This window comes from Bradyrhizobium sp. 1200_D9_N1_1 (assembly GCF_052075915.1).
Taxonomy (GTDB): Bacteria; Pseudomonadota; Alphaproteobacteria; order Rhizobiales; family Xanthobacteraceae; genus Bradyrhizobium; species Bradyrhizobium diazoefficiens.
Genome location: NZ_CP197226.1, coordinates 3957378 through 4014589, shown reverse-complemented (window position 1 = coordinate 4014589; position 57212 = coordinate 3957378). Strand labels below are relative to the sequence as shown.

General features: G+C 62.0%; 52 protein-coding genes and 1 tRNA gene (2 of these 53 cut by a window edge). 24 read left to right on the top strand and 29 right to left on the bottom strand.

The annotated features are described in order from the left end of the window. The 3 genes from AB5K84_RS19235 to AB5K84_RS19225 all read left to right on the top strand — a co-directional run. A protein-coding gene (locus AB5K84_RS19235; RefSeq protein ID WP_110116404.1) for a type I secretion system permease/ATPase crosses the window boundary here: on the top strand, window positions 1-1774 show its 3' portion. 482 nt of this gene lie to the left of the window's left edge; the window shows 1774 of its 2256 coding nt (coding positions 483-2256); its start codon lies beyond the left edge, outside the window; its stop codon occupies window positions 1772-1774. After that, window positions 1764-3014, top strand: coding sequence for an HlyD family type I secretion periplasmic adaptor subunit (locus tag AB5K84_RS19230; RefSeq protein WP_110116405.1), 1251 nt, complete (start codon window positions 1764-1766; stop codon window positions 3012-3014). Before AB5K84_RS19235 ends, AB5K84_RS19230 begins: the two co-directional genes overlap by 11 nt. 217 nt (window positions 3015-3231) lie before the next feature. Continuing rightward, complete coding sequence (locus AB5K84_RS19225) at window positions 3232-4287, top strand: transglutaminase-like cysteine peptidase (protein WP_110116406.1); 1056 nt, start codon at window positions 3232-3234, stop codon at window positions 4285-4287. A gap of 53 nt (window positions 4288-4340) precedes the next feature. On the opposite strand, the gene AB5K84_RS19220 is transcribed toward AB5K84_RS19225, so the two are convergent. Next, window positions 4341-16868 (bottom strand): immunoglobulin-like domain-containing protein, encoded by a 12528-nt coding sequence (locus AB5K84_RS19220; RefSeq protein WP_441232594.1) that lies wholly within the window; start codon window positions 16866-16868, stop codon window positions 4341-4343. 345 nt (window positions 16869-17213) lie between these two features. Here AB5K84_RS19220 and AB5K84_RS19215 point away from each other — a divergent pair, with 345 nt between their 5' ends. Further along, the gene (locus AB5K84_RS19215; protein ID WP_162603598.1) at window positions 17214-17633 is read left to right on the top strand and encodes a hypothetical protein; all 420 of its coding nucleotides are present in this window, start codon (window positions 17214-17216) and stop codon (window positions 17631-17633) included. A gap of 122 nt (window positions 17634-17755) precedes the next feature. Next, on the top strand, window positions 17756-18136 hold the full coding sequence (locus AB5K84_RS19210; protein WP_244651782.1) for a hypothetical protein: 381 nt from the start codon (window positions 17756-17758) through the stop codon (window positions 18134-18136). A 52-nt stretch (window positions 18137-18188) separates the two neighbouring features. On the opposite strand, the gene AB5K84_RS19205 is transcribed toward AB5K84_RS19210, so the two are convergent. Further along, window positions 18189-18443: a hypothetical protein gene (locus AB5K84_RS19205; protein WP_110117325.1), complete on the bottom strand. Its 255-nt coding sequence runs from the start codon at window positions 18441-18443 to the stop codon at window positions 18189-18191. 238 nt (window positions 18444-18681) lie between these two features. Here AB5K84_RS19205 and AB5K84_RS19200 point away from each other — a divergent pair, with 238 nt between their 5' ends. Together AB5K84_RS19200 and AB5K84_RS19195 are read left to right on the top strand one after the other, a co-directional pair. Further along, on the top strand, window positions 18682-18996 hold the full coding sequence (locus tag AB5K84_RS19200; protein ID WP_028176016.1) for a hypothetical protein: 315 nt from the start codon (window positions 18682-18684) through the stop codon (window positions 18994-18996). Window positions 18997-19110: 114 nt separating this feature from the next. Further along, the gene (locus AB5K84_RS19195; RefSeq protein WP_256380430.1) at window positions 19111-19233 is read left to right on the top strand and encodes a hypothetical protein; all 123 of its coding nucleotides are present in this window, start codon (window positions 19111-19113) and stop codon (window positions 19231-19233) included. A gap of 17 nt (window positions 19234-19250) precedes the next feature. On the opposite strand, the gene AB5K84_RS19190 is transcribed toward AB5K84_RS19195, so the two are convergent. From AB5K84_RS19190 to AB5K84_RS19145, 10 genes are all read right to left on the bottom strand, one after another. Next, window positions 19251-20264: a formate dehydrogenase subunit gamma gene (locus AB5K84_RS19190; RefSeq protein ID WP_028176015.1), complete on the bottom strand. Its 1014-nt coding sequence runs from the start codon at window positions 20262-20264 to the stop codon at window positions 19251-19253. Between the two features lie 43 nt (window positions 20265-20307). Beyond that, complete coding sequence (gene fdh3B / locus AB5K84_RS19185; RefSeq protein ID WP_011088224.1) at window positions 20308-20904, bottom strand: formate dehydrogenase FDH3 subunit beta; 597 nt, start codon at window positions 20902-20904, stop codon at window positions 20308-20310. A gap of 12 nt (window positions 20905-20916) precedes the next feature. Further along, a complete protein-coding gene (locus tag AB5K84_RS19180; protein ID WP_110459790.1) occupies window positions 20917-23859 on the bottom strand; it encodes a formate dehydrogenase subunit alpha in 2943 nt (980 codons plus the stop codon). A gap of 2 nt (window positions 23860-23861) precedes the next feature. Next, window positions 23862-24080: a twin-arginine translocation signal domain-containing protein gene (locus AB5K84_RS19175; protein WP_011088227.1), complete on the bottom strand. Its 219-nt coding sequence runs from the start codon at window positions 24078-24080 to the stop codon at window positions 23862-23864. A gap of 29 nt (window positions 24081-24109) precedes the next feature. Then, a complete protein-coding gene (locus AB5K84_RS19170; RefSeq protein WP_011088228.1) occupies window positions 24110-24889 on the bottom strand; it encodes a molecular chaperone TorD family protein in 780 nt (259 codons plus the stop codon). A 132-nt stretch (window positions 24890-25021) separates the two neighbouring features. Further along, window positions 25022-25648, bottom strand: a complete 627-nt coding sequence (locus AB5K84_RS19165) for a DUF3306 domain-containing protein (RefSeq protein ID WP_110116410.1) — start codon at window positions 25646-25648, stop codon at window positions 25022-25024. Beyond that, window positions 25645-26163 (bottom strand): DUF3305 domain-containing protein, encoded by a 519-nt coding sequence (locus AB5K84_RS19160; protein WP_110116411.1) that lies wholly within the window; start codon window positions 26161-26163, stop codon window positions 25645-25647. Before AB5K84_RS19160 ends, AB5K84_RS19165 begins: the two co-directional genes overlap by 4 nt. Continuing rightward, the gene (locus AB5K84_RS19155) at window positions 26160-27170 is read right to left on the bottom strand and encodes a DUF6352 family protein (protein ID WP_110116412.1); all 1011 of its coding nucleotides are present in this window, start codon (window positions 27168-27170) and stop codon (window positions 26160-26162) included. The genes AB5K84_RS19160 and AB5K84_RS19155 overlap by 4 nt, the downstream gene beginning before the upstream one ends. After that, a complete protein-coding gene (locus tag AB5K84_RS19150; protein WP_028176011.1) occupies window positions 27167-27706 on the bottom strand; it encodes a DUF6505 family protein in 540 nt (179 codons plus the stop codon). The genes AB5K84_RS19155 and AB5K84_RS19150 overlap by 4 nt, the downstream gene beginning before the upstream one ends. A 2-nt stretch (window positions 27707-27708) precedes the next feature. Beyond that, the gene (locus AB5K84_RS19145) at window positions 27709-28464 is read right to left on the bottom strand and encodes a biotin/lipoate--protein ligase family protein (RefSeq protein WP_246740591.1); all 756 of its coding nucleotides are present in this window, start codon (window positions 28462-28464) and stop codon (window positions 27709-27711) included. 151 nt (window positions 28465-28615) lie between these two features. Here AB5K84_RS19145 and AB5K84_RS19140 point away from each other — a divergent pair, with 151 nt between their 5' ends. Together AB5K84_RS19140 and AB5K84_RS19135 are read left to right on the top strand one after the other, a co-directional pair. Then, on the top strand, window positions 28616-30586 hold the full coding sequence (locus tag AB5K84_RS19140; protein WP_110116414.1) for a 4Fe-4S binding protein: 1971 nt from the start codon (window positions 28616-28618) through the stop codon (window positions 30584-30586). Window positions 30587-30590: 4 nt separating this feature from the next. After that, window positions 30591-30884: a hypothetical protein gene (locus tag AB5K84_RS19135; RefSeq protein WP_244647574.1), complete on the top strand. Its 294-nt coding sequence runs from the start codon at window positions 30591-30593 to the stop codon at window positions 30882-30884. Window positions 30885-30943: 59 nt separating this feature from the next. Here AB5K84_RS19135 and AB5K84_RS19130 read toward each other — a convergent pair whose 3' ends face one another. Continuing rightward, window positions 30944-32236 carry a c-type cytochrome gene (locus AB5K84_RS19130; protein WP_038967505.1) on the bottom strand — a complete coding sequence of 431 codons (1293 nt, stop codon included), beginning with the start codon at window positions 32234-32236 and terminating at the stop codon, window positions 30944-30946. Between the two features lie 295 nt (window positions 32237-32531). Here AB5K84_RS19130 and AB5K84_RS19125 point away from each other — a divergent pair, with 295 nt between their 5' ends. Continuing rightward, a complete protein-coding gene (locus AB5K84_RS19125; protein ID WP_038967506.1) occupies window positions 32532-32771 on the top strand; it encodes a hypothetical protein in 240 nt (79 codons plus the stop codon). 117 nt (window positions 32772-32888) lie between these two features. Here AB5K84_RS19125 and AB5K84_RS19120 read toward each other — a convergent pair whose 3' ends face one another. Next, window positions 32889-33098, bottom strand: a complete 210-nt coding sequence (locus AB5K84_RS19120) for a hypothetical protein (RefSeq protein ID WP_110116415.1) — start codon at window positions 33096-33098, stop codon at window positions 32889-32891. 835 nt (window positions 33099-33933) lie between these two features. On the opposite strand from AB5K84_RS19120, the gene AB5K84_RS19115 reads away from it, so the two are divergent. From AB5K84_RS19115 to AB5K84_RS19105, 3 genes are all read left to right on the top strand, one after another. Then, on the top strand, window positions 33934-34515 hold the full coding sequence (locus AB5K84_RS19115) for a DUF6680 family protein (RefSeq protein WP_441232593.1): 582 nt from the start codon (window positions 33934-33936) through the stop codon (window positions 34513-34515). Between the two features lie 11 nt (window positions 34516-34526). Continuing rightward, window positions 34527-34883, top strand: coding sequence for a hypothetical protein (locus AB5K84_RS19110; protein WP_441232592.1), 357 nt, complete (start codon window positions 34527-34529; stop codon window positions 34881-34883). 92 nt (window positions 34884-34975) lie between these two features. Next, the gene (locus AB5K84_RS19105) at window positions 34976-35914 is read left to right on the top strand and encodes a hypothetical protein (RefSeq protein WP_441232591.1); all 939 of its coding nucleotides are present in this window, start codon (window positions 34976-34978) and stop codon (window positions 35912-35914) included. Window positions 35915-36338: 424 nt separating this feature from the next. Here AB5K84_RS19105 and AB5K84_RS19100 read toward each other — a convergent pair whose 3' ends face one another. Continuing rightward, the gene (locus AB5K84_RS19100; RefSeq protein ID WP_441232590.1) at window positions 36339-36605 is read right to left on the bottom strand and encodes a hypothetical protein; all 267 of its coding nucleotides are present in this window, start codon (window positions 36603-36605) and stop codon (window positions 36339-36341) included. 315 nt (window positions 36606-36920) lie between these two features. On the opposite strand from AB5K84_RS19100, the gene AB5K84_RS19095 reads away from it, so the two are divergent. Next, window positions 36921-37106, top strand: coding sequence for a PRC-barrel domain containing protein (locus tag AB5K84_RS19095; protein WP_441232795.1), 186 nt, complete (start codon window positions 36921-36923; stop codon window positions 37104-37106). Window positions 37107-37398: 292 nt separating this feature from the next. On the opposite strand, the gene AB5K84_RS19090 is transcribed toward AB5K84_RS19095, so the two are convergent. Then, window positions 37399-37590 (bottom strand): hypothetical protein, encoded by a 192-nt coding sequence (locus AB5K84_RS19090; protein ID WP_441232589.1) that lies wholly within the window; start codon window positions 37588-37590, stop codon window positions 37399-37401. Window positions 37591-38883: 1293 nt separating this feature from the next. Here AB5K84_RS19090 and AB5K84_RS19085 point away from each other — a divergent pair. The 4 genes from AB5K84_RS19085 to AB5K84_RS19070 all read left to right on the top strand — a co-directional run bounded on the left by AB5K84_RS19085 (window position 38884) and on the right by AB5K84_RS19070 (window position 42916). Next, entirely contained in the window at window positions 38884-39129 is a 246-nt protein-coding gene (locus AB5K84_RS19085) for a hypothetical protein (RefSeq protein WP_441232588.1), read from the top strand. Window positions 39130-40121: 992 nt separating this feature from the next. Next, a complete protein-coding gene (locus AB5K84_RS19080) occupies window positions 40122-41567 on the top strand; it encodes an IS1182 family transposase (protein WP_441232587.1) in 1446 nt (481 codons plus the stop codon). Window positions 41568-42040: 473 nt separating this feature from the next. Further along, on the top strand, window positions 42041-42247 hold the full coding sequence (locus AB5K84_RS19075) for a hypothetical protein (protein ID WP_441232586.1): 207 nt from the start codon (window positions 42041-42043) through the stop codon (window positions 42245-42247). 81 nt (window positions 42248-42328) lie between these two features. After that, entirely contained in the window at window positions 42329-42916 is a 588-nt protein-coding gene (locus AB5K84_RS19070; RefSeq protein WP_441232585.1) for an ATP-dependent DNA ligase, read from the top strand. 99 nt (window positions 42917-43015) lie between these two features. On the opposite strand, the gene AB5K84_RS19065 is transcribed toward AB5K84_RS19070, so the two are convergent. Together AB5K84_RS19065 and AB5K84_RS19060 are read right to left on the bottom strand one after the other, a co-directional pair. Next, window positions 43016-43876 carry an ABC transporter substrate-binding protein gene (locus AB5K84_RS19065; RefSeq protein WP_441232584.1) on the bottom strand — a complete coding sequence of 287 codons (861 nt, stop codon included), beginning with the start codon at window positions 43874-43876 and terminating at the stop codon, window positions 43016-43018. Between the two features lie 294 nt (window positions 43877-44170). After that, window positions 44171-44305 carry a hypothetical protein gene (locus tag AB5K84_RS19060; protein WP_271598883.1) on the bottom strand — a complete coding sequence of 45 codons (135 nt, stop codon included), beginning with the start codon at window positions 44303-44305 and terminating at the stop codon, window positions 44171-44173. Between the two features lie 280 nt (window positions 44306-44585). Between AB5K84_RS19060 and AB5K84_RS19055 the strand changes: the two genes are divergently transcribed. Both AB5K84_RS19055 and AB5K84_RS19050 read left to right on the top strand, forming a co-directional pair. Then, on the top strand, window positions 44586-44885 hold the full coding sequence (locus AB5K84_RS19055) for a DUF1488 family protein (RefSeq protein WP_441232794.1): 300 nt from the start codon (window positions 44586-44588) through the stop codon (window positions 44883-44885). Window positions 44886-45025: 140 nt separating this feature from the next. Beyond that, window positions 45026-45538 carry a DUF992 domain-containing protein gene (locus AB5K84_RS19050; protein ID WP_441232583.1) on the top strand — a complete coding sequence of 171 codons (513 nt, stop codon included), beginning with the start codon at window positions 45026-45028 and terminating at the stop codon, window positions 45536-45538. A gap of 144 nt (window positions 45539-45682) precedes the next feature. Here the strand turns inward: AB5K84_RS19050 and AB5K84_RS19045 are convergent, their stop codons facing one another. The 7 genes from AB5K84_RS19045 to AB5K84_RS19015 all read right to left on the bottom strand — a co-directional run bounded on the left by AB5K84_RS19045 (window position 45683) and on the right by AB5K84_RS19015 (window position 50780). Next, on the bottom strand, window positions 45683-45913 hold the full coding sequence (locus AB5K84_RS19045) for a hypothetical protein (RefSeq protein WP_441232582.1): 231 nt from the start codon (window positions 45911-45913) through the stop codon (window positions 45683-45685). Next, on the bottom strand, window positions 45910-46245 hold the full coding sequence (locus tag AB5K84_RS19040; RefSeq protein ID WP_441232581.1) for a hypothetical protein: 336 nt from the start codon (window positions 46243-46245) through the stop codon (window positions 45910-45912). Before AB5K84_RS19040 ends, AB5K84_RS19045 begins: the two co-directional genes overlap by 4 nt. Continuing rightward, complete coding sequence (locus tag AB5K84_RS19035; RefSeq protein WP_441232580.1) at window positions 46242-46511, bottom strand: hypothetical protein; 270 nt, start codon at window positions 46509-46511, stop codon at window positions 46242-46244. Before AB5K84_RS19035 ends, AB5K84_RS19040 begins: the two co-directional genes overlap by 4 nt. Window positions 46512-46749: 238 nt before the next feature. Beyond that, window positions 46750-47100 (bottom strand): hypothetical protein, encoded by a 351-nt coding sequence (locus tag AB5K84_RS19030; RefSeq protein WP_441232579.1) that lies wholly within the window; start codon window positions 47098-47100, stop codon window positions 46750-46752. A 228-nt stretch (window positions 47101-47328) separates the two neighbouring features. After that, on the bottom strand, window positions 47329-49632 hold the full coding sequence (locus AB5K84_RS19025; RefSeq protein ID WP_441232578.1) for an AAA family ATPase: 2304 nt from the start codon (window positions 49630-49632) through the stop codon (window positions 47329-47331). Window positions 49633-49708: 76 nt separating this feature from the next. After that, complete coding sequence (locus tag AB5K84_RS19020) at window positions 49709-50023, bottom strand: hypothetical protein (protein ID WP_441232577.1); 315 nt, start codon at window positions 50021-50023, stop codon at window positions 49709-49711. 493 nt (window positions 50024-50516) lie between these two features. After that, the gene (locus AB5K84_RS19015; RefSeq protein ID WP_441232576.1) at window positions 50517-50780 is read right to left on the bottom strand and encodes a hypothetical protein; all 264 of its coding nucleotides are present in this window, start codon (window positions 50778-50780) and stop codon (window positions 50517-50519) included. Between the two features lie 83 nt (window positions 50781-50863). Here AB5K84_RS19015 and AB5K84_RS19010 point away from each other — a divergent pair, with 83 nt between their 5' ends. From AB5K84_RS19010 to AB5K84_RS19000, 3 genes are all read left to right on the top strand, one after another. Continuing rightward, the gene (locus AB5K84_RS19010; RefSeq protein ID WP_441232575.1) at window positions 50864-51124 is read left to right on the top strand and encodes a hypothetical protein; all 261 of its coding nucleotides are present in this window, start codon (window positions 50864-50866) and stop codon (window positions 51122-51124) included. A 221-nt stretch (window positions 51125-51345) separates the two neighbouring features. Beyond that, window positions 51346-51636, top strand: a complete 291-nt coding sequence (locus AB5K84_RS19005; protein WP_441232574.1) for a hypothetical protein — start codon at window positions 51346-51348, stop codon at window positions 51634-51636. Continuing rightward, complete coding sequence (locus AB5K84_RS19000) at window positions 51633-52886, top strand: hypothetical protein (RefSeq protein ID WP_441232573.1); 1254 nt, start codon at window positions 51633-51635, stop codon at window positions 52884-52886. The genes AB5K84_RS19005 and AB5K84_RS19000 overlap by 4 nt, the downstream gene beginning before the upstream one ends. 57 nt (window positions 52887-52943) lie before the next feature. Here AB5K84_RS19000 and AB5K84_RS18995 read toward each other — a convergent pair. Beyond that, a tRNA-Gly gene (locus AB5K84_RS18995) sits at window positions 52944-53017 on the bottom strand. Between the two features lie 318 nt (window positions 53018-53335). Then, window positions 53336-55741, bottom strand: coding sequence for an ATP-binding protein (locus AB5K84_RS18990; RefSeq protein WP_162603599.1), 2406 nt, complete (start codon window positions 55739-55741; stop codon window positions 53336-53338). Window positions 55742-56076: 335 nt separating this feature from the next. On the opposite strand from AB5K84_RS18990, the gene AB5K84_RS18985 reads away from it, so the two are divergent. After that, complete coding sequence (locus tag AB5K84_RS18985) at window positions 56077-56790, top strand: substrate-binding periplasmic protein (protein WP_162603600.1); 714 nt, start codon at window positions 56077-56079, stop codon at window positions 56788-56790. A 9-nt stretch (window positions 56791-56799) separates the two neighbouring features. Here the strand turns inward: AB5K84_RS18985 and AB5K84_RS18980 are convergent, their stop codons facing one another. Further along, entirely contained in the window at window positions 56800-57003 is a 204-nt protein-coding gene (locus AB5K84_RS18980; RefSeq protein ID WP_011088238.1) for a hypothetical protein, read from the bottom strand. A 39-nt stretch (window positions 57004-57042) separates the two neighbouring features. Continuing rightward, window positions 57043-57212 carry the 3' portion of a hypothetical protein gene (locus AB5K84_RS18975; protein WP_027549099.1) on the bottom strand. Its footprint extends 16 nt past the window's final position, so only the last 170 of its 186 coding nucleotides appear in the window; its start codon lies beyond the right edge, outside the window; the stop codon is at window positions 57043-57045.

Below are 57212 nucleotides of genomic sequence, written 5' to 3'. Positions count from 1 at the left end.
GCCGCGAAGCCATTGGTTTTGGTCGGTGGTCAAGCTGCATTGGCGCGGCTACGGTCACATCGCGCTTGCAGCCTTCCTGATAAATATGCTCGCGCTGGCGACGCCCCTCTTCACCATGAGCGTCTACGACCGCGTTGTCCCCAATGGCGCGCTTCCTTCGCTGATCGCCCTGTCGATCGGAATGGGGTTGGCGATTGCGTTCGACTTCATCTTCCGGACGGTTCGCAGCCGCATGATCGATGTCACCGGCAAGACGATCGACGTCATCCTCGCTGCCAACATTTTCGAGCACGTGATGGGCGTGAAGATGGCGCAGCGTCCCGCGTCGGTGGGCATCCTCGCCAATCAGTTGCGCGACTTCGATTCGGTTCGCGAGTTCTTCACGTCCGGCAGCGTCGTATCCGCGACGGATCTGCTGTTCGCGATGCTGTTTGTCGGGATTCTCTTTGTCATCGCCGGGCCGCTGGCCTGGATACCTCTGGTGATGTTGCCGGTCATGCTCCTGATCGGCCTGGCATTGCAGCGCCCGCTGGACCGGGCCATGAAACGCCAGCAGGCTGAAGCTGCGGCACGTCATGGCGTGCTGGTCGAATCGCTGTCCGGCCTCGAGACGATACGCGCGACCGGCGCCGAAGCGCGCATGCAAACGGCCTGGGAACGATCGGTCGCGGCAACGGCCCGCTCGGGCGAAGACGTCCATTTCTGGGCCTCGCTCGCGCTGACGAGCGCCAATACGGCCCAACAGCTCACCAGCCTCGCCCTGATCGTCGTCGGCGTATTCCTGATACTCGACGGCAAGCTCACGGTCGGAGCGCTGGTCGCGGCAAACATGCTGGCGGGGCGCGTTCTGGCACCGATCGCCGGGATCGCTTCGGTGATCACGCGCGGAACGCAAACGCTGAGTTCGCTAAAGGCCATCGATCGCATTATGTCGCTGGAGCGCGAGCGATCCCCTGCGCGTGCCTATGTCTCTCGACAGATCCGTGAAGGCGCGATCGCTTTCGACGGCGTTAGCTTCACTTACCCCAACGCGCCCGGCAAGGCCCTCGACAAGGTATCCTTCAAGATCGAAGGCGGCGAGAAGGTCGGCATCATCGGACGCATTGGATCCGGCAAGACGACTGTGGGGCGGCTTCTGCTCGGCTTCTATGAGGCGCAGGAGGGCCGCATCCTCGTCGATGGTGTCGACTCGCGGCAATACGATCCGTCCGACCTGCGGTCCGGGGTTGGCTTTGCGATGCAGGACACCGAGCTGTTCTTCGGAAAGCTGCGCGACAACATCGCGCTGGGCAAACCCGAGGCAACCGACGAGGAAGTCCTGGCCGCGGCACGGCTGGCCGGCGTCGAGACGTTCGTCGCGGGCCATCCCATGGGCTACGACATGCCCATTTCGGAAGGCGGCCGGAGCCTCTCCGGCGGCCAGAAGCAGGCCATCGGCCTTGCGCGGGTGCTCATCAGGAAGCCGCGGATATTGTTTCTGGACGAACCGACAGCCCATTTCGACATTCGCAGCGAAGCCGAATTTCTCGAGCGCCTGAGGGCGTTGCGCGAAGAGCAGATCACCATTCTGATCTCGACGCATCGGCTCTCACTGCTGAATATGGTCGACCGCCTGCTGCTGTTCGACAACGGCCGACTGATCGCCGACGGCCCCCGCGACAAGGTTCTCGCGCTCCTGCAGGGCAAGCCGGCGCCATCGACGCCGAGCCAGACCCCGATGCCGGCGGCTGCCGAACAACCCGTCTCACCCATGGCCAGAACCAATGTCGTCTGATTTCGCGTTTGCCAACGATGTTCGGGCTGCCGCCGCGCTTCGTGCGCCGCGGACCTCCCGCATGCTGCTTGTAGCGTCCCTTGCCCTGTTCGCCACGTTCCTGACCTGGGCTCATTTCGCCGTGCTGGATGAAGTCAAGCGAGGCAACGGCCGCGTCGTACCCGCGCGCCAGATGCAGGTGGTGCAGTCGCTCGAAGGCGGGATCGTCGGCGATATCCTCGTCCAGGAGGGATCGATCGTCCAGCAGGGACAATCCCTGATGCGCATCGACGATACAAAGTTTGCATCCGAATTCGGCGAGATCAGGGAACGGCGGGCTGCGATGGCGGCCCGTGTCACCAGACTTGAGGCCGAAGCCAGGGGAAAGGGCGAGCTGATCTTTCCCGATCAGCTTGACCAGGTGGTGCCGTCGGCCGTGGCCACGGAAAGCAGCGTGTTCAAGATGCGCGCGCAGAAACTGGCGCAGGATGTCGACGTCCTGAACCAGCAGGTCGCCCGGCTCGGCGGCACGCTCAAATTGCTGGATCGGGAGCTGGCGTTGACGCGCAAGCTGTACGAGCAAAAGGTGGTGCCGGAAATCGAGATGTTGCGGCTCGACCGCCAGGCGACCGAGATGAGAGGACAACTCGCGGAGGCCCAATCCAAGATCGCGAGCACGGTCTCCTCCTTCCGCTCCCAGGCGGACGAAGATCTTGCGAAGTCCAAGGGCGACCTGGCCGTGCTCGATGAAAATATCAAATCGGCGCAGGACCGGGTCCGGCGAACCGACCTCAAGGCACCCGTGCACGGGATCGTCAACAAGTTGAACGTGACCACCGTGGGGGCAGTCGTGCAGCCCGGCGCCAATGTGATGGACATCGTCCCCCTCGACGACACGCTGCTGGTCGAAGGTCGCATCAAGCCCCAGGACATCGCCTTCATCCGGCCCGGCCAGGACGCCGTGGTGAAGATCTCGGCCTACGATTCCTCCGTCTACGGCTCGCTGAAGGGCAAGGTCGAGCGCATCAGCGCCGATACGATCGTCGACGACAAGGCCGAAAAGACCCCGGATCGCCAGGAGAGCTTCTACCGCGTCATGGTGCGGACAGAGAAGAACCACCTGGGCACGGAGCAGAAGCCGCTCCCGATCATTCCCGGCATGATCGCGACGGTCGAGGTGCTGACCGGCGAGAAATCGGTTCTCGATTATCTGGTGAGGCCGGCCCGCACACTGCGCGACGAAGCCCTGCGCGAGCGTTGAGGCCTCGACAAGGTTAACAGGGCGCAAAGGTCGCGGCGACAATTTGCCGGTCGCTCGAAGCGCGGGATTGACCGCCTTTGCGACAAGGCTGCCGCCCTCCCCCCGCTTTTAACCTCACCTAAGCGTCGCAGACCTCAGTCTCGATCCCATAACAGGATCGGGGCGTGGATCGACGCAATAGACGTTGACGACGCTCCCGGCGCAGGGGACGTCGTCTATGACACTGCATTGGGAATTGCAGCGCAAAGGCCTGTGCGCGCTCGGCGTGGGGCTGGTTGCATTGGTCGTTGCCGGCGTGACATCGCCCGCCCGGGCCGATGACGCCCTGGCTCGGGACGTCTTGACTCAAGACGCCCTGACTCAAGACGCCCTGGCTCAGGACGCCCAGGACACTCTCGCGCCCGGCATTGACGCGGCAACGCGTGCGCCGGCGACGTTCTTCCGCATCAACGACGTGCTGGCGAAGCTCGATGCCATGCGCGGCCGCGGGCCGAATGCCGTCCGTCTCGCGGCGCTGACACCTTCCAACATCGCGACCGACGCGGCCCCGGAGCCCAGGCCCGTGCCGGCGAAAGGCGACGAGCCGTTCGGCCTCTTCACCTTCCGCGCGCCCGAAGGCCTGTTGTGGCAGAAATGGCGGGGCCTCGAGACCAGGCTGGCCAGGGACGCAGAGACCCTGAAGCGGTGCGAGTCTGACGCCGCCAATTGCCCCTCGAACGCAGCGCAGTTCCTGCGATTGATCGGCGCCGCGAAAGCGAAATCGGGACGCGCAAGGCTCGACGAGGTCAATCGCGCGGTCAACATGGTCGTCCGCTACGTCAGCGACTATGCGCAGCACGGCGAAGCCGATCGCTGGAGCTCGCCGCTCGAGACCTTCGCCACGGCGAAGGGCGACTGCGAGGATTATGCGATCGCGAAATATGTCGCGCTCCGCGAAGCCGGATTTCCGCGCGAGGATCTGCGGCTCGTACTGGTCCGCGACCGCGCGGTGCGGCAGGACCACGCCGTGCTCGCCGCGCGCCTCGAGGGACAGTGGCTGGTGCTGGACAACCGGCGCTCCGAGCTGATCGAGGATTCAGGGGCGACGAACCTGGCCCCGCTGTTCGCCATCGACCACGCCGGCGTCCACCTGTTCGCCGCGCCCTACGCCCAGCGCCAGCTGGCCGGCCCCGCGGAAGCCGCACCCGCCGCCAGCGACGAAGCGACGGAATGGGGTAATGCGGACATCGCCGCCGGCAGCGCCTGGCCCGGCGCGCTCCCGCTGCTGATGTGAGCTTGTGCAGTAGAGGCGAAAGCGGCTCCGGTTGAGCCGCTTTCCGCTGTCGACTAGGCCTGCGCGGCGTGGTTCACCTGCAGGTCATTGTCGATGAACAGGCTTGCCGTCGCCGTCGCCACGGTCGAGCCTGTCGGAATCCACTGATGGAAGACCTGCCCGCCGGTGGAGGTGAAGGTGTTGGCCGACTCGGTCCACCCCCCGGCCCCCGTCGCAAGCTGCACATCGTCGCCGGCCGAACCGACAACGAAGAGCGAGTGAGCCGTCGCCGAAGTGCTGTTGGTCGCCTCAGTGATGGCGGTGACCTTGGCGATCGATAGCCCGTTGAGCTCGGTTCCGTAGAGCGAGCTTGCGAGCGGATCGTCGGTGATCAGGATCGATTCCAGATTGGTCAGGTTCGCCCCCGACAGATCGATTCCATAGAGATGGACGCCCCCCACCGTGTGGGCATTGCCAGCTGACAGCCCGTTGGCCGACGCACCGCTGATCTCCAGCGACGAGTTATAGATCGCTCCGTCATCGATGCGCAGAATATCGAAGCCGCTGCCGCCATCGATCGTGGTCGACGGGTGGTACACCAGAATGTCGTTGCCGGCTCCGCCGTTCTCCACGTTGCCCGGAGAACCCGCCGCATTGAGAAGGTCGGCATCATTGCTGCCCGACGCGGTCGCGCTCTTACCATCCACATACGTCATGTTGTAGGTGTTGGTATTGGCTGACGGATCCGAGATGCTGTCGTTGTTGGTGTGCGAGTCGTGTGAATCCGTGCCGGTCACGCCAGCGGCATTGTTCGTCGTCATGACCGCGGTGAAGCCGGCACTGACGCTGCCGCCGCTAATCCCGATCTGAGGGTGCCCAGACGCCTCGTCGATATGCGTGCCGTTGAGTGTGAAGTTGGTCACACCGATCTTTGAAGTGTCGAACGGGGCATCGAGCGAGACCAGGAAGTGGTCCGCTCCCGAGATGTTGAAACCGGCGTCCGAGGTGACGTTGCCCTGCTGGCCCTGCGCGTTGGTGATCACCAGTTGTGAGAAGGCGTCGAGCGGGTGCTCCTGGTCGACGAACGTCAGGATCATGTCCTGGGCGGTCTGGTTCGAGTTGGTGACGATCGTCCCGGACAGCAGCCGCGCAGCCGGGATACCGGTCGTATCGGTGAAGGCCGCCACGTTGTCTGTGGTGAGATCGGCATTGCTCGCGCCGACCCCACCGCCATGCAAAGTGGTCTCGGTGGCAGTCGCCGTGGCCGTGAAGTTCAGCGTGCTTGGCAGCGTGCCCGTCGCCGGCGCCGTCACCGCAAAGCTCAGATCGATCGTGGCGGTCTGGTTGGCGTTCGGATTGAGACCTGTATCCTGGGGGACGGCGATGTGGATGTCGCCCGTCGCCGAAGTGTAGGTGTAGCTGAACGTCGTGGCGACACCGTTGTAGGTGCCAGCGATCGTGCCGCTTGCCAGGAGGCCGGCCGTGAACCCGCTCTGGAGATGGATATCCAGCGTGTGGCTCTCCGATCCGTCGTGAACGTCGCCGAACGTCGCCTTGATTTGCAGCGCTCCGGTTTCGCCGTTGCTGAAGGCTGTATTGGAATCGCTGGGCGAGTCGGTCACGAAGATCATGTGCGTCTGGCCGGCGACCACGGTCGGCATGTCCGCGACGGCGTCGACATAGATGGTGCCCGCCGTACCCGCACTGGTGGCGCTGATCGCGCCCTGCGCGGCGGTGGCCGTCATCGTGATGCTCGCGTCCACGTCGGTGTTCAGTGGCGGCGTCATCGCCACCGAGACCGTCTCGACTGTGCCGGCCGCGGCGCCGCTGATGTTGAAGGTCAGCACGCCGCTACCGGAGTTGAAGGTTGCGGTCACAGTCGCACCGTTGACCGTGGCCGTGGACGTATCGACGCTCCAGCCCGTGAGGCCTGAAACGACGACCTGGGTGACATGCGAGCCGGCGCTGACGGGCGTAGCCGTGAACTGGAACACCTCCTGGGTGTCTTCCGGCAGGGCGACATTGTTGCCGACGGCAACGGTTGGCGCGTACACGACTGGCACCGAGGTCGTTCCGGTCGTCAGCAGCTGCTCGTATTCGCCGCCGCCGCTGAAGACTCCGGTGATGGAATCGGCGATCGACGCCTGATTTGTGATCTGCGCGTCGGTGTAGTTGGTCGTCACCGAACCGCTCGGCTGCCCGGCGAAGATCGTGACGTGCTCACCGTTGGCCAGGGTCAACACCAAATCGGTCTTTGGAGTGAATGGCGTCAGCCCGCTCGTCAGCGTCACCATGTAGGTGACCGAGCCGCCAAACTCGGAGATGCCGGCGGTGGACGTCGTCAAGGTGGCTGTAACGGGATCCTGGTCGTCGGTGATCGTCGTCGTCACCGTCGCCGGGTTGGTCACCAGGCTCTCGTACTCGCTGCCGCCGGTATGGCTGACAATGCTGTTCGTCACCGGGTGGGTGTCGATATAGACGTCGTCCTCGTTGACCGCGATCGTCGTCGAGCCGCTGGCCTGGCCCGCCTGCACGATGACGTGCTCGCCATTGGCCAGGGTGAAGTCCAGATTGCCGGTCGGCGTGAACGGGCTCAGCCCGCTCGTCAGCGTCACCGTATAGGTGATCGAGCCGCCGTCCTCGCTGGTCGACGGTGTCGCCGTCAGCGTCGCCGTCACCGGGTCGCTGTCGTCGGTGATCGTCGTCGTCACCGTCGCCGGGTTCGTCACCAGGCTCTCGTACTCGCTGCCGCCGGTATGGCTGACAATGCTGTTCGTCACCGGGTGGGTGTCGATATAGACGTCGTCCTCGTTGACCGCGATCGTCGTCGAGCCGCTGGCCTGGCCCGCCTGCACGATGACGTGCTCGCCATTGGCCAGGGTGAAGTCCAGATTGCCGGTCGGCGTGAACGGGCTCAGCCCGCTCGTCAGCGTCACCGTATAGGTGATCGAGCCGCCGTCCTCGCTGGTCGACGGTGTCGCCGTCAGCGTCGCCGTCACCGGGTCGCTGTCGTCGGTGATCGTCGTCGTCACCGTCGCTGGGTTGGTCACCAGGCTCTCGTACTCGCTGCCGCCGGTATGGCTGACAATGCTGTTCGTCACCGGGTGGGTGTCGATATAGACGTCGTCCTCGTTGACCGCGATCGTCGTCGAGCCGCTGGCCTGGCCCGCCTGCACGATGACGTGCTCGCCATTGGCCAGGGTGAAGTCCAGATTGCCGGTCGGCGTGAACGGGCTCAGCCCGCTCGTCAGCGTCACCGTATAGGTGATCGAGCCGCCGTCCTCGCTGGTCGACGGTGTCGCCGTCAGCGTCGCCGTCACCGGGTCGCTGTCGTCGGTGATCGTCGTCGTCACCGTCGCTGGGTTGGTCACCAGGCTCTCGTACTCGCTGCCGCCGGTATGGCTGACAATGCTGTTCGTCACCGGGTGGGTGTCGATATAGACGTCGTCCTCGTTGACCGCGATCGTCGTCGAGCCGCTGGCCTGGCCCGCCTGCACGATGACGTGCTCGCCATTGGCCAGGGTGAAGTCCAGATTGCCGGTCGGCGTGAACGGGCTCAGCCCGCTCGTCAGCGTCACCGTATAGGTGATCGAGCCGCCGTCCTCGCTGGTCGACGGTGTCGCCGTCAGCGTCGCCGTCACCGGGTCGCTGTCGTCGGTGATCGTCGTCGTCACCGTCGCCGGGTTCGTCACCAGGCTCTCGTACTCGCTGCCGCCGGTATGGCTGACAATGCTGTTCGTCACCGGGTGGGTGTCGATATAGACGTCGTCCTCGTTGACCGCGATCGTCGTCGAGCCGCTGGCCTGGCCCGCCTGCACGATGACGTGCTCGCCATTGGCCAGGGTGAAGTCCAGATTGCCGGTCGGCGTGAACGGGCTCAGCCCGCTCGTCAGCGTCACCGTATAGGTGATCGAGCCGCCGTCCTCGCTGGTCGACGGTGTCGCCGTCAGCGTCGCCGTCACCGGGTCGCTGTCGTCGGTGATCGTCGTCGTCACCGTCGCTGGGTTGGTCACCAGGCTCTCGTACTCGCTGCCGCCGGTATGGCTGACAATGCTGTTCGTCACCGGGTGGGTGTCGATATAGACGTCGTCCTCGTTGACCGCGATCGTCGTCGAGCCGCTGGCCTGGCCCGCCTGCACGATGACGTGCTCGCCATTGGCCAGGGTGAAGTCCAGATTGCCGGTCGGCGTGAACGGGCTCAGCCCGCTCGTCAGCGTCACCGTATAGGTGATCGAGCCGCCGTCCTCGCTGGTCGACGGTGTCGCCGTCAGCGTCGCCGTCACCGGGTCGCTGTCGTCGGTGATCGTCGTCGTCACCGTCGCTGGGTTGGTCACCAGGCTCTCGTACTCGCTGCCGCCGGTATGGCTGACAATGCTGTTCGTCACCGGGTGGGTGTCGATATAGACGTCGTCCTCGTTGACCGCGATCGTCGTCGAGCCGCTGGCCTGGCCCGCCTGCACGATGACGTGCTCGCCATTGGCCAGGGTGAAGTCCAGATTGCCGGTCGGCGTGAACGGGCTCAGCCCGCTCGTCAGCGTCACCGTATAGGTGATCGAGCCGCCGTCCTCGCTGGTCGACGGTGTCGCCGTCAGCGTCGCCGTCACCGGGTCGCTGTCGTCGGTGATCGTCGTCGTCACCGTCGCCGGGTTCGTCACCAGGCTCTCGTACTCGCTGCCGCCGGTATGGCTGACAATGCTGTTCGTCACCGGGTGGGTGTCGATATAGACGTCGTCCTCGTTGACCGCGATCGTCGTCGAGCCGCTGGCCTGGCCCGCCTGCACGATGACGTGCTCGCCATTGGCCAGGGTGAAGTCCAGATTGCCGGTCGGCGTGAACGGGCTCAGCCCGCTCGTCAGCGTCACCGTATAGGTGATCGAGCCGCCGTCCTCGCTGGTCGACGGTGTCGCCGTCAGCGTCGCCGTCACCGGGTCGCTGTCGTCGGTGATCGTCGTCGTCACCGTCGCCGGGTTCGTCACCAGGCTCTCGTACTCGCTGCCGCCGGTATGGCTGACAATGCTGTTCGTCACCGGGTGGGTGTCGATATAGACGTCGTCCTCGTTGACCGCGATCGTCGTCGAGCCGCTGGCCTGGCCCGCCTGCACGATGACGTGCTCGCCATTGGCCAGGGTGAAGTACAGATTGCTGGTCGGCGTGAACGGGCTCAGCCCGCTCGTCAGCGTCACCGTGTAGGTGATCGAGCCGCCGTCCTCGCTGGTCGACGGTGTCGCACTCAGCGTGGCCGTCACCGGATCGATCGTATCCTTGGTCGTAACGGTGGCATTGCCGTAGGTCGTGGTGTTCACCGCCTCGAAATTGCCGCCGGACGTGCCGGCGATCGAGACCGGGATGACCTGGCCGTCCACATAGACGTCTTCGCCCTGCGCCGGCTGCGGATCCGAGGTCGCCGTAAACTGACCGGGCGCAAAGGTGATGTCCACGCCGTTGTTCAGCGTCACCGTGAACGGCGTCAGCGAGGCGTAGTCCATGTGCGCCGTGTAGACGAACGTCTGGTTCTCGAACACCACGACGTTGTCCAGCGTCACGAAGTTGGTGGTGATCGTGTCGTTGACCGTCACCGTCGCCGTGTCGGTGGTGTCAAGGAGCTCATAATTGCCGCCGGTCGCGCCGGTGACCGAGACGGGATAGGTCTCGTGATCGACATAGGGGTCGTCGCCCTGCACCGCGAACGGCGTCGAGGTGCCCGTCGTCTGGCCATTAAGGATCGTGATTGTCGCGCCGTTGCTCAAGGTCAGCACGAGATTGCTGCCCTGCGGCGCATGGTCCACGCTGGCCGAGATCGTCGCCGTGCCGACGCCCTCGTTCACCGTCACGTCGTTCAACGTCACCTTGGTCGGGTCGATCGTGTCCTTGAACGTGACCGTGGCATTGCCGTAGGTCGTGGTGTTCACTGCCTCGAAATTGCCGCCGGACGTGCCGGCGATCGAGACCGGGATGACCTGGCCGTCCACATAGACGTCTTCGCCCTGCGCCGCCTGCGGAGCCGACATCGCGGTAAACTGACCGGGCGCAAAGGTGATGTTCACGCCATTGTTCAGCGTCACCGTGAACGACGTCAGCGAGGCGTAGTCCATGTGCGCCGTGTAGACGAACGTCTGGTTCTCGAACACCACGACGTTGTCCAGCGTCACGAAGTTGGTGGTGATCGTATCGTTGACCGTCACCGTCGACGTGTCGGTGGTGTCCAGGAGCTCATAATTGCCACCGACCGCACCGGTGACCGAGACAGGGTAGGTCTCGTGATCGACATAGGGGTCGTCGCCCTGCACCGCGAACGGCGTCGAGGTGCCCGTCGTCTGGCCATTAAGGATCGTGATCGTCGCGCCGTTGCTCAAGGTCAGCACAAGATTGCTGCCCTGCGGCGGATGATCCACGCTGGCCGAGATCGTCGCCGTGCCGACGCCCTCGTTCACCGTCACGTCGTTCAACGTCACCTTGGTCGGGTCGCTGTCGTCGGTGACCACGAACGATACCGTCGATGCCGACGTATCGCCGTCACCATCGGTCACGGTGTACGTGAAGTTCGCCGGCCCGCCGGTCTTGTAGACGTCGTCGGGCTGCGCAACGAACTTGTAGGCGCCGTCCGCGGTGACCTGGAGACTGCCATGGGCGAGCGCGATCGCCTGGGAATACCCGTCCACACCGAAGGACAAGTTCACCCCGTTGATCTCAGTGACGGTCGCGCCGTCAGCGCCCGGATCGAACTCGAGCTGTCCGGTGACCGGCGCGGAACCTTCGAGGACATCTTGCGGCGCTTCCGCAAATGCATGCGGACCATCGTCCTGGAAATTGATGTGAAGCCCGGCCGGCGAAACGGCATGGGCGGTGTCGCCATCACCGTCGGTCGCGGTGGCCGAGATGTACACGAGGCCGTTGGTGATCGAGACCTCGTCGTCATAGGCGGCGGGCGTCGAGCCATCGACATTGTGCGCGATCGCCGCGAACTGTGCGACCCACAGATGCCCGTCGGTGTCGACATAAAGCGCGAACACCTTCTCGCCGGTCTGGAGGTTGTTGCTGTCGACGCCCCAGACGATGTTCGGGTTGGCGGAATCCGTGAACAGGAAGATGTCGCGGTTGCCGACCGTGGTGTTCAGCCCGGAATCCTGGCCGGTGAACCCGCCACCGGTGGAATTCGTCAGTTGATAGGACACACCTCCGGCCGGGCCGGGTCCATCCGTGCCGAAATCGGGCGTCGTGAACAGAGTGTTGGCGGCGCCGGTCGACTCGGCGTAGCCGAGAACCGTACCGATCTGGGCGCCGGCAATCGCGGCTGTCAGCACGCTCGGAGCGGTCGAGGGATCGACGTCGTTCTCCGGGTTCGGGCCGGACTGCGGAGCGAATCCCGCGCTCTCGTCATGGGTGACGCTGAGCGTGGCGGGCGCGCACACCACGGACGAAATGCCGCTCACCGAGAACGGATGACCGACATTGAGCTCTTGCGAATCGTTCGGGTCGACCGGAAGGGTCGGCGCGCCGTTCGGCGTGCTCGAGAAGGCGACATTGTCGTAATTGGAAATGACGAGACGATTGAAATCGTTCGACGTGTCGACCGTGACGGTGGCACCCTCGTTCAGGCCGACGATGACGACGCCGACCAGCGTATTGCCGTCATACACCGGAATTTTGGTGTAGCTGGCATCCCCGGTCACGGTGACGTCGTTCAGCGTGATCGGCAGCGGATTGCCGTCATCGGTGAAGTCGTTGTTGTCATTGGCATTGAAGACCTGGACGAAAACCGTCGCCGTATTGCTCGGATTGCCCTGGATCTGGTGGATCGTGAACGAGGCCGCATCAACCTCATAGTGCCCATTATAGGCGAAGGTATTGGCAGGGAACGTGACATTGTTGACGAAGTCGAGCCGCAGTATCTCCGCAGCCAGGTCGTTGCCTCCGTGGACCTCGTGGCCCTCGATCGACTGGTTGCCGACGCCAATATCACTCCCTGTCGTGTTGATCGTGTTCGCGTTCGGGCTATTGCCCTGGCCGACGCCGGACATCAGCACGTCCTGATCGCTCGGACCATCGAGACCGCGCTCGTCGACGTTGCCCGCCTTGATGCCGACATAGCTGAGCGGCGTATCGACGCAATCCTGCGAAGCGGAGATCGTCGGACCAGAATCGTCGATCGAGACGATGGAATTGCTATGGTCGATGACAGTCGCGGTGGCCGATTTCGTGACATGGTCACCATCGCCGTCGGTCACCGTCACGGTCAGCTTCACGCCGACGCTCTGGCCGGCAATCGCCGTGAGCAACGAGATCGACTCGTCGAACAGCGAGGGATTCTCGGGCACCTGGGCCCCGGCAGGCTCCGACGCGTCGTGATCGATCGGCAGGAATTGATCGACCACGAGCTGTGCCGTGGCCGGATCGGTCGAATTCAGGGAGATACGCAGCACGACGAAATCATCGGCCGTGGACAGCGTATCATGACCGACGCGGCCGACGATCTGACCGCCCTCGATCGTCAGCCAGACGGTCCGATGCTCCTGCGACGTGCCTTCGAGCAGGCTATCCGCCAGCGCGGTCGCGACAAGGTTGGTCTTGATGCCGCCCGCCTCGGGCGCGCCCGTCAGGACGAGGCTGAGCGCGGACGTGACGGGATTGACCAGGGCGGGACCATCAGCCCCGTAATCGATCACCGCATTCGTGAACAACGGCGCCAGCAGCCCCGCGCCCGTCATCAGTTCGCCGATCTGAGCCGTCGAGGTCGCGTCCGTCGTGAACGTGACTGTGGCGTTGCCGGTGTCGTCGGCCGTTCCGTTCGGCGCTCCGCCGCCCGACTCGCCCTCGCCGATGTTGTATTGATCCGGCGGCGACCCGTCATGGCCGATCGTCTCGTCCAGATTCAGTGCGAGCGCGACAAGTTCCGGCGTGGTCACGCCGGTGCCGATGGTCAGCGCCGGACCGTCGTCGTTGAAGTGGATCTTGCTCGAAATATCCGCCGACGCGGACGCCGTGTCGCCATCGCCATCCTTGATGGTTACGACGGCGGAAATCGAGCCAGCAGTGAGCGAAACCTGATCGTTCGGATTGGACGAATCGGAGTGATGCAGCGAGAGATATTCGACCACCGACACCTTGCCGGAGAGCGGATCGATGGCCACGGCAAAGGCGGTGGTGCCGCTCAGCTCGGGATGCACGTTATCCGTACCCACCGTGCCGATCACCCGGCCGGCGCTGTCCAGCGACAACGAAATCGCCGTTCCGTCTGTCAACGTCACGCCGGAGTTTGAAGACTTCAGTTCGAGCGAATAGGTGATCGCCGCAGCCGGATCGGGTCCGTCGACGCCGAAGTACGGCAGGATGCTCAGGGCTGCGCCACTGCTGGTCGCGTAGGCGAGCGGTGTTCCGGGCTCATCCGGATCAACGCCGGGATTCTGCACGCCAGCAAAGATCTGCAGCGGGCCGGTAACGTCGTTCGCCTGGTTGCCCGGTGTCTCGTCCGCCGTCACCCCGAAATTGCGAGACAGCGTCGCCGCCACCAGCGGGCCGTCGTCTTCGAACTGGATACCACCGCCAATGTTGGCGGACGCCGAAGCGTGGTCGCCGTCGCCGTCGGTGACCGTCACGGTCGCCTTGACCTGGCCGAGGGCGCCTGCAAGCGAGACCGCCTCATCGATATCGCCGCCGATATCAGCGCTGTTATGTTGAAGCGAGACATACTGGACGACGGACACCTTGCCGTTCACCGGATCGATCGCAATCGCAAACGCGGCCGGATCGTTGGTGCTGGTCACGTCATTGCCGGGATCGCCCCCGTCGTAACGGCCGACGATCAGGCCGTTCTCGAGGAACAGGAAGATCTCTTTCCCTTCCGTCGTGGCGAGATTCGAATCGATCGGGCCGGTCGTGCTCTGACCCTGCGCGTCGGTCAGCGTCAGCGAGAAGAGCTGGGCGCCCGTCTTGGCCGCGCCGTCGGTGCCGAAATCCACATTGTCGATGGTGAGCGCGGCGACGTTGCTCTGCGCGTACCCGATCGGAAGGCCAAAGAGAACCTGCGGATCGTGTCCGGGATTGCTGACGCCGTTGAACACGGGCGTGAACAGAATGTCATTGTCGTCGCCGAACGGCGGGCTCTGCAGCAGCAGGGTCTCGTCGTGAACGACCTGGAAAGCCGAATTGGCGGAAACCGAGACCGCGGGGCCGTCGTCCTGGAAGCTGATGCTGGAGTCCTCGGTACCCACGATCTCGATCGTGGCCGAGGACGTCGCGGTATCATTGTCGCCGTCGGTGATGGTCGCGGTCAGCGTAATGCCGAGGCTCGCGCCTTCTCCGACCAGATTGAGGAACTGCGTCGAATCGAAATTGTTGAGGTCCGCGCCATGGTCGATCGCCATGTACTGGTCGACGACGAGCTGGCCTCCCGAGAGGCTGCCTGCGTTATCCAGCGTGATGCGGATCGCGACCGGGCCGTTCGGATCGTCGCCGACATGGCCCACGATCTCGGTGTCGCTGACCTTGAACAGATAGATCGTGTCGTCAGAATAGGTGTGGTTCGGGTCCGTCACCTTCAACGTGGTGGCGAAGCCGCCGTTCTCCGCTTCTTTGGCGCCCGAGAGCGCGAACGAATAGGCATAGTCGGTCGACTTCTCGCCGTCGGTGCCGGCAATCTTGGTGACGTCGAACAGCGCCTCCAGATCGCCCTTCAGCTCGCCTTCGCCGGCCACCGTCTTCAGCTCGCCGATCGGATTGGTGCCGGTCGGATCCGGGCCCGTGTTGCCTGAGACGTCGTCGACCGTTCCGTCAGGAAGACCGTTGGCGCCGCGATCGCCGCCGATCGATTCGTCGAGCGACAGTGTGGCTAGATGGGCCGAACCCTCCACCGGCTGATGCACGGTCACATCAATCGACGGGCCGTCATCCTGGAAGCCGATGCTTGACTGTTGGGGCCCCGCGATCTCGATCGTGGCCGAGGACGTCGCGGTATCATTGTCGCCGTCGGTGATGGTCGCGGTCAGCGTAATGCCGAGGCTCGCGCCTTCTCCGACCAGATTGAGGAACTGCGTCGAATCGAAATTGTTGAGGTCCGCGCCATGGTCGATCGCCATGTACTGGTCGACGACGAGCTGGCCTCCCGAGAGGCTGCCTGCGTTATCCAGCGTGATGCGAATCGCGACCGGGCCGTTCGGATCGTCGCCGACATGGCCCACGATCTCGGTGTCGCTGACCTTGAACAGATAGATCGTGTCGTCAGAATAGGTGTGGTTCGGGTCCGTCACCTTCAACGTGGTGGCGATGCCACCCTTCGATTCCTCCGAGAAGCCGGCGGCGTTGAGATTAAACGAATAGGCATAGTCGGTCGTCTTCTCGGTGTCCGTGCCGCCATCCTTGACGACATTGAACAGGGCTGCCAGATCGCCCGGGCTTTCGACATTGCCGACATCGGTCTTCATCGTGCCGATGGGATGGGTGCCGGTCGGATCCGGACTCGTATTGCCCGAGACGTCGTCGAACGTTCCGTCCGGGAAGCCGTTCGCGCCGCGGTCACTGGCGATCGATTCGTCTAGCGACAAGGTTGCAAGACGCGTGGGTCCTTCGCTTCCGTCAGCCACCGTCACCAGGATCGTCGGACCATCGTCGAGAAATGACACGCCGAGCGAGCCGGTCGACAGCGCAGTCGCCGTGTTGCCGGAGCCGTCCGTCACCGTCTGCTGCACGAAAACGACATGGCCAAGCTGCGCGCCTTCGCTCGTGTCGGGGGCGGACGCGGTGCCGTGCTTGATGGCTTCATACTGGGCCACGTCAAGCTTCAGGCTCGCAGGATCGAGGTAGAGCTGGAAGGCGACCGCACCGTTCGGATCGGCCACGCCGCCGGCGCCCTCACGTCCGACGACCAGATTGCCCTCGGTGAACAGGAAGATTTCATTGCCGGTGACCGTGGCCTGCAGACCGGAATCGACGCCGGCGAACGCCGCGCCGGTCGAGGTCGTCAGCGCATAGGCGATCGTTCCGGTCCCGCCGCTGCCGAAACCGGCGCTCGACGACGCGATCTCCGAAACGGCGCTTTGGGCCCATCCGATCAGTCCGACGGCGGAGAAGACTGCCGGCAGACCAGCACTGGGCTGATCGTTCGCGCCGTTCAGAATCTGTACATCGACGGTTTCATCGTGGATGACGATCGTATCCGAGAGCGTAAAGCCTGCACTCGGCGGAGTCGTTGCAGGCAGTCCGGCGAATGTCTCGGGATTGAGGGCGAAATTGCCGAGCTGTTCCTGCCCGAGCAGGTCCAACGGATTGCCGGCGTTTAGGGTATCGACCGCAGCATTGGAGAAGTTGGCGCCGCTTCCCTGGGCGTTGCCGTTGCCATCACCGGCTGCAGGCAGCACGGACTGGTCTGTGGTGATGGGGAAGAGGCTCGCGAATTCCTGCACGTTGACGTCGCGTCCGGGCGCCAGCTCGATGGACAGCAGGTGCTGATCGTCGTGTCGGGAATCGAAGACCGGATCGACCGTGATCGTCGATTTGTTGTCGAACAGAATGATCAGCTTCTCGCCGACATGGACGAGCGTGATCTTTTCGTTGGCTATCGCCGAAAAATCGAGCTTGACCTTCTGGTCATATCCGAGATGTACGACCACCGCCTGATCTGTTAGCGGCTTTGCCAGCGTGAAAGTTCGAACTGGAGTTGTGTTGGTAGGAATAGCCGTGCCGGTAGCCTGCGCTACCTGAAATTGTGCGTTCATTATCTGCCCCTGCCAAAACTCTATGCAGTTCAAATCAAGTCTTTAGAAAACAATCCGAAAAATTTCGCTATTAAGCTATTGTTAACCGAGGCGGGGGTCAACGAAATCAACTAGTTAACGAGGGGTTTTTGGTGCGCCGTGGTAAATTGGCTAATCGGGACACCGGGCGCCGAAAAGGCATTTAGATTGAGCATCTTGCAGCGAACTGACCGGGAAAACCCGGTAAGCGGGAGAGCACCAATGAGGGTATTATTGTCCGCAGGCATCGCAATGTTGTCTGGGTTCGTCGCACCAGCCTTGGCCGAGGACGCATTGTCTCCCGTCGAGCGAACGGTCAAATCCGCCCCCAATAAGGACACGCGGGTCGGCGTCTTCATAAACGTACTACCCGATTGCACGTCAGGTCCCCTGCCGACGATCCGCCTGGTCAATGCGCCCGCATCCGGGAAGGTGACGGTCAAGTCGGCGAAGGTGAAAGCCACCAACTACAAGTCATGCCTCGCGCTGGAAGTGCCCGCCTATGTCGCGTTCTACAGGTCGCAGCCCGACTTCATCGGCGACGACGTTCTGACCATCGAGGTCAAATATGCCGGCGGTCGGACGGAAATTCAGAAGATCACGATCAGCGTTGCCGGCCCCGGAGCGCAGCAGAAGATCTAGGCGCGCGACCTCTTCACGATGCTGATCAAGCCGCCGGCCGTGTTGCCATTCATTGCGGTTTGACGCTGTTAGGGATTTTTGCTCTGTTAGCCGGTGATTTTAAGAATCCATTGGGGGCAACGATGCGCAATTTGATGGCCAAGAGTCTCACTGCAGCCATTCTCATCGGAGGCGGCTTGGCCGCCAATCCCGGCGCAGCCACCGCCGCCGACATGGCCCTGCGGGCTTCACCGAGCGCGATCGGCAGCTGCTCGGAACTCGTCTTCACCTGCGAGAACGGCAGGCAATACCCCCTGTGCCCGATCGCGGTGTCCATTGCCGGTGAGGTTGTGACCGCATCGCTGCATACGAGCCACTCCGGCGGCGTGCATGTGCGCCTGGTCCCGATGGGAGTCGGATACCGCTATGCCGGTCCCGGCGTCTGGGTCGACGGCTTCCGCGGCAATGCCTTGCTCAATTTCGGCAAGCACAGCCAGATCGCCTGCACGATCGAGAACTACTGATCGATAGGACCGAGCGGCGCCTCCGCAAGGCGCCGTGCATCGGCCTCGCCCGTTAGCCCTTCGCGCGAACGGCCACCGCCCGCGCTCGCGGGTACATGTAAGCCTTGGGACGGACGTAGACCGGACAATAGTTGTCCCACTGGTATTGCTGCCAATTCCATTTCCAGCAGCCAGCCGCGATCTCGGGATCGGGATACCAGTTCAGCCGATACGGTTCATCACCGAAGGGGTACGGCCCCTGAGCGCTGACGGGCGATGCGTACAAGCAGCAGGCGGTTGCGATCGCAACAAAACATGACTTGTACATGACTTTCTCCGAATATGTCGGCATAGTGTCAAACTGGCAGGTCGGGATCAAGCTCGGAAACTTCGGTCGTCCCGGCATTCCCCTCCTCGGCAAGCGGCCAGACACGATATCACGAGGCCATTCGCCTGGTGCGTGGGCCTCTTTTGGAAATTGTTGACCGGACGCGTCGATCGCAAGCGCGTTCAGAGCATTGCATTCGAAGTGATTTGCCCACTCGCCCTACACACAAGCACTGTTCATGAAACAATCTATTTCCCTCAATGCCAAGCTTCGGTGGCCGGACGTCAAGGACCACTACGTCGTCATCTACGAGGGGCATGTGATCGGCAACGTACATCGGTCCGGAGACAGCTGGTCCTGGTCGATAAGCGTTCCCATGGGTTTGCCTGATTGGTCGGTCGGAAACGCTGCCAGTCTGCACGACGGCATCAAGGCACTCGGCAACGCTTGGGCCGGCATATTGAAGTCGACAAGCGCCGAGCGCCTGCAGCGGGCGTGGGATCTCGAACGAGCCGCGGAGACACGAAACACCGGTTTCGAATCCAACATCTAGTATCAAGTCGCCGCGAGCGTTTTGGGTTCTACAGGTGAACAAGGCGAACCTGCCCAACCACAGCGTTTATTCGCGGCCAGACGTCCTGTATAATACTCGCGAGGAGGGATCGCGATGAAGGCTTTCATCCTTGCCTGTGTTGCGACGATCGTAATCGCGGCGGCTGGAGTTGCCGTTCTCGACAGCATACAGCAACCCGTCGCAGAGGCCTTTGCGACGACAGGCGTGCGTCTCTAAGCAATGCTCCGTCAGCTCTATTCGGCTGCCGACGCAGCAGGGCGAGGCCGCGGCTGAGAATCGTTCGGTCCGCTCCGTGCCAACTCCTGGTCGAGCCACAGGCTATGGTGCTCGCGCGCCCAGTTGACATCCACCTCACCTGATCCCATCGCCTCGAAAGCCCCCTCCATCCCGATTGTGCCGATGTAGATGTGAGCGAGCATCGCGGCGATAAACAGCACGGCCACGACGGAGTGAACGATCTGGGCAATCTGCATGCCCTCGATTCCCGACACGTAGAATGGGAACATGAGCTGATACCCGGTCGCGGCGACGAGACCACCGCCGATCACAACAATCCAGTAGATCCCCTTTTGCCCCGCGTTGAAGCGGCGAGCCGGCGGATGATCGTGACCGATCAGGCCGCCGCCGCGCTTGATCCACTCCAGATCCACCTTGTTGGGGATATTGCCGCCGATCCACATCAGAAAGATCAGCACGACGCCAATCGTGAAGGGAAAGCTCAGGTAGTTGTGCGCGAATTTCGCCCATTGCGACCAATCGGAGAAGGCGTCAAATCCGATCAGCGGAAGCAGCAGCGGCCGCCCGAACGTGATGTTCAGCCCCGAGATCGCCAGGATAACGAAGCAGGTCGCGGTCATCCAGTGCACGAAGCGCTCAAAGGTGTTGAACCGTACGATGGTGCGGCCGGATCGTCCGCTTTCGAGGCGGATCATGCCGCGTGTCAAATAGAAGATCACCAGCACCGCCAGCATGCCGAGCACAGCAACGCCGCCGATCCACCGCAGCACAACGTTGCGGAATTCACGCCACTCGCGGCCAGCAGGTTGTATCAGCACGCTGGAGCGCTGGTCGGGGATGCTGACGCGTCCCTGGATCCGATCCATCTCCTGGAGCAACTGGCGCTCGTTGACCGAGCTCGCCGTCGGATTGATCTGCTGGGCCAGCGACGGTGCCGGAGCTGCCATGATCAACAGAAGCAACGCCCACGCGCCGATGGTTGGTCGAATGAACCTTGCAAATGAGGACATGGACTTCTCCTCGGCATCTGTGCCGCGTAGCCCGCGGCCTGCTTCAGGACTCGATCGTCTCGCGATAGGCGGTCTTCCAGCCCCACGCTCCTGAGCCGTAGCCGCGCTTCAGCACGCGCTCCTTATAGATCTGGGCGATGATCTCGCCGTCGCCGGCGAGCAGCGACTTGGTCGAGCACATCTCGGCACACAGCGGCAGCTTGCCCTCGGCCAGGCGGTTCGCACCGTATTTCTCGTATTCCTCCTTGCTGCCATCGGCCTCGGGTCCGCCGGCGCAATAGGTACATTTGTCCATTTTTCCGCGCGAGCCGAAATTGCCGACCTTCGGATATTGCGGCGCGCCAAACGGACAGGCGTAGAAGCAGTAGCCGCAGCCGATGCAGAGATCCTTGGAGTGCAGGACCACGCCATCGGCGGTGGTATAAAAACAGTTCACCGGGCACACTGCCGCGCACGGCGCATCCGTGCAGTGCATGCAAGCCATCGAGACCGATCGTTCGCCCGGCTTGCCATCGGCGATGGTGACGACCCTGCGGCGGTTGATGCCCCAGGGGACCTCGTGCTCGTTCTTGCAGGCCGTGACGCAGGCGTTGCACTCGATGCAACGGTCGGCGTCGCAGAGAAACTTCATACGTGCCATCGTCGTTGCTCCTTATGCCGCCGCGATCTGGCAGAGAGTGACCTTGGTTTCCTGCATGTTCGTCGCGGGATCGTATCCGTAGGTGGTGATCGTGTTGGCGCTTTCGCCGAGCACGATCGGGTCGGTGCCCTTCGGGTAGTTGCCGCGGAGATCCTTGCCGGCAAGCCAGCCACCGAAGTGGAAGGGCATCCAGGCAACGCCCTTGCCGACGCGCTCGGTGACGAGCGCCTTCATCCTCGCCCGGGAATTGTTCTCGGCACCCGTGACCCAGACCCAGCCGCCGTCCTTGACGCCGCGCTCGGCGGCGTCGGCAGGATTGATCTCGATGAACATGTCCTGCTGCAATTCGGCGAGCCACGGGTTGGTCCGGGTCTCCTCGCCGCCGCCCTCATATTCGACCAGGCGGCCAGACGACAGGATGAGCGGGAATTGTTTTGCAATTCCCTTCTCCACCGCAGCCTTCTGCACGGAGAAGCCGATATTGGGCATCCGGAACTGCTTGGCGTCGGGCAGCGTCGGGTATTTGGCGACGAGATCGACGCGCGGCGTGTAGATCGGCTCGCGGTGAACCGGGATGGGATCGGGCAAGCCGAAGGCATTCATGCGCGCCTTGCCGTTGCCATAGGGAACGCAGCCATGCGCCAGCGCGACGCGCTGGATGCCGCCCGACAGGTCGAGCGACCACGACACCGCGTCCGGAGTGGCGGGGTTGACCTTGTTGATCACGGCCATTTCCGCTTCGGTGAGCTCGGTGTCCCAGCCGAGCTTCTTCAGGCTCGCGAGCGTGAATTCCGGATAGCCGTCCTGGATGCCCGACCCCAGCGAGTACGAGCCGTCCGCGAGCAGGCTCACCTTACGCGTCGTGCCGTCCGGAAGCTTCTCCTCGCGCTCGATGCCGAACCGCGGCCGGAACGTGCCGCCGCCATCCATCACGTGCAGATTGGTATTGTAGAGCAGCGGCGTTCCGGGATGCTTGACCTCCGGTGATCCCCAGCATGGCCAGGGCAGGCCGTAATAGTCGCCGCCGACCTCGGGATCGTCCTTCGGCGCCCGCATCGTCAGCATGTCGAACTTCGCCTGGTTCTTCATGTGCGCCTTGAGGCGCTCGGGCGATTGCCCGCAATAGCCGGTCGACCAGCTGCCGCGGTTCATCTCGCGAAGTACATCCTCTGCTTCAGGAAGATTGTTCTCGACCTTGATCTTCTTGAACATCTGGTCGGCGAAGCCGAACTTCTTGGCCAGCAGGTAGATGATTTCGAGATCATCCTTCGACTCGAACACCGGCTTCACAATCTGCTCGCCCCATTGCAGCGAGCGGTTGGAGGCGACGCGCGAGCCCTTGCACTCAAATTGGGTGGCGACCGGGAGAATGTAGACACCATCCTTGCGTCCCGCCTCGACTGCGAGCGAGGCCCAGGTCGTCGGATGCGGATCGGCGATGACGAGCAGCTCCAGCGCCTTCAGGCCATTGAGGGATTCAGGGATACGGGTGATGCTGTTGGAGGCGTGTCCCTGCACGAACACCGCCTTCACATTGTCCTTCTGCGCGACCTGATCCTTCGGCAGCGTCACCGCCTCGAACCAGCGGGTCAGCGGGATGCCGGGGGTTTCCATGATCTGCTTGGAATCGAACCGCGACTTCAGGAAGTCGTAGTCGACCTCCCAAACCCGCGACCAGTGCTTCCAGGCGCCCTCGGCGAGGCCGTAGTAGAACGGCAGCGTGACGATATCGAGCCCAACGTCGGTCGCGCCCTGCACGTTGTCGTGGCCACGGAAAATGTTGGCTCCCATGCCCGCGCCGCCGACATTGCCGGTCATCAGCAGCAGGATGCAACTGGCACGCACGTTGGCGGTGCCGACGGTCTTCTGGGTCTGGCCCATGGCCCAGATCAGCGTGGCCGGCTTTTCGGTGGCAAACACCTTGGCGACGCGCTTGAGCTGCTCGCCGGGAATGCCGGTGACGCGCTCAACTTCTTCCGGATTCCACTTTTCCACCTCCTTGCGGAGATCGTCGAACCCGTAGACCCGCTGCCGGATGAACTCCTTGTCCTCCCAGCCGTTCTGGAGGATGTGCCACATCATGCCGTAAAGCACGGGGATGTCGGTGCCCGGCCGCATCCGCACATATTCCGTCGCGTGCGCGGCGGTGCGCGTCAGGCGCGGGTCGATGACGACGAAGTTGGCCTTTTGCAGTTCCTTGCCCTCGAGCAGGTGCTGCAGCGAGACCGGATGCGCCTCTGCCGGATTCCCGCCCAGGATGACCTGCGTCTTCGCATTGCGGATATCATTGAAGCTGTTGGTCATCGCGCCGTAGCCCCAGGTGTTGGCGACGCCGGTGACGGTGGTCGAATGGCAGATGCGGGCCTGGTGATCGGTATTGTTGGTTCCCCAGAATGCGCCAAGCTTGCGGAACAGGTAGGCGCCTTCATTGGTCATCTTGGCCGAGCCAAGCCAATAGACGGAATCGGGGCCCGACTTCTCACGTACGGATTGAAGCTTGTCGCCGATCTCGTTGATTGCGGTATCCCAGGACACGCGGGTCCACTGCCCTCCGACGAGCTTCATCGGATAGCGCAACCGTCGCTCGCTGTGCACGAGCTCGCGCACGGATGCGCCCTTGGCACAATGCGAGCCGCGATTGATCGGAGAATCCCAACTCGGTTCCTGGCCGATCCATACCCCGTTCAGGACCTCGGCAGTCACCGTGCACCCAACCGAGCAATGCGTGCAGACGCTCTTGCGGACGCTCGCACCCGCGGTGAGCGGACCGGCCATCGCCGCCTCCGCCTTGCGCACGCCGCCGACCGGCAGCGTGCCGAGCACGGCGAGCGCGCCACCGGCGAGACCGGATTTGCGCAAGAAGCTGCGGCGGTCGAGACCGCCGCCCTGCCCTGCAAGGGACTCGGCAACGGAACCATGGCGCAGGGAACGCTGGTTTGCTCGCTTGATCAGCACGGTCAACCTCCCTTGGCCGGATAACGATTGACGCGATAGAAAGCCTTGACGTGATCAGTTTCCTTGTAGCGCGCCTTGCGCTTCTCATCGTTGGTTTCGCTATCGGCCTGCGCGGACCCGACCAGCGGTGTCGCGAGCGTCGCGCCGGCGCCCAACGTGCCGGCGCCGACCTTGCGCAGGAAATCGCGACGCCCGACTGTGGCTTTCCTGTCTTCACTCATCGCATCTCTCCTGGACCCGCCGGTGCAGGTCAGTTGGCGAACGTGAATGCCTCCGCCTCGATCTCGATAAAGGCGCGACCGAGCGCGCCGACCGCACGATAGAAGACGGCGCTCTCCGCGCCCTCGATGTCGGCGAACAGCCGCCCTATCCAGGGCTCGACGTGTTTGACAAAGAATGCGCGCTGCGCCTCGAACGACGTAGGGAAGCGGCCTCCCGCGAAACCTGCCATGATCTCGCACAGGATGGCGGCGTGATCTTCCGGCTCCGAATTATTCGCGGCGCGCTCGATCCCGGACGCGGCGAGATCGGCGCGCAGGCGCGACAGCGGCCGTTCGTTGAGGAATCCGGTCAGATAGTAGGAGGCATAGGGCAAGAGCTCGCCGCGGCCGAGACCGACGAACAGATCGAAATATTCGCGTTCGACCTGCGTTGCGACTGCATTGGCGGCGGCCGCGGCCAGCCCAGCATGCGCGCGCCCGAGTGGCGTCGCATCACCGGTCAATGCGGCCAGTTGATCGAGCAGCCTTCTTGACGGTGCTGCGGACAAGAGCGTCGCGAGCAGCAGATATTCCTGCGCACGCGCCGCATCGACGGGTTCAATCAGCTCATTGGACACAAACGGCTCGCCGTACAGATCAGGCCGCAAGTCTTTGCGCGATACGCCGGTCGCCGCTTCGACCGCAATCACCCGTTGCGCGGGCACCTGGTTCCAGTTCGAAACGGAGGGTTGGCTAATGCCGATTTTGCGCGCAAGCCCAGCAACGCCGCCGGCGGCGTCAATGGCTCGCTCAAGGCCATCATCACGCACGTGGACCTCCCATCCAAGTCCCGGGTGCTGATTTTGCTTTTGCTACAAAGCGCTAGACGAAGCGTAATCCCGGCCCAGCGGAGGGTCAATCGCATCACATAGTCTGAGGCTATGGCCTTTCGTCGGGGAGCCCTAGCGGGGCAGCGCGCCGCCATGCGGGCGACGGGGAAGCGACAGGTGTTCGCTTGCAGTGCTTTCAGGGACCGTTAGTTGCGCTGCAGCAGGAACAGGTGCGGGCTTGGTGGGCGCAGCTTCTTCGGCGACGACCTCGACATTCGATCTCTCGGCCTGGCGCAATTCCCGCGAAGAATCCGTGACTTCAACCGGAGTCTCGGACAGCGTCTCGGCTGACTTGCTGAGGCCGCCGACGATTCTGTCCACGAGCGCGGCCAGTTCTGCTTCCGAACAATCCAGCGGACCAAAGCCCGGCATCGCGGTCGGATCGTTGAAGTCCCACGCGCTTTCGGCAAGCCCCACGAAGTCGCGAATGGCGGGATCAGCGCTCCAGGCGCGACGAAGCGCCGCACGCGTCAGCTCCTGCGGAATCCCTTTGCGCAAGAACGCCTTGATGTCGGTCGCCGACGTAATCAAGTCGATCGAAGGCAGGCTCGAGGGGGCGAACTCCGCTTCGTCATCCTTCGCGGCGGGCGGCAGTGCCGACTGCATGTCGTCGCGCTTTGCCGGATCCGATTGCGTCGGGTTCGCCTTTGCGTGCTGCTTGCGACGGGACCAGCGCGTCAGGAACCTATCCTCACTCATTCGTGTCCGCCTTCATGCTGCCGGCGCGCCAGCGCCTCCGGATCGGCCTGCCGCCGCTTCCGTTTGAAGAACTCCCGTTCGACGTGGTGCTCGGCAACGAAGCTTTCAATCTGCTCACGCAGCACGTCCGGCATGGGAACGGCCTCGACCAGATTCACAGCGGCCCCGGTGAACGCCTCGCCTTCCGCAGGATCGGCGGTGGCGGCAGCCACCGAATAGGGCCAGGTGCCTTCCGCAGGCGACAACACTGTCCAGATGCTCGGACAACCCGAAGCAAGATTGTCGCGATAGCGCGCCGTCTCGGAAATGTAGAGATCGACCATAGTGCTGCCGGCATAGAACAGCGTCGTCCCACCGCCCTCGTCACGGAGCACCGTCCAGGACTTTGTGTCCGGCTCGTCCGGCAGCACGGCGACGGCGCGCCAGACAAAGTCGGTCCACGGCGAGTCCGCCTTGTACCGTCCGACCACGATACCGACGGGGATGCGCACAAGCGGCAGCGCAGCCGGGCTCACGTTACCCTCTCCAGGTGCTTGATCGGCAGCCCCGTCAGCAAATTCTGCGGTTTCATCCGGAGCTTTTGATCGGAGCTCATCGACAGGATGAGATAGACGGGCTCTCCCTGCATCTCGTCTGCGACCGCACTCGTATCTGCAAACGTCAGGCGGAACAATGAAAGCACGCGGCCGGCGCTGCGGTCGTCGAGTTGCTCGCCATGCCAGAGGCGGTCGCCGAGCCTGGTCGCATCGGCGTCGAGCCCAACATACCAGGTGAGCCGCGCATCACGCAGTTCGCGCAGCGGCTCAATGCAGACGTCGATCCCGAGCAGATGGGAGATCCAGCGCGCCATCGCCTGCGCCAGCGCCCTCGGCCCGCGCCCGCCCGCGGTGAGATCGAAAGCCATGTCGAAATGGTCGCTTCGGTGCCAATAGTCGTCGGCGTTATCCTCGTTCAAGACGTCCAGCTCGGCATCGGTCACGGCCCCGAGCATCGACATCAGCGAGAGCACCGGGGTCGGGCTCTGCCCACCGACGACCTCCTCATCGCCGAGCAGCAAGGCCCGTTCATGCGGCAGGATGCGCTGTGGGCGGAAGAACAGCTCGGCGGCGCGCAGCACGAAAGGGTCATCGCAGCCATCCAGCGCATTGCGCAGGATGACATGCACGAGTTGATTGACGAACAGCGGCGGCAATCCGTTTCCCCCCGACCGGACGGTCGCAAGATAGGCGGCCTCCAGGGTCGGGTGCCGCACCAGGAGATCGCGAACGGCAAGCACGAACTGCCAGTTCTCCCGGGCATCCGCATCGACAATCGCTGCGATCTCGTCCGCACTGACCGCCCGGCGGGGAGCGGCCAGCAGCTCGCGGTGCAGCCGCCGCTCGACCGGGCATGCTTCTTCGTCCGGTGGAATCAGCTCGGGCCTGACGAAATAGACCTTCAGGAACTCGTCGGTGACGCAAAGCCCGCCGCCCGCCTCGCGATCGAGCAGATGGTGGCCGCATGCGATCCAGAAATCATTCATCGATGCTGCGGCTCCTGGCTCATATCGGCAAGCCTGACATTGCTGTCGGGTTCGACATCATCCTCGGCTTCCATGAACGAGAACGCCTTGCCGTGCCCCTGCCCTTGCCGCAGCTGCAGCCTGCGGAACGACTCGCGGACTTCGCCGTCGCTCACCGAGCGGTGGACGGCAATGAGCGAACTGATCGGATGCGTGCAGAGCGACCGCACGAAGGCGACCTCCTCTTCGGCGGCCGTCCGCGCGGTTGCCGGATCCGGCGCGCCGAAACGATCGATGAGTTGTCCGGCGAGGAGCTCGATCAGCGCCCGGCAATCGCTCTCCGTTGCCGGCACGATCTGCACCAGCGTCGACCAGCCCCAGGATTGCACCCCGAGGAAGCCGCTGCGGAACGCCGCGCGCGCCTTGCCGCTCAACGTCGCCGGATCCTGGTCGCAGAAGCGGAACGCGCCGGAGACGGCCCATTCGCCGGGCTCTGCCGCCGCGTCGAACACGAAGGTGTCGGAGGGATCGAGCGCGATGGCGCGCAGCAGTTTCACAGTCACGTCCTTGGCCCTCCGAGCTTCGAATCGAGCCAGGATGGCCTGGCGAGCGCCTTGACGAGCTCGCTCCGCTCAACCTTGCCGGTACCGACCTGGCGCGTGAGGAGATCGCCGCTCTCGTCGATGCTGAGGACGGTTCGCCGCTCACGGGGAACCCGGCTGAGATAATCGCGTGCGACGCTGTCAAAGCCATCGACCTGCCAACGATCGATCGCCCGCATCAGGTGCCGGGCAAAACTCTCGGTCACCTGCACGGCGCCCGCTTCGCCGAACCCCTCCTCATCCAGCGCGGACGCGAGCGGATGAACGCCGGGCCCCTGATCGGCCATTGCCACCGTCCGGATCATGGCGCCAAACACCAGCCACGCGGGCGGCTCATTCTCGCGCGCGGACGATGGCCACCCCATCCGCCCCCCGCCGACCAGCCCGCCGTCGATCTCGACGGAGCCGGGCCAGCCGATCGCAACCGTCTTGTTGGGCGGCGCATAGCCGCGAAGAGCGTCGGTCAGCGCGACCATGCCGGCGTAGAAGGCGCGCCGCGCGGTGCTCAAAGGTTCGCCTGGCTCGAGCACCACGGCGAATTCGGCGAGATCGAACCGCCCGACGCACACCAGCGTGCCGGCGCCGCACTTGGGTGCAATGCCGCAAGCGTGGGCAAAGGCGTCTCCGCTCTCCCGCAGCCGGACGAGCGTGAAGGGCGGCGGCAGCTGGATCGGTTCTACCAGGGAAACGTGGTTGATCGGGGTCGACCGCAAGGCCGTCCTCCACTTTCCTTTTCTTCCCAATAGTGAAAATCTATACGAGGTGCAGGAACGGCGCGAGTCCGTAAGTCGGCGCCGCACTGACGGAGGGATTCACCTGGAGCAGCCAGCGAAGACCGTCCTGATCTGCTCGTGTGAAGACACGATGCGCCTCGACACGGCTGCGATCCGGCGAGGATGCCCCAACTGCGAGATCAGAAGCTTTCGCCATCTCTGCGGCACGGAGCTCGATCATTTCCGCAACGCGGCAAAGGCCGATGGCCCGCTGACGGTGGCCTGCACGCAGCAGGCTGCGCAATTCACCCATGAGATCGGCGAACGCCCTGGCGGGATCACCTTCGTCAATATCCGCGAGACGGCGGGCTGGTCGCGCGACGGTGCGAATGCGGGCGCGAAGATGGCGGCGCTGCTTGCGGCAGCCGCAATTCCCGCACCGGACTTTCCGCTGGTCACATTGTCGAGTGACGGCATCATCCTGATCTATGGCCGCGACGAGGCCGCGATCGAAGCCGGGCGGCTGCTCGCAGACCATCTCGACGTCACGGTCATGCTCATGCAGCCGGCAGACGTTACGCCGCCTGCCGCGGCAGTGTTTCCGATCGTAAAAGGCAAGATCCGCAACGCGCGGGGACATTTTGGCGCATTCGAGCTCACGATCGACGACTACGCGCAACCGCGCCCCTCTTCGCGCGACCGCTTCGTGTTCGAGGCCCCGCGCAACGGGGCGACCTCGCGCTGCGATCTGGTGCTCGACCTCTCCGGCGAGCCACCGCTGTTTCCGGCGCACGACCTGCGGGACGGCTATCTCCGCGCCGATCCGAGAGATCCGGCGGCGGTGCTGCGCGCTGTGCTGGCCGCCCGCGACCTCGTCGGCAGTTTCGACAAGCCGAGATATGTCGACTTCACGCCCAGCCTCTGCGCGCATTCGCGCTCGAAGCTGACCGGATGCCATCGCTGCCTTGACTTATGCCCGACCGGCGCGATTACGCCGGACGGCGACCATGTCGCCGTCAACGCATACGTCTGCGCAGGTTGTGGGCAATGCGCGGCCGCCTGCCCCACGGGTGCTGCATCCTACGCGCTGCCGCCCGCCGACACCCAGTTGCAGATGCTTCGCACCATGTTGCTCGCCTATCGCGAAGCCGGCGGCACGCATCCGGTGCTGCTGCTGCATGACGGCGCGCACGGCACGCCGCTGATCGATGCGCTCGCCCGTCATGGCGACGGATTGCCAGCCAACGTGCTGCCCCTCGCCGTCAACGAGTTGACGCAGGTCGGCCTGGAGGCCGTTATCGGCGCATTCGCTTATGGCGCGGCGGCCGTGCGGTTTCTCCTGCGCGCCAAGCCGCGACACGGCGTGACCGGATTGCTGCAGACGATCGTCATGGCCGAGACCATTCTCGCCGGGCTCGGATTTGAGGGCCGACGCGTGGCCACGATCGAAACTGACGATCCCGACACGCTAGCTGACCAACTGACGGGGATTGGTCCGCTCGCCGGCCTCGAGAATCCTGCGACTTTCCGGACGGTCGGCAAGCGCGGCGACCTGTTTCGCTTTGGCCTGAGTGAATTGCATCGCCTCGCGCCCAGGCCGGTCGACGTGATCGCCTTGCCCGAGGGCGCACCGATCGGTGCGATCTCCGTTGACACCGGCGGTTGCACGCTATGCCTGGCCTGTGTTTCGGCCTGCCCGACCGGCGCGCTTCGCGCCGATCCCGAGCGTCCCGTCCTCAAATTCGTGGAGGACGCCTGCGTGCAGTGCGGTCTGTGCCAGAGCACCTGTCCCGAGAAGGTCATCACGCTCACCCCGCAGATCGACTTCCGGGCAAGGCGTGCCCAGGCGCAAGTGATCAAGGAAGAAGAACCGGCGCTGTGTGTCCGCTGCGGCACGCCCTTCGGCGTGAAGAGCACGATCGATCGGATCGCGACGAAGCTCGAGGGGCACCATTGGATGTATCCCACCGGGGACCGCCGGGCCGAGGCCTTGCGGATGTGCGCCGATTGCCGCGTCATTGTCATGAGCGAACAGCAGTTCGATCCGATCCAGGACGTTCCGGAACGCGCGCCACCGCGGACGACGGACGACTATCTGCGTCAACGCGAGAACAAGGACTAGCCGTATGCCTCGTTTCATGATGGTTTTTTGGACATGCCTCGTCATCACGGTGCTCGCTGGCACAGCCGTCGAGGCCGCCGCCCTCGCCAAGGCGGAAAAGGTCGCGCTCAAGCAGGCGATCGTCGCCTGCAAGGCCGAGGCAAAGGGCAAGAAGATCAAGTGGCTGTCACGCCGGACATACGTCAATCAGTGTGTCGTGACGGCGCTCAAGGAACGTCCCAGCGTCAACGTGGCTCGCATGCTCGAGGAGAACCCGGATCTGACGAATATTCCCGTGGAGCGATGGCCGGGCTATTAGGGCGTTGACATCAAGACCTTGCCGCCTTCGCTTGAAGACGCGCAAGGCGTTGCTGCGGGCTACTTCGACGTCGCACGCGCCAGAAAGTCCGTGAGCGCGCGGCGATCCTCGGCCGAGCCGATCCGCTGCTCCGGCATCTTGGTGCCGGGCGTGTAGGCGTTCGGCCCGATCTCGAACAGTTTTGACACGGTCTCCGGCGTCCAGACGATATCCATCGCCTTGAGCGCGTCGGTGAACCGATAGCCCGGCAGCGAGGCAATCTTCCGGCCGAAGAGCCCCGCAAGCGTCGGCCCGGCACGCTGTACCTCATTCTCCGACAATGTATGGCAGGCAACGCAGGCCCTGAACATTTCGGCGCCGTGATCGCCGACATAGGCAGCGAGCGGATCCGCCGGCGTGCCCAGCACGTTCGACCCGATCGCCGCGCCGGTCAGTGCATTCCAGCGCCTGATCTTGCCGTCAGCACCGCCCGTCAGGAGCGTCGCACCATCGGGCAGGAACGCGACCGACCAGACCGGCGCGCCGAGCCCGGCGAGCGTGCGCATCACGCTGCGCGCCTTGCGATCGACGATCGCAACGGTGCCGTCAATTGCCCCCGTGGCGATCAAAGCCCCGTCTTGCGAGATCGCCAGGGCCACGATCGGCCTGGCGCCAGCCATGACCTCGCCGTTCTCCTTGCCATCGGCGGTCATCATGCGCAGCTTCCCGTCTGCCGCGCCGGTGACGATTTCGCCATCGGGCGAGATGGCGACGGCATTCAGCGGCGCCGGCATCACAACGATCTCGGGGCTGCCGCCTGCCAAGGGCCAGATCCGCACCGTCAGATCGTAGCCAACGCTCACCAGCGATTTTCCATCGGGGGCAAAGGCCACACCGTTCACGCTTTGCGAGTGACCTTGCAGCACGCGCGTCCCACCATCGGACAGGGATGAAATCCGCACGGTGTGGTCCCACGAGGCCGACGCGAGCTTCGATGTATCGGGCGAGACGACGAGTCCGACAATGGGTCCCGTATGACCTTCGAGAACCTGGTCTGGCTGCAGCCCGCCCGCCGTCCAGATGGCAATCTGGCCGTCCGCACCAGCCGTTGCCATTCGTCCGTCTCCGAGGAAGGCAGCCGCGTTCACCGCACCCGAATGGAAGCGAAGGACCTGCTCGGCCGACTCGGTTGCCAGGGACCATCGGATCGCTGCCGTGTCGAAGCTCCCCGACAAAACCGTCTTACCATCGCTCGAAACGGCGATTGCGCGGACAGGCCCGCCGTGCCCCGCCAATTGCGCCTGCGCGGGCCGCAGTGGAAGAAGCAGCGATGCCGTCAGAAGGGCGGTGGCGAGACGCAAGGTCAAATCCATTGGCCGTCGGAGACACTCACAGCAAAGCACCCACCGTGCCATTTTGCCCGGCCTTTGCACCATGGCCAAATGCCGTCCCGTGACGTCCCGCGCTTCTTGCCGGCGATCGTTCTGTGGAGATCTTCCGTGGCGTGTCCGTGGCCGACTGGCCTGGCCTCTGGGCAAAAGCGCACCCATTTGATCCAGCTCAACGGGGGTAGCTCATATTCGGTTCCAGGTGCGACAAGCGGCGCCTTGATTGGCGATCGACGTGGTCGCAGTCTTGCGAAAGGCGCCTCAGAGAGCGAGGCCGGACATGCAAGTACACCCGAAAGCCTATCTGCAGCTCATCGCGCGGTTGTGGCACTTTCGCGCGTCGCCGCCGCGAAATCGCGATCCCGACAGCCAGGATGCGTCGGCACTGCTCGTCTACATCGCCGTCGTGTTAGCGCTGCTCTTGGCTGTCCTTGAAATCGATATCCACAGCGCGCAGCTTCAATCCCTGGGACTGCTCGGCGATCCCATCGGGATCAACCCGATTTTCATGGGTCCTTGAGACAGCGCCTGCGACAATTGCTGCGCTCGCGACCCGACCAGCCGCTGGCGCATAGCCGTTCGAGAACATACGAGCCGACCAAGACGTCCAGCTCGGCCACGATTGGTTGAGACGCGTCTACTCCTGTGTTCCCCTTGGAAACACAAGAGATCGATCTACGAAATCTTCAACCGGCAGTTTGCCTTGTTGCGCTTGTCCTTGCATCTCTTGCACCGGCACCCCTGCTACCGATGTGCGACTTACCGGTAATGGATGCGATCGCAGCATATTCGTCGCGGCCACGAAAACCGCGAACACGGCCAAGCCAGAGATCATCAGGAGCTTCACGCGAACCTCCGTTGGTTCTGAGAGAGTCGAAGCTCTGACTAGTGCAAGACTCGAAGTTCCCGTGTGAGATCTCTCACATCTCTCTTTCTCTTGATCATCTCTTGATCATCGCCGGGGCGGCTGTTCCTCGCTCCAGTCATCTGGTGCGCCGTGGAAGGACTGCTGACATTTGCGTTCAATAGGTCTTTCTTGACCTCTCGATGCACACGTCACGCAGCGGCCATGGCGCCTGATGTGCATGACGACGATGAAGCAAAGCAAGACGCGCAAGTGAAACGCGTCAAGCGCCGCGCAAGACAAGCGATAGGAAAGCGAACGTCTGTCAGAATGAGAATGCGCGACTTGTCAGAATGGAAAACTCTTGACGCGCTAAGCCATTGAAAACATTGGAGCGGGTGAAGGGAATCGAACCCTCGTATTCAGCTTGGAAGGGTTTCGGCGACTGAATACTTTCAAGGGCAATTCGGACAAAATGCAGCCTCGGACGCCTTTGAACCTTCAAGTACTTTTTGGGCCTGTCCGAACGCAGTTGGCAGACAAAGCAATGCGCGCGAAAATTCGACGGTTTCTGAGTGCGGGGCGCATAGATTAGCCTTTCGGCCCCGTGGCGGCTGGAAGAACCCCATAAGCGCGGTGCCCCCACCTAGCGCTCTCCCCTTGTGGGAGAGAGGAGCTGCGAAAAAGATTAGAATGATCAAATACTTGGCTGTTCGGTGTCTCTATAGTGTCCCGAACAGCTTAGGAGGCTTACACGGGCACATGGCACGGTAAGCGCTCCGACCCGCCTTCTAAGCCATGACCGCGACTGGCCGCAAAGGGGTTGTGGAAAGCTAATTTGGCAGCCCTTGATTGGCAAACAAGCGCCGGGCACCTTGTCGAGATGAACATTGATACTTGGGCCGTTGTGCTCGCAACAATAGTCGGCCCAGTCGCGGCCGTCTTCATTACGCGCTGGAATGATCAGCGACGAGAGGCTCGCAACAGACTGCTGCATGTCTACCGGGTGCTCATGGCCACTCGGCGCTCCAACGTGTCCCAAGATCATGTCGCCGCAATCAATCTCGTCGAAGTCGAGTTTCATGGAGTAAAACCTGTCATCGAAGCGTGGTCAGCTTATCTGACCCACCTCAATACTAAGGCGCAGACCGAGAGCGAAGAGCACGCCAAGGGCTGGAATGATCGCCGCTCGGAACTACTGGCCATCTTACTGGTGAAGATCGCGGCGCACCTAGGCATCACCAAGGGTGAGATTGAGATCCTCCATGGCGGATATGCCCCCCAAGCGTGGGCGGTGCGGGAAAACAAGCTGGATGCCGTGCAGGACTACGCGATCCGGCTCGCCGAGGGAAAGGCAGTTGTCCCGCTCACAGTCGTGCAGCAACCCCCGCCCAACAATCCATACCCTCCACCTCCGTGAAAGATTGAGTTATGGACGGCTTCTATGCTGCATATCTGACTGGTCGGGGCGGCAACACTGTGGTGCTGCTCGCAGTCAATTCTGGCTCGCTTGTCGGAGTTGATACCGGCGGCTTGCAATACGATGGTTCTGTCGAGCCAAGGGCTGATGGTGGCTTCAACTTTCATCTGAAGTACGTGATCCAGCCCGGCATCCAACTGATCACTGGCGTGGGCGGCGTTGCGACACCCACCCCGGTCTCGTTGAATTTTACCGTACCTGCGGATTTTGCCTCCGGCACCATCCTGACCATTCAAACGCCCTTTGGGCCGATAAACGCCAAGATGAGCAAGCTCAGAGATTTCGATTTCTCAGCTCCTCAAAGCTGATCTCTCCGCTCGCTCCTTCGTCCGCGATGGTGGCGCTGGCTTGGGATCAAAAACAAGGATGAGCTTATCGGTGATCTCGATCTCGAATTACAATGAAGCCTGATCTTCTCACAAGGCTGGGGAGCCTTAAGTGGAATGTCGTTAACAGCCGTCCCATTGCGGGAGTGCCTTGGTCCGCAATACGACGCATCGGTCATTCGCGCCTTCTTTCATTGACCATCGCAATACCGTTTCTTGGTTCCTTGCTCCTCTTCAATCAATACGTCGTCGATGTCCTAACCTTGTCCCCGGACTTGGTCCGACGTTGGGTGAACATTCCGGAAAGCGGAGCGGCTGAGGCGGCACGCCAGTTGACGCTATCTAGGCTCTATTATGTGTATTTCGGGCTGACATTTCTTGGCTTTGGATCAGCCCTGTTCACGCTGTTCTGCCCGCAAATGGTGAAGGACTATGCATCACCGACCGAATGCGTGCAGGCAGAAAGCGCGATAGTCACCCCCTCGCGCATCGCGCTAAGTGTGTCAGCGATCTCCACTCACTATTTGGTTTGGTCTGGCGACGATCCCTTAACGTACAAAATGTCGGATTTTGTGCGACGCGCAGGCTGGCCTATCGACTTCACCAATCTATGTTACGTAGCCATCTTGGAGGTGTTCAACGACGTGCCTCCAGCACTGTTTCCCGCTCGCGAAGAGAGCCCGCCAACCGAGAGCACGCAGTCAGATGACGCATCATCATTGAATCCTGATGAACCTTTCTACGACCTCGAAGGACGTCCCGATCCAATCGCAATTGCGCAGTCGTTGGTGTCTGGTCGCCGCCTAGTTCAATGGTTCGTCCGTGCTTTCGGCAAAGCGGCAGCTACTGAAGGGCATCGAAATGACATGCTTACCTTGCACTATATGGCTTTAGATCACAGCGAGCCGCGGCTTCGCCTCTTGGTTTGCTTGTTCTTTGCAATCGGATTTGCACTACTTGCTATCCCGACGGTTCTTACATTCGTGCGATTGGCGTCGCACATGATACGTTAACTCAATCACGTAAGCGGCTGGCTTGGGCTGGACCGTGCAATCTCTCTATTCGATAACCAAGGCGCGATCTTCGCGTGCCTGGAGCATCAATTATGACCGCGCGCCAACTTCGCGACAGCTCGACGGAGCTTGATCTCGATGCACCGAGCGCAGATCACCTCGCTGTCCCCGGCCGGTGGCGCGAGAACGGTTAGCTCTTCTGGCGCGAACTCATCTTCGCAGTGATCGCATTGGGTGGCTTTGAGCATGCGTGCATTTGCTCATTCAGTTGTGGCGGAATTCGGTAAAAAGGCTGCAGGGTCCGGAATGACTAGAGCCCGAGGATCGCCGGTCTAACTTGGTGGTCTGGAAAACAAAAAGTCGCGCCTACAGAAATGGCGCGACCTTTCCCGACGCCAAACTCAATCAAGAATGAGGCTATCGATTACTGCTTCTCTTTGATGACAGTCGTGCTGCTGCTACTACCGACTGTCCCTTCCTCGCAGACTTTGGTCTGCTTGATGCGATCTTCGGCTTCCACGCGGCTCTTGAAAGCCAGCGGACCGATCTGCGTTACGACCTCCTTGTCCGCCGGACGCGTCGTGGTAACGGTGCATTCGCGGTTCGGACCCTGCACGACATAGTACTCATCGGCCAGTGCGGGGGCGGCGCATCCGATGATTAATGCGCCAGCAAGAAGTGGTGCCTTCATTGTCGCCTCTCTCTGTTCATGTGCTGCCGACCGGCGCGATCGAGAAACCGGCACGTGCTATCGCGCACGCGACCGCTCATGCTCCATCCAGTCGGCGGCTCTGTAACTCATTGCTGACTGCAAGAGTTCCGAAAGGCCATGACTGTAGTGAAGATAACAAGTGTGAGACTCAAGAGAGCGCTTCAGAATTCAATTCACGCGCCCTGGAACTCTCCGATTGCGTGTCGCGTCAAAGTACCAGAGTGGTAGAATACAAGAATTCGCACCAAACAGGGTGCATTCGTGAGTGCTGCAAGTACCGGCGACGCGCGAGCGATGAACATCTTGCGCGAACTGCACGAGGCCGAGACGGAGCTAGTCGGCAAGACTGTCGTTTTGACCGACGGCAAGGCTGGCACAATTGATCGCGTCTTCCTCGATGATGACCACGGACTCCGCATCTCGATCACGGGACATGAAGGTCGCTGGCCGATTTCGACGGTGAAACACATTGAGGGCTGATCGGCCGTGCGCCCGGTGGGGCGTCCCAGCAGCGCGCGCTCGACGACCTGCGATCAATCAGTGAATGGTCGACTTCCCTGGGTCTGCCGATTGATCGAGAGCTGTATTCTCCTCGGCCTCTCGCACTCGGCCTCGAAGGGTCTCAAGTTCGGCAAGCTGAAAAAGAAGCGCCTGAGCACGCAGGCACAGGACAACGCGGTTGTACGCCCGATTAGGTTTACTCATTGAACGCCCCCGATGTTTGTACAGTTGGCCGTGAGTCGGTTTTCATCACCGTGTTGCAGGCGTTTTCTCATCCGGCCGGATCAAGCGAGCTGATTGAGCTAGCGACGTTGCATTCCTGGAAGTGGGACGACAGCTCAAGCTCAGCCAAGTGTTCCCAGCATTCCGCGTCCGCGAGCAGTTTCCATTTGTTCATGCTGTTGTACGCGGCCTGTTGACGGCACAGCGAACCCATCGCGCGCAATCGTCGCACCTTTTCCACTGCGAAACCTCCTTCGGGCCTGTTCTTCGCAAGCCATTGTTTGTGTCGGATTGAAAGTCTCGCAGATTAAATTGACGGGTGATAGTCCGGTGTTTGACTGGTTCAAATGACAGCGCAATCGTCTGACCTTTTAACGGAGTCGTATTTTCAGCAAGCGCCTGATTGCATCCAATGCTTCGTTCCACGTTGGCCACGCTGGTCGAGGCGGCAAGCGTCGCCTGCGAGGGGGCATCGTGATCACAACAAACAAAACGTTGATCAGTAGCCATAGCCCAATAACTAGGAGGATAGTCCGCACGCGAACCTCCCGAAAAATTAACTAAATATAGGGCGCTCCACGTTTCCCGCGATTGCGAGCGCTGGCACCGCGCGGGACAACGATGACTGCTTTTGCTCTCATGAGAAGCACAGCCAGCCGATTGTCGGCCGTGCCGCCATGGCTGGAAATGCATCATGCAAGAGGCCACAAACTGAGACGGGCTTTACTTGCTCGTAAGCTGCAGGTGCGTTGCCGCTGCGCGGAGCCTTCGTCGCGAGCTGGCCAAGCAGAACTCACATCGTTTGCAGCAATATCATTCCGACGACGGTCACAAAGAAACCGATTGCCGTCATTGCGGCGAAGCACCGCTCTACGCTATCCATGAACGCAGCCCCTGCCAAAAAGATTAGTTCAGCTTTTTCGTAATGTAAGTGCGATTCCAACTGCTGAGTTGCTGGTACTTGCGCGACGAGTTTTGAGGGTGCCCCTCCGGCCAGGAAAGTAACCGAAAACGGTCATGCCGCCATACCGGGCGCCGATTGCGTGGTGTTCGCATTATCTCCGATTACTGGGAGCGGGAAGGAAGATGTGCACGACTGATCGCGCAGCGCATCGTTGGCCAAATGCTCCCAATACTCAGCTTCGGCGAGCAGTTTCCAACTTCTATCGGGGTGATGCGCGGCAGTCTCACGGCACAGCGATGCCATCGCGCGCAGGCGACTCGCAGTATTCACCTACTCCTCCCAACCCTTTTTGTTTTTCCACCCTATTTTCTATTTTTGCGTCGGAGTCATTATGATTATGGCGCAGAACTAATTTTACTCTCCGAAGCGCGATTCGGCTTTCGTTGCGGCTTCAAATCGCGCCTCGATCACAATCGGCGCAATCCAGTACATTCATTCAAAAGACCTGGAGCTTAGCTTGGGCGCTCGCGAATTCGATGGCAGGCAAAGAGCCGAAGTAACTTCCTGGGCGAAGGCCAAGGCGCCCACTTGGTTGGTCAGCTACGGCGACTCAATGTATCCCTCGCCACCATGAAATATGCTTCTGCTCGCCCCTTAGCCGACCCCGAAACCGCCGCCCGCACGCTGGTCGAGATCGCCAGCGGCATTCAACCCGTGCAGGACGGACGCGTCTTCATCGAGCTGATCAATGTGCCTTTCCTGAAACAGGGTGGCACCGGCGAACAATTCAGCGCCGCAGTCGCATTGGCGCAGGAGCGCGGCTGGTTGGAGCTGCATGAGAGCGGCACGTATGTGCGGCTACGCAGGCAAACATAAGTGATCTAGTTTGCGTTTACGTCCGGTCGCTTCCAGAGGATCGCCGATCTGGGGCGCATTCACGCGCTTAGTTTGGACGATCCAGATGTCCGCTCATCACTCAACAGCAGCACAAACAGCAGACATGGTTGAAGGTCGCCTATGGGCCAACAAAAGACGTGCGCGTCGAGGTTTAGAATGGTGACCAGCTCTATTCCTTGGCGGGCAGGCTTTGTTGCTTCCCAATAAACGTCGAGGGGACGCTCTGTTGTAGTAGCGCTTCGGATTTTGCGAGCGCTTCTCTAGCCCGCGCGAGCAATTCGGCTTCCCGCGTTGCCATACGAGAATGGCGAGTAAGCAATTCTAAGTTTTTGGAAGACTCGGACATAAGCCGCTCCCTCAATGTGCAGGCGGGAGCACTCTCGGTCTCTCAGCCACCGACGCCTACAGGGCAGAGCCTTGGCCGGTGATATCCGTAAACTACCACAAGTCGCTTCGGTTCAAAAGTGAACGTAGATTAGCCGCTGGTTCGGGACCGCCCGAAGAATAACTCATCTTACTCATTTGGCGTAAAGCAAGACTTCTGCCGCTATCCTGAGAATACTACAAGATCGGCGGGGTCTGCCCCGGCGAGCGAAGCCACTCGTCCCAAAGAGCAGCGGTATCGGCCCCGCGCGCCCTCTTGAGTAGTTCTTCTCTTTCTGGACCGGGAGGATGCGCACGAGCTTCCTCGCGGAGTTCACAAGCGAAATCGCTCAGCCGATCTTGCAGAGAAGTGGTCTGCTTGAAACGTCGACGCTTCTTGCTCATTTGGTGTCTCCGTTTGAAGAAATTATCACGCAGAGCAAATGGCCCCGCGATAACTTTAGTTAATTGGACAAGCGCATGTGGCGCGAGAAGCCCGCCATGGGTCACAAGCGGCGAAGCGCAGCCCTACGTCCGGTTACGGACCCTGGCTGTGTGAAAAGCCGCGAGTCGGTTACGATTCCTCCGTTTTCTGATGGAGGATACGGATGGGACGCTTCGTTGAAGGCGCGGACAGATCCCAGCTGACGCTCTTGCCGGAATGTCTGGAGGATTGGGTAGACGAGGGCAACGCGGTCCATGTGATCGACGTGTTTGTCGAGGCGCTCGACCTGCATGGAATGGGATTTGAGCGTGTGATCGCCAAGGAGACGGGCCGGCCTTCCTATCATCCAGCAGTCCTTCTGAAGCTTTACATCTACGGTTATCTCAATCGGGTGCAATCCAGTCGCCGCCTGGAACGTGAGGCGTGCCGCAATATCGAGGTGATGTGGCTGATCGGCCGCCTGGCTCCCGATCATAAGACGATCGCCGATTTCCGGAAGGACAATGGTGCGGCGCTTCGGAAGGTTTGTGCGAAGTTCGTTGCGCTATGCCGGCAAATGGGCCTGTTGCAGACCCCAAGCGTCGCAATCGATGGCAGCAAGTTCAAGGCAGTGAACAACCGCGATCGCAACTTCACACATGCCAAGATGGCGAGGCGGATGGCGCAGATCGAGGAAAGCGTCGGGCGATATCTGCGTCAACTGGATAGCGCCGATCGGCAGGAGCCATCGGAAGCGATCCGCATCAAGACAACGAGGATCAAGGAAAAGATCGCTCGACTGAAGCAGGAGATGAGCCGCCTGGAAGTGCTTGACGCGCAGATGCGCAACACGCCGGATCAACAGATATCGCTGACCGATCCGGATGCCCGTTCGATGACCACCAGCGGACGCGGATCGGGTGTCGTCGGCTACAATGTCCAGGTCGCGGTGGACACCGAACACCATCTGATTGTTACGCATGAGGTCATCAACGTCGGCAACGACCGTGGGCAGCTTGCTCGGATGTCGAAGCAAGCCAAAGAAGTGCTCGAAGTGGACAAACTCGAGGCGGTCGCCGACCGTGGCTACTTTGACGGAGAGGAGATATTGGCCTGCAAAGAGGCTGGTGTTGCAGTCACGCTGCCCAAGCCCATGACGTCGAACGCCAAGGCGGAGGGTCGGTTCGGCAAACAGGACTTCGCCTACCTGTCTGATGAGGACGTCTACCGCTGCCCGTCCGACCAACTGCTGCCCTATCGCTATACCAACATCGAGCATGGAATGACGCTGCGCCGTTACTGGTCGACAGCAGCGTGCCAAGGCTGCGCAATCAAGAGCCAATGTACGCCATCCAAGGAGCGCCGCATCACTCGTTGGGAGCATGAACATGTAGTCGAGGAGGTCCAGAGACGGCTCGATTCCAATCCCAAAGCCATGCGGACGCGGCGCGAGACGGTCGAGCATCCCTTCGGCACGATCAAAGCCCGTATGGGTGCGACCCACTTCCTGATGAAGCGCTTACGGAATGTTGCCGCTGAGATGGCGCTGCATGTTCTCGCTTATAACCTCACGCGGGTGATGAACATCGTCGGCAAACCGCGCCTGATTGCAGCCATCCGCGCCGTCTGAAGGCCGGAAAGTACGTCCAAAAGCGCAATACCGCCTCGCGATACCCGCTTTGGCCGTCATTGGGCGATCCGACGCGAGAACCTCAGCCGCCTGCAGTGATTGGCGACCCACGGCCGCGTGCCGACCATCCGTTTGCACACAGCCAAGGGCGATAGCCGACAAGCATCGAAAGTCCGTTTAAGCGCATCGCGGCGGACCTACAGCCCAAAGCCTTGAGGTCTTGCGTTTCCAGCGCGCCATCGCTCCTAGCGATCGGGACGGCAGGCTCTCACACCTTGATGCAGCAAAGCCCCTCGGGCCAGCCTTGGCCCCTAGGGGCTGGAGCATGTGCGAGGCCAAGGCGGTCCGACGGCTGGCGCCTCCAGGAGCGCCATGCAATTGGAGGCTAGTCCCAGTCGGCAAGATTGCTGTGTTCACTTGTGACCCGAGGCAGGTATTTGTAATGTTCCTGCACCGGAACATCGAGGCCGCAGATGCAAGACATGCAGGCTCGGTTGGAGAAGCTTAGGCGAGACGCTGCTGAGTGCGCCCTCATCCGCGACTTGGCAACTGATCCCAAGAAGCGCGAGTTGTTTGCCAGATTGGCCGATCACCTTGACGTGCTCGCATCGGCGGTGGAGCAGGCTATCAGGGAGAGCGGCGGCAGCGAAATCTCTCCTGATCTGCCGCCGAGGCCGTAGCGCCGGCCCCAACGTTTTTAAATGTGTCCCTTTCGCCGGTCCAATCTCGCAATCAAAGCCGCGAATGCCTATTTTTCCCGCATGGGTTCATTTGAGTTTTGCCTGCCGACCAAGGGCACTACGGTCCCGGACGGCGCCGATTGGCTGCATGAAGTCAAGTATGACGGTTACCGCCTCCGCTTGGAGCGCGACGGCGACCGCGTGCGCCTGATCACGCGTGGCGGCTACAATTGGGCGAACCGTTATCCGTGGATCGTGGAGGCCGCACGTAAGGTCCGCCAGAAGCAATTCGTGCTCGACGGCGAAGCGGTTGTGCTAGGCGTCGATGGCATTTCAGATTTCAACGCGCTGCACTCGCGCAAGCACGATCACGAAGTGCAGTTCTGCGCCTTCGATATTCTCGCCGAAGGCGGTAACGACCTCCGCATGCTCCCGCTGTCGATGCGGAAGACGAACTTGGAGCGCCTGCTGGCGCGGCGTCCCGAGGGCGTCTTCATCAATCCTTTTGAACGGGGCGAGCTTGGGCCTGATTTGTTTCGAGCGGCCTGCAAGCTAGGTCTTGAAGGGCTGGTATCGAAACGGCGGGACCGGCCGTATCAGTCCGGGCGGAGCAAGTACTGGGTTAAAGTGAAGAACCGGCAGCATCCGGCGATGGAGCGCGAGCTGTGAGCAGAGCGGCAGGTCCGATCTGCAACTAACAGCGGGCCTCAACGGCCGATTGGACCACTTCGCCTTGGGGCCACTACCTGGCAACGGCATCTCGCATCTCTATTCGATCACCTCGTCGGCACGGGCGAGCAATGAGGCAGGTATTTCGAGGCCAAGCGCCTTTGCGGCCTTGAGGTTTATCACCAGATCGAACTTGGTCGGCTGCTCGACCGGCAGATCGGCAGGCTTGGTGCCTTTGAGAATTTTATCGACGTAGTCGCCTGCACGCCGGAGCAGGTCGGTTATATCGGCGCCGTATGAAACCAAACCGCCATTGATGGCGAACAGTCGGAAGACGTAGACCGCGGGCAGACGATGCTCCGCCGCCAGCGCGGTAACTCGTGCGACGTTGTTAACGGTCAATTCGCTGCCAAGAGGAATAATTGCATCGGCGTGCTGGGCCGCGGCGGAGGTAAAGGCAATGTCGAGTTCCTCCACCGTGGTCGCCTCCAGTACCTGGAAAGTCACGCCCAGCTTCCGAGTAGTTTCGGGCAACTCCTCGGCTACGAACAACCCGTGATCTGCATTGCTCGGGTTGACCAAGATCGCAATTTTTGAGGCGGCAGGGACGATCTCCCGCAGGATTTGTATCCTTTTGCTGACGATATTTCCCGGTACGATGGATGCCAGACCCGTTATGTTGCCGCCGGGATGCGACAGGCTTTGGACGAGGCCAAGCCGCACGGGGTCGGCCACAGCGGCGAAAACAATCGGAATGCTGGCAGTTGCCGATTTCAGGGCTAAGGCTTCCGGCGCGCTCGGGCCAACGAGCACATCGGGCTTGAGCGCGACAAGCTCGTTCGCTAGAGGCGCTACGCGCGCGGCGTGCCCCTCGGCCGACCGGTAATCAACGATCAGGTTCTTCCCTTCGATCCAGCCATGATCGCGCAGGCTGTCCTGCCACACCTTGAAGTTTGGCAAGTACAGGGGCGCAGTATCAAGATAACCAATCCGGCGAGGCGGCCCCTGTGCCCACGAATGCCGTGGCGAAACAAGCAGTGCCGCAGTACTCGCTATCAAATTCCGCCGGTACATTCGATCCTCATCAAGGCTTGAGGACGACCGGCGGAGACTAACATGTCTCGATGGCAGTCGCACCCAAGGCGCGAATGCTCCAACGCAAGTGCGGAGGACAGCTTCGGGTCAAAACGCGAAGAACTCAGATTGAGCAAATCTGGTCCGCTCTGGCTCGACGAGCGGACTACCGACCCGGCCTTAGTTCAACTTACGCCGGAGCTTCTGGATGATCTCCCGCAGCTCGGCGGCATACTCCTCGATGATGCGCCGCGCCTCGTTCAGCCGTGATGGCTTGGCTTCCTTACCCTCGGTCTGCTTGTCAGGTTCGGGCATGGCCCGATGGTCCGGCATGGAGGTGCGCGCTGCTTGAGATAGATCAAGGAAGGTGCCTCACATTCCTCGGCAAGAGCCACGGCATCAGTAACGCCGCGCATGTGAATACGCCGCGCATGTGAATTCGATCATCCTTTGGCAAGGAGATTACAGATCGGGTCGCTTCGACCGACCAAGTCGAAGGGGCCGTTGCGGCGGTGGCCTTAGTTCATCCGTTGCCCTAGCTTTTTATCGAAGACTGAGCGACGGAGTTGCCGAGGATGCCCCTTACCTCTGATCCATCTGGCGAGTTGATGCCGCGAACAATGAAGCGTTGTTCTTTGCGATGTTTGCGGGCGACGACCGCATCGATTGCAGAGTGGATTTAGCCGCCCTGCGGGATCGGGCTGCGGCAGACGGGTCCAGCCCAAACGACGTTGTCGAAACCTTCAAGAGACATCGCTCGACGATCGAGCGGATCGCAAGCGAACAATACGACACCGGCGCAACGATGCCCGTTGTGCGAACGCATCAGCTTACGCCGCGCGGTAGTTCGGCACGGCGGAGCGAACCCGGTCTCCTTGTTGGTCCTGATAATTGATCTAGCCTTTATTCGTAGCTCTCTGGCCGCGACAGCTCTGCGCTCAGCCCGCCTTTCGGCTTCGCACGTGCGAGAAACAGGAACATCGCAATGCTGGTCCGCGTTAGGGAGCACCAGAATACGTCGTTGGAGGCCGCCCGATGAACAAAGCAATGCTGAACAGACCAATCGCGTGCGCCGCCCTAGTGCTCGCCCTGGCCATTGTTCCTGCTACGGCTCAGCAGGCTGGACGAACGCAGGTCGGCACGCTCACCTGCAACATATCGCCGGGCGTTGGCATGATTGTCGCTGGACAGCGGCAACTGAGCTGCGTCTACGCATCGGCGAGAGGCAGGGCGCGCGAGGCTTATGAAGGCACCGTCAGTACGCTTGGGCTCGACATCGGCGCCACGTCCGGCGGCAAGCTGACTTGGGCCGTTTTTGCACCGACTACACTGCGCCGGGCGGCATTGGCAGGAACCTATGCCGGTGCGTCCGCCGGTGGCACGGTCGGCGCCGGAGTGGGTGCCAACCTCCTGATCGGCGGCTCCGACCGCACGGTCGCTTTGCAGCCACTATCCGTTCAGGGTCAGACAGGCGTGAACATTACAGCGGGCGTATCCAGCATGGAGTTGCGGCCAGCGACCGCGCCTGCGCGTCGCAAGGCCCAGTGACGACATCAGCGCCCGCGCGGAATCCCATTTGGCTATCCGGACAAGCCACTGAGTCAGAGCCGCCGCAACAACCGATGACGCCGCCACCGTCGCCATCCATTCGGTGCTTTTGCTGCCGTTCCTGACGACGTGCGAGGGACGCGTCTAGTGTCGTTCCGTCGATTGGGCCGTCGTCGCACCGAACGCGCGGGTGGCGACTTCCTGCGTTGCCCACATGCGCCACTCTTCGAGATCACCGGCATAGCGCAGCATCGATTCGCGAAATGCCGCATCATCGACGCTCATGCCTTTGTCGAGCAGCAGGTAATTTCCATGCTTGACCAATGCCTCGTTCCGACGATCGATTAACAATTGCAGTGCCTCTTCGAACGTCATTTCGAGCCTCCGCGCTTAACTGCCAGTTTCCAAAATCCGCCTTCACCCGGCCGGACGCCTGTGTTTTCCGTCTCGGCATGCCAAACCGAACCCGCATGGGTGACGAAGGAGCCCGGCGGATACGTTCGCCATGCATCCCAAATGCCCAGGTAGCGCAGCGCCGGGCGCGACTCGAGTTCCTTGATCCGGGCTTTCAGCGGCGCGGTCGCTTTCAGCACGAATTCGCCGATCACCGGTGCCAGCGATTTGACGAGGCCTTCGATCTCGGCTCGCTGCTGTGGCGAAACCTTAGCCTCGATCGCACGGCGCTCTTCCGGAGTTGGGACGTTCATGGCATGTGCCTCGTGTCTGCTGGCCGGCCATGCCGTGCTTCGTAGGCAAGCTGCAACCGCGCCTGTTCTCGAACCAGTGTGCGCGCAGCCAAAACGTTCTCGGCCTTGTCGCGATGCCACAACAGTTCGCGGATGCGCCTTTCCAGCCGAGCAATCGGAATCAGATCGTCGATTTCGGGCGAAAGCCGAACCACCCGGCACCCTGCCTTTATTGCGGCAATCCGCCGCCCATATTCCAGATCGCTCGCTGTCAACCTGACGACCATGTGTGTCGGCCCTCAACTTTGAAGTTGATCTCTACAATAGCAGATCGGCCAACCCCCGCCTAGGAATTTGGTCCTAGTGCGCGCGGACCAGCCCGTGCGGTCCGACGCCCCCAAGGCTTTGAATTCCGGCACACCCCCCGGTCGTGGTCAGTGGATCGTGAGCACGCCCAGCAAGGCCGCTGCCTCGCGCGCTCGCGCCATCTGCGGTTGAGGCGTTTTTTGCGCGCCGTCTCACTAGTCACTGCTGCTCCAGAGTTGGCTGATCTCGCGCCGGGCCACCGTTATCCGGCGCAGCTTGCAACGCTTCTTTGGGCATCGCAGCAAGGATCGCTTTGAAGGTCTCGATGCCACCCTTCAGGCTATCCTCGAAATCGGCGCCGTCCTGGCCAGCAATGGCTAGGTATTCCCAGAACACAGCCGGGGTGACGATCGTGTGTTCCCCGAACAGCTCCAGCTCCCAGTCCTCGTAGCTGGTACAATAAGAAACCGCCTCGATCTTCCACAGCAATTCGCGCGCTGCCTTAAGCGCGGGACGCTCCTTGAAAATGCGGCGCAGCTCTTTCTCGGATGGACGCTTTTTCATTTCCATATTCCAGGCTCCTTTTGTGCTCAAGACGCGGCCGCGCAGCTCAACCACGTCGCGCCGCCGATACCTTCTTCTGCATTCTCCCCCTTTGGTCTCACACTCCTCCGCCTCTCTAAAGAGAGGCGGATGTGAGTGAGATTGTGAGACCAGATAAGGCAATCTCACATCTCCTTGGATGTGAGACGATGTGAGGTGCTGTGAGATGTGAGACGCGGTGAAGACCGTTTCGAGCTAAACGACGGGCCACACGAAGTCCTCCCAAATTCCGATCTTGCCGAGTTTCTGAAGTTTCAGATGGATACGTTGAAACTGCTGGTAAGGGTTGCCTTCAGGATTGATGACCCCTCGCGCGGCCAGCCGATTGCGCCAGGTCGTTAGGGTGACGCCTTTGACGCCGGGCGGGACGTGCACGTTGTTTGGGGGCGGCGCGGTCTCATCATCCGCGATGCAGTTGAATAGCTCGCTCAGGGAGACCTGCTGCTTGTCCGACAGCTTGCCTTCGCCAGTGTCCGGGCTGCTCACGTCCTGCCTGGCTATGATTGCTACAGTCTCAACCTCACCGTCATCATCGACATGGCCGGTGTCGGCCGCTTCAAGCAGGAACTGGGCAATCACTCGCTCGGGCTGGTCATTGGCGTCGGTCACCTTGGCAGTTTTGGCCGCGGCATCGCCCGTGATCTGGATCATCAGATCGACATCACCAAGGTGGGCGTTGCTGCCACGCGCGCCCTTGCTCGGGTCCTTGCCAGTATGACCGACACACGCGATGTGGATATCAATCAGCTCTTGCACCCGGCGCAGGTTGGCTGCAATGCGGTTCTGGTCCTTGGCTGAGTTCTCATCCCCGCCACCGGCAGCAACGCCCTTGGAGTAGGTATCGATCACGACCAGCCCCACCGCGCAGCCCATGTGCTGCTCGGCCTCGCGCACGGTCGCAACGATGGTGTTGACGCATTCAGGGGCGAGCAGATCAATGATCTTGCGAGCCACCGCAATCGGCAGGCCCTTGTAACCGTCACGGATTGCATATGCGTCGAGGCGGCGCTGATAGAGGTCGCCGCGCTCCAGTGCGAGGATCACGACGCCGCAGGGGCCGCTGGCGAGATGGCCGCGCCAATCCTTCCCGGCGGCGCAGTGGACGGCGATCTCGGTCATCAATGCCGACTTGCCACGCTTAGGCGGTGCGATCAGCGCCGAGGTGTCGCCCCTGTTGACGAAGCCTTTCAGGATCGGGCGCTTCTTGGCATTCGCGGGAAATGCTCCGAAGTAGCTCAGGGGCAATGCTCCGCCGGTGCGTTTGCGCCCGCTTTTCTCGTCTGGACCGTTTGCCTCGCCAGGACCATGGCTCCGCTCAGCTTCGTCAGCTTCATCGGAATTGGCTTTGTCAGACTGATCACCAGCCTCATCGGTCCGGGCGTCCCTCGGGTCGGCCTTGGCTTCGGTCCCATCTTCGGCGTGCGCCCCTTGCCGCCTGACCCATCCATTGTCGGCCGCCATTTTGAAGATCGTCCCCGCGCCGATGTCGGTAGGCGGCGACCTAAACAGCTTTGTCCACTTTTCCTGCGTGGTCTTCGCGTCGTACTTGCTGGATTTGCGTGACCACTCGTCGAAAGCCTCGAATGCAACGCGGGAGCCTTTGGTGGCGCGCCAAGCCGCCATGGCGACGCGGTTCCAGTCGTCCCAGTCGAGATCAGCGTTGGGGATGTGCTTTAAAGCGGACGCAATCAGCTCAGGGGTAGCCTCAAGCGCCCGATCAGCAAAGGGGTCGCTGAACGCAGATGACTGCGTGTAACTGTAGGTGTGCTGGTCAAACGTATCTCCGCCATGGTTGGACGCACCGTCGCGTTGAGAGCCGCTCAACCCGATAAGCCGGAGCAGTTCGTCAGCGCCGTAGGTCCGCGCATCCGTGATCTTGCGGAATGTCGTTGTCTGGACGACATACCCTCGCTCCGACTTTTTCGGCGTCGGATAGTTTACCGAGCCTGCAAGGCGCATGAGGTGGCATGGATCGCTGACCTTATCAGTCCCTAGCAAATGCTGGAGCGCCTCATTGATCTGCTTCTGCTGTGAGGCATCTCGGATGTCGGCGATCCTGAAATACAACTGCGCCCGTGTCCACGGAATGCTGCCGGTGGTAACGACGAAGGCGGGTTTGATACCGCGCTGCTGGAGCAGCGCTTCGACACGCTCGGCGTCGCCCTCGCGATCAAAATCGACCCAGGCGACAGCCGACGCTAGATATCTGTCGCTCTTAACCCGCCTCATCGGCGGGTCTCGATCAAACTGAAGCAAAACTGGAATGATATAGACGTTGTACCCTAAGCTGCTCCGTTTAGCGGCGAACTTGGCGAGATCACTTAATTCGGTAGCCAAGCAAACTTGTGCGTCATCCACATTGCCGCTGTTCGGATGGCTGTAGGCGTACTGGATATATGCGCCAGGGTGCGAGTGAACGAACGCTGGATCAAAAAGCGCATAAACGTGCTCATTTATATCATTCAGGTTCGGCGTCGGGGCTTCTGTTTGCGCGTTCATCGATTCAAACCATTACTTCGCCGATTGGCATACTGTGGCGTGCTGCTCGTAACTGGCTCCCAAAGCCAGCACGGTCTCAGTCGATCTCATGCCGGACCTCCGCAAATGCCTCAACCGCGCCGTCGATGAAACCGGCGATGTATTCGTTCGAGGTGTTGTTCTCTTCGCCGAAGCAAATCTCGTGGACTTCACCGGGATCAATCTGTTCGTAGGGGTCGATCGCTGCCCGGAGAGTTTCAAACGGCTGCGAACGAAGGCAGGTCTCGTCGGCCAATCGTTTAAGCCATTCGTATTCAGCATCGCGTTCGGCCCATAACCGCCCGGCCTGTGCTCCGCGCGTCGTGTCCGCTGCTTCAGCTTCGCGTTTCGATGCGCGAAGCCGATCAATCATGGCTCGACCAAATCGATCGCTTGCTGGGCCTTCAGTGTCATCTCTGTGCGGTGCCATTCTGTGTTTGCATCCTGCTTGTGGGCGCAGTTCTCCACCACCGAAGCAGCGAGTTTGCTGTCAGCGTGCTGTAAAGGACGATTGTTTGACTGCTATTCGGCGTTCGCTCTTTCGAAAGCCGCCTATGAAAATAACTTGAACAGCGAAGTGGTCAAGACGCCTACACGGCGCGAGATTCGTGCATCAGTGGCCACCATGGCCACTTCTGCCCACCATGGGCAGAAGTGTCCATGGTGGACAGAAAAACTTCAGGCCAATCAATCGTCAACAACTGACGGATGTAATTTCTTGTGAGACAAGAAATTCAAAAAAAAATTTTTCGGCCTCAGTTATAGAAGTCGTTTTGGCTTGGCTTCGCCGGGACTGCTCTTCCTAAATCTTCCTGCTGAGAGGCCACGTGTGCGCTGATTGTCGGAACGCGTTTTGCGCCAAAGAACTACGTCTCCGCCTCGCGCTCGCGCTCCCATTCGGCGATCGCTGTCGCAGAGATAATCACGCGGCGGCCCAGGCGCATCTCGCGCGGGCTTTTCCCCTCCTTGCGCAGCTTGCGATAGAAGCCCTCCGAGAAGCCATACGAAGCGCGGAACTCTGCGATGGAAAAGCCCATGCGCGGAATGTCGGCGGTGGCTTCGGCGTCTTCATTAACTGGGTTGCTCGAAACACAGTCCTCGATCTGAATTGCATTTACCCGCTTCGCCAACAGTCAAAGCGATTTCGGATGTTGCGCGGCTTCGAATATGTTATTAACGGGCTATTAAAGAGCTGCGCCAACGTGATTTGCACATGAACATCGTGGTGTTGAAGAGGGAGTTGGCTGCTGAACTGTTTGGTCAGGCAGCGGACATGTCCGCAAGTGCTCCTGCCGATCAGCCGGACCTGTGCGAGGGCGTCAACGCGGTGGCGCAGGCGCATTCGCTCGGCTTCGATTGCGCCTGGGTGACGCGCAAGCGCGGCGGCTATGCCGACACGTGGCGCGCGCGGCACGATGAGGGCTGCGAGATCATTGCGATGGCACTTATCAAGGATCGTGTGCCGGTGTTTTGACCGGCAAACATTTTTCGATTGGGCCACATGCTTGCTCAGGAGGCGTAACGAAGTTGTCATGACGTGAGCGGCCAAATGCGGATTTCCCTCCGCCCGGTCCCACTGACCTTGGGCGCAGGAGTCAAATGATACCGTCGAATGACATGATGTCGGTCCCCGCATCCACTCGACAATGTACGTCGGGAGAAGCCGACATTGTATTAGGTTGTGAGAGGATCACCATGGATGGCCGTGACGACGCCTGGCGTGCGTTCATCGAGTTCAGCAAGCGGGGATTTGTCCCCGGCGATGACCGTGAGCGTTGGGATATCGAAACGTTTCCGCCGAAGCAGAAGCGCACGCGCAAGCGCCGGATGACGCTCGCTCGCGCGATGCAGCAGGCGAATGACGCTGGAGTTGCAGTGAGCAGCGCGACCGTCAATGCAGACGGCAGCGTCACGTTGACTTTTGGCAAGTCCGCGACAACGCACACCATCGAAGAAACTTCTGAGGATTTGCGGAGGCTCCTGTGAAGCCGCCTCGTTCCGCCCTGCCCCTGCCCCGCTACGTCGAGCGCAAGCCGCTCAAAAGTGGCGGGTGGGGCTATTTCTTTCACGTGCCATCTTGGGCGCGCAAGGCGGGCTGCACCATCGAGAATGCGCCGCTCGGCACCGACTACGGTGCTGCGGTGTCACGGGCCGAAACAATTCTCTTGCCTACCTTCGATGCGTGGCGAACGGCCGGTGTCGCCGCCCCGACATCGTCTGCCATCGCGATTGGAACGCTCGATTGGATGTTTGCCGAATACCGCGCTGATCGGCGCTACACCAAACTCGGCCCCAAATCGAAACGCAATCACGAAGTCGGCTTCAAGTTGGTCGGCGGCTACATTTTGAAGGATGGCAAGCGGCTGGGCGAGAAGCGGCTGTCGGCCATCGACACTGCGTTGACCGATGATCTTTATGAGAAGCTGCTGATCCTCAAGATCACTGACGCCAAGGGCCGCGTGGTCGAACGCGAGCGCCGTACCACCGTCAATCATGCGATGAAGTCCTGTCGCCGCGCTTGGAACGTCGTTTCTCGTCGCCATCCCGGCAAGCTGCCACTAGTTAATCCGTTCGCGCAAATGGGTCTGCGGTCATCCAATCGCGAGACGCCGACGGCGACCTATGAAGAATTGTTGGCCTTCCGCGCCAAGGCCGTCGAACTTGGCTTGCCCTCGCTCGCCACCGCCGCGCTGATTGGCTGGGAATGGTTGCAGCGGGAGACTGACATCTTCGCGACGTTCGAGGTTTCGCACTATCGCCCGAAAGAGCGCCCAAACATGGTGCGCGTGGTGGACGAGAAAACGAAGCAGGAAGGCTGGATACCTCTGCTCGACGATGCGGGGGCGCTGCTCTACCCCGAACTGACCGCCGAGCTTGACGCCATCAAGCGCGACCGCATCGGGGGCCTGATGCTCTGTCGTGATTGGGGTAATCGCGGACCTTGGCCCACGTGGCCTAAGCCGGATCAGCCGGATTTCACTCACCTCAGCCGGAAGGTGAAGGAGATCATCCGGTCGGCGAAGTTGCGCGACCAGTTGTCGTTCACATCATTCCGGCACGGCGGCTTCACGGAGGGCGGCGACGCCGAACTAACCGACCGCGAGATGCTGGCGCAGGGCCGCCACACGACTGTCAAGGTGCTGCCAAAGTACACCAAGCGCACTACGCGCCAGATCGTCAACGGCGCGAAGAAGCGCCGCGCGGCTCGAACAAAAGACGGCCATTTGTCCGAATGAGCATCAGGCCGCTTGTCCGAACGAAGCACCGACCACGCTGTAAGTGCCTGAAATGCTTGGAGCGGGTGAAGGGAATCGAACCCTCGTATTCAGCTTGGAAGGCTGCTGCTCTACCATTGAGCTACACCCGCATCTCGCGTTCCCCTAACACGGCCGCGCGGCGGCCTCAACTGCCCCGGATCGGTCTTTCCCGCTTCGCGAAGGGCTTGTTCCCGGCCGCCCGCCCCACCTCTTAACGACGCGGGTATTTCGCCCTATATTGGAGTCTCCCGAAACCAACGAAAGGAGGTGATCCAGTGTCTTATCTCAAGCGCTGTCACCTCGCTGGGATCGCCCGCTAAGCTTTGAACAAGGCTTGGCATCGGGGCGCTCTCAGCCCTGGACCAGCGAGCACAAAATCGGGCGCGACGGGGCCTCCCCGCCGCGCCTTTTTCGTGGGCGGGCGCCGCTCAGGCGGCCGGCTCGCCCGCAAGCACCTCGCGGATCTTCTGCGACAGCTCCGACTTCCGGTATGGCTTCTGAAGCAGCGCCACGCCAGGATCGAGATGTCCTTCGTGGACGATGGTGTTGTCGGTATAGCCGGAGGTGTAGAGCACCCTCGCCCCCGGCCGCCGGAGCCGGACGGCTTCGGCCAGTTCCCGCCCGTTCATGCCGCCGGGCATGATGATGTCCGTGAACAGCAGGTCGAAACTGGCGCCCTGGTCGACCAGCGCGAGGGCGGCTGCGCCGTCGCCGGCCACGAGCGTGCGATAGCCGAGGCTCCCGAGCTGGGCGATGACATAGCCCTGCACCAGCGGATCGTCCTCGACCACGAGTATCGTCTCGTGCCCGCGCGCCGCGGCGGCCGCCTGAGCCGGTCCCGTCCTGGTTGCCGCCTCGCCCTCCGATCGTGGCAGGAACAACCGCATCACCGTGCCTTGTCCCTCCTCGCTCTCGATCGCGACGGTGCCGCCGGTCTGGCGGGCAAAGCCGTAGACCATGCTCAGCCCGAGCCCAGTGCCGCGGCCGACCCCCTTGGTGGTGAAGAACGGCTCGAACACGCGCTCGCGGATGTCGGCCGGGATGCCGTGGCCGGTATCGGTCACCGCAATCATCACGAAGGCGCCGCGCATGATGTCGCCGTCGCTGCGCACGCCGTCAAGCTCCCGGTTCGCGGTCTCGAGCGTGAGCCTGCCGCCGTCCGGCATCGCGTCACGCGCGTTGACGGCGAGATTGACGATCGCGGACGAGAGCTGCGACGGATCCGCCATCGCGGACCAGGCGTCGTCCGCGAGCCGGGTCACGATCTCGATATGCTCGCCCAGGATCGGCTTCAGCAGCTTCGCCGTCTCGACCACGAGAGCGTTGACGTCGATCTCGCGCGGCTCCAGCGGCTGGCGGCGCGCGAAGGTCAGCAGCTGCGAGGTAATCTCGGCGCCACGCGCGGCCGCATCGTCGATGAGCTGCGCGATCGCGGCGAACTGGGGCCTGTCCGCAAGCCCTTCCTGGATGATCTCGATGGTGCCGGTGATGACGGTGAGCACGTTGTTGAAGTCGTGCGCGACGCCGCCGGTGAGCTGGCCGATCGCGTCCATCTTCTGGGATTGGCGAAGCCGTTCCTCGGTCTCGTGCTGCTCAGTGAGGTCGGTGGCGGAGCCGCGATAACCCATGAAGCGTCCGTCGGCCGCGAATACCGGCTGGCCGTTGACGCTGAAATGGCGCACGCGTCCGGTCATATCGCGGCCGCGATACTCGAACTTCCGGAACGGCTCGTGGCGATCCAGCACCGCCATGTGCGCGCGCCATTTCTCCGGCTCGGCGTCGTGGTCGAAGGCGGCATCGGTGCGGCGCTTGCCGATCAGCGCCTTATGGTCCATGCCGAAGGCCCCTGCGCGGTCGGATATGTAGGTGAACCGATGATCCGGCCCGGTCTCCCAGAACCAGTCGGACGCGGTCTCGGCATAGTCACGGAAGCGCTGCTCGCTCGCGCGCGCGTCGCCTTCGGCGCGCTGGCGGATTTTCAGGTCGCCCTCGAGATTCGTATTGGCCTCGCGCAGCTCGCCATAGGCCCGCTCGAGATTGGCGCACATGGCGTTGAAGGCGTCGATCACCTTGTCCAGTTCGTCCGCATCGTAGGGCGGCCGGCGCTCCAGGTGCAAAGGCGGCGGCGGCCGCACCAGGCTGTACTTGCTGACGAAGTCGGCGATGGCGACAAGGTGCCGCGTCACCAGGAGATGGAACATGTAGATGATGAACAGCGAGACGAGGAACGTCTTCGCCGCCTGGCTTGCCAGGATGATCAGGGCACGGTGCAGCAATTGCTGATAGACCTCGCTCAGCGTCGCCTCGACATGGAGCACGCCGATCGGGCGCGCGGCGCCCTGCACGGAGTAGTTCAGCGGGTAATCGCGCGTGACGATCGAACGGGTGTTCGGCTCGCCGACCGCGACACGGACCGGATTGGGGCGATCAGCGATCTCGCGCACCTCGGCGGCGCGGATGTCGGGCAGCCGCAGGATGCCGTCGAGCTGGAGCTTGAGCTGGTTTTGGTCGAGATTCCACAGGCTTTCGCCGAGGCTGCCGGTGGTGCTGCGGCCGATCTCGTCGAGCCGCGTCTCGATGACGCCGACCTCGCGGTCATAGTCGAGATAGAGCTGAAGCGCGGTCAGCATCAGCGTGACGATTGAGGAGAACAGCAGCACGGCGGCCAGGAGGCGCGGCCCGACGCCGCTGCGCGACCAGTTGAAAATCCGCGACAGCAACGCTCCGATCATCGCCGGCGCAAACGCGGCGCCGATCCCGCTCAAATCCTGCTTCGCGGCCGCCGGGGCAACGGCGCGGCCGCGCTTGGAATCCTCGTCGCCTGCGTTGCCCATGCACCACGTCCCCGGAATGGCGGCATCCTGCTCCGGCCGGCAGCGGTCGCGAGCAATTCGATCGTTGAGACTTTCCCCTCCACGCGATGCGCGTGGCGATTCCTGTCGGCCCATGGGCGGCTTGAGGTCGGCGGGGTCATATCTTGCGCCCAGCAGCAGGATTCCGGCGCAAACTATCACTTCGCGTGCTAGAATAACATCGGTTAAAGTCCGGAGTCGCCTGCATGGCGGCGAGTGATGGCCGTTGCGGCTGGCGCGCAGGCGCGCGCCACTCCCGGTAGATCGCGCGGGCCTCCGAATCCAGTGGTAGCAAGGCACGACCAAGGAGACGCGTGATGTGGCGGATGGCCATCGCCTGCCTGTCGTTGCTCGCAGCCGGTCCAACGCAGGCGCAGGAGCTGATCCGGCTGGCGCGCATCGCGGACATCCCCGATCAATATGTCGGCGGCGAGATGCTGCGGGCCGTCTACGCCAAGCTCAACATCAGGCTCGAATTCGAGGACGTCCCCGGCAAGCGGGCACTCGCGCTGTCGAGCGCCGGCGAGGTCGACGGCGAAATCCAGCGGATCGGAACGCTCTCGCGCGACTACCCGACGCTGATCCAGGTCACGCCGGCGATCAACTACATCGAGCCCACGGTGTTCACGACGAAACTGCGTTTCGACGTCGCCGGCTGGAATTCGATCAGGGACTACAACATCGGCATCGTCCGCGGCGTCGGCTCATCGGAGGCCGGCACCCGCGACATGGCCCGTGTCACGGCGACCACCAGCCTCGAGAACATGATCCAGATGCTCGATGCCGACCGTTTCGACGTGATGGTCACCGACCTCTTCAGTGGACTCGTCGCGGTGAGGAAGCTCAATCTCCAGGCCAGGATCTACCCGCTCTCCCCGCCGCTCGAGCGCATCCACATCTACCACTACCTGCACGAACGTCATCGCGATCTGGTGCCGAAGGTCGGCAAGGTGATCGCGCAGATGGAGGCGAGCGGCGAGCTGGCGGCGCTGCGTGAGGCCCTCGTCAAGCAGGTCCTGAGCGCACCGTAACAACGCCGCTCAGGTCGCGCGAAGCCGTTCGCGTAACGCCACAGCGGCGATCAGCACGCCAACACACCAGGCCAAGACCGCCCGGTGAGGCTCCTCGCCAAGCAGCACTGTGAAGATGCTCGCGAGCAGGCATGGCGCGATCGCCTTGCTGCTCCGGCTCGCCAGCGAGACCAGGAACGGCAGCGCGGCAACCGATATTTGCAGGACACCCATCAGCGGAGACCGGTCTCGCCCAAAGCTTCAGAAAAGGCTTCAGAAGCCACAGACATTGACCGCGCGCGGGCGTTTGCCGCGGCGGCTCTCCACGATGCGTTCGCCGCCGTTCTCGGCCGAGCTGCCGTAATAGCGGTGATGACCGCTCTGGTCGTGCAAATCGGCGGGCTCCGATTGTGCCGCCCGCCGTGCGTCGCAGATGATCTTGA

What these genes read in the sequence shown, in the direction of transcription:
- AB5K84_RS19230 (WP_110116405.1), top strand. Translation starts at nt 1,764, where the DNA reads ATGTCGTCTGATTTCGCGTTTGCCAACGATGTTCGGGCTGCCGCCGCG.
- AB5K84_RS19225 (WP_110116406.1), top strand. Translation starts at nt 3,232, where the DNA reads ATGACACTGCATTGGGAATTGCAGCGCAAAGGCCTGTGCGCGCTCGGC.
- AB5K84_RS19215 (WP_162603598.1), top strand. Translation starts at nt 17,214, where the DNA reads ATGAGGGTATTATTGTCCGCAGGCATCGCAATGTTGTCTGGGTTCGTC.
- AB5K84_RS19210 (WP_244651782.1), top strand. Translation starts at nt 17,756, where the DNA reads ATGCGCAATTTGATGGCCAAGAGTCTCACTGCAGCCATTCTCATCGGA.
- AB5K84_RS19205 (WP_110117325.1), bottom strand. Translation starts at nt 18,443, where the DNA reads ATGTACAAGTCATGTTTTGTTGCGATCGCAACCGCCTGCTGCTTGTAC.
- AB5K84_RS19200 (WP_028176016.1), top strand. Translation starts at nt 18,682, where the DNA reads ATGAAACAATCTATTTCCCTCAATGCCAAGCTTCGGTGGCCGGACGTC.
- AB5K84_RS19195 (WP_256380430.1), top strand. Translation starts at nt 19,111, where the DNA reads ATGAAGGCTTTCATCCTTGCCTGTGTTGCGACGATCGTAATCGCGGCG.
- AB5K84_RS19190 (WP_028176015.1), bottom strand. Translation starts at nt 20,264, where the DNA reads ATGTCCTCATTTGCAAGGTTCATTCGACCAACCATCGGCGCGTGGGCG.
- fdh3B (WP_011088224.1), bottom strand. Translation starts at nt 20,904, where the DNA reads ATGGCACGTATGAAGTTTCTCTGCGACGCCGACCGTTGCATCGAGTGC.
- AB5K84_RS19175 (WP_011088227.1), bottom strand. Translation starts at nt 24,080, where the DNA reads ATGAGTGAAGACAGGAAAGCCACAGTCGGGCGTCGCGATTTCCTGCGC.
- AB5K84_RS19165 (WP_110116410.1), bottom strand. Translation starts at nt 25,648, where the DNA reads ATGAGTGAGGATAGGTTCCTGACGCGCTGGTCCCGTCGCAAGCAGCAC.
- AB5K84_RS19155 (WP_110116412.1), bottom strand. Translation starts at nt 27,170, where the DNA reads ATGAATGATTTCTGGATCGCATGCGGCCACCATCTGCTCGATCGCGAG.
- AB5K84_RS19140 (WP_110116414.1), top strand. Translation starts at nt 28,616, where the DNA reads ATGCGCCTCGACACGGCTGCGATCCGGCGAGGATGCCCCAACTGCGAG.
- AB5K84_RS19135 (WP_244647574.1), top strand. Translation starts at nt 30,591, where the DNA reads ATGCCTCGTTTCATGATGGTTTTTTGGACATGCCTCGTCATCACGGTG.
- AB5K84_RS19130 (WP_038967505.1), bottom strand. Translation starts at nt 32,236, where the DNA reads ATGGATTTGACCTTGCGTCTCGCCACCGCCCTTCTGACGGCATCGCTG.
- AB5K84_RS19125 (WP_038967506.1), top strand. Translation starts at nt 32,532, where the DNA reads ATGCAAGTACACCCGAAAGCCTATCTGCAGCTCATCGCGCGGTTGTGG.
- AB5K84_RS19110 (WP_441232592.1), top strand. Translation starts at nt 34,527, where the DNA reads ATGGACGGCTTCTATGCTGCATATCTGACTGGTCGGGGCGGCAACACT.
- AB5K84_RS19105 (WP_441232591.1), top strand. Translation starts at nt 34,976, where the DNA reads ATGAAGCCTGATCTTCTCACAAGGCTGGGGAGCCTTAAGTGGAATGTC.
- AB5K84_RS19100 (WP_441232590.1), bottom strand. Translation starts at nt 36,605, where the DNA reads ATGAAGGCACCACTTCTTGCTGGCGCATTAATCATCGGATGCGCCGCC.
- AB5K84_RS19095 (WP_441232795.1), top strand. Translation starts at nt 36,921, where the DNA reads ATGAACATCTTGCGCGAACTGCACGAGGCCGAGACGGAGCTAGTCGGC.
- AB5K84_RS19085 (WP_441232588.1), top strand. Translation starts at nt 38,884, where the DNA reads ATGAAATATGCTTCTGCTCGCCCCTTAGCCGACCCCGAAACCGCCGCC.
- AB5K84_RS19080 (WP_441232587.1), top strand. Translation starts at nt 40,122, where the DNA reads ATGGGACGCTTCGTTGAAGGCGCGGACAGATCCCAGCTGACGCTCTTG.
- AB5K84_RS19075 (WP_441232586.1), top strand. Translation starts at nt 42,041, where the DNA reads ATGCAAGACATGCAGGCTCGGTTGGAGAAGCTTAGGCGAGACGCTGCT.
- AB5K84_RS19070 (WP_441232585.1), top strand. Translation starts at nt 42,329, where the DNA reads ATGGGTTCATTTGAGTTTTGCCTGCCGACCAAGGGCACTACGGTCCCG.
- AB5K84_RS19060 (WP_271598883.1), bottom strand. Translation starts at nt 44,305, where the DNA reads ATGCCCGAACCTGACAAGCAGACCGAGGGTAAGGAAGCCAAGCCATCA.
- AB5K84_RS19050 (WP_441232583.1), top strand. Translation starts at nt 45,026, where the DNA reads ATGAACAAAGCAATGCTGAACAGACCAATCGCGTGCGCCGCCCTAGTG.
- AB5K84_RS19045 (WP_441232582.1), bottom strand. Translation starts at nt 45,913, where the DNA reads ATGACGTTCGAAGAGGCACTGCAATTGTTAATCGATCGTCGGAACGAG.
- AB5K84_RS19040 (WP_441232581.1), bottom strand. Translation starts at nt 46,245, where the DNA reads ATGAACGTCCCAACTCCGGAAGAGCGCCGTGCGATCGAGGCTAAGGTT.
- AB5K84_RS19035 (WP_441232580.1), bottom strand. Translation starts at nt 46,511, where the DNA reads ATGGTCGTCAGGTTGACAGCGAGCGATCTGGAATATGGGCGGCGGATT.
- AB5K84_RS19030 (WP_441232579.1), bottom strand. Translation starts at nt 47,100, where the DNA reads ATGGAAATGAAAAAGCGTCCATCCGAGAAAGAGCTGCGCCGCATTTTC.
- AB5K84_RS19025 (WP_441232578.1), bottom strand. Translation starts at nt 49,632, where the DNA reads ATGAACGCGCAAACAGAAGCCCCGACGCCGAACCTGAATGATATAAAT.
- AB5K84_RS19020 (WP_441232577.1), bottom strand. Translation starts at nt 50,023, where the DNA reads ATGATTGATCGGCTTCGCGCATCGAAACGCGAAGCTGAAGCAGCGGAC.
- AB5K84_RS19010 (WP_441232575.1), top strand. Translation starts at nt 50,864, where the DNA reads ATGAACATCGTGGTGTTGAAGAGGGAGTTGGCTGCTGAACTGTTTGGT.
- AB5K84_RS19005 (WP_441232574.1), top strand. Translation starts at nt 51,346, where the DNA reads ATGGATGGCCGTGACGACGCCTGGCGTGCGTTCATCGAGTTCAGCAAG.
- AB5K84_RS18990 (WP_162603599.1), bottom strand. Translation starts at nt 55,741, where the DNA reads ATGGGCAACGCAGGCGACGAGGATTCCAAGCGCGGCCGCGCCGTTGCC.
- AB5K84_RS18985 (WP_162603600.1), top strand. Translation starts at nt 56,077, where the DNA reads ATGTGGCGGATGGCCATCGCCTGCCTGTCGTTGCTCGCAGCCGGTCCA.
- AB5K84_RS18980 (WP_011088238.1), bottom strand. Translation starts at nt 57,003, where the DNA reads ATGGGTGTCCTGCAAATATCGGTTGCCGCGCTGCCGTTCCTGGTCTCG.